Origin of the sequence: Methylobacterium sp. V23 (genome assembly GCF_002917135.1) — a bacterium.
GTDB lineage: Bacteria > Pseudomonadota > Alphaproteobacteria > Rhizobiales > Beijerinckiaceae > Methylobacterium.
The window spans coordinates 1-52,603 of sequence record NZ_PDHT01000031.1 but is presented as its reverse complement, the minus strand read 5'-3'; the positions used below and the strand labels follow the sequence as shown (position 1 = coordinate 52,603).

The window sequence follows — 52,603 nt, the reverse complement described above, 5'->3', positions numbered from 1 at the left end:
TCATAACCTGAAGGTCACAGGTTCAAATCCTGTCCCCGCAACCAAACACAAACGCCAAGAGGCCCGTCGCACAACACACGCGACGGGCCGCTCGGCGTTCTAAGATCCGGCCGCGCCCCGGCCGCGTCGATGCAGCAGGAACACGCCCAAGGCGATCGCCAGCACCGTTGCGGCTGCGGCGAGGCTGAGGATTCGTTCGATCAAGGGGGTGTAGATCCCCCGGACAGCGTCGTACCCGTAGCAGAGCAGGGTGAGCCGATCGGCCAGCGTGCTGCCCCGCCCCTCCCCCGCCTCGATCAGGGCGAGGCGCAGGTCGCGGCCGTTCAGCGCCAGGGGCGACAGGATGCGGGCGACGCGCCCCTCGGGCGTCAGCAGGATCGCGGCGGCCGGATGGGCGATGCTGTCGGTATCCCGGTCGACCACGAAGCGGTAGCCGAGCGCCGCCGTGAGGGCGGCGACGGCCGGTGCCGCGCCGACGAGGGCCCGGACCGCCGAGACGCTGCCTTCCGAGACGCCCGCCTTTGAACGTCCGCCTCCGTCGTCGTGCAGCATCCGCCGAGCTGCCGCGACGTCGTCCCGTGGGTCGAGACCCACCAGGACGAAACTGACGTCGCGGCCGGGGGCGAGGCCGGTCGCCGCGAGGGCCGCACCGGTCATCGCCAGCATCGGGTCGCAGACATTGGCGCAGGTGTAGTCGACCGGCAGGAGCAGGGCCGCCCGTTCCCCCAGGGCCGACCCCAGGGTGGTCGGTCCGCTCTCCGCATCGGTGAAGGCAAGCCCGAGCGGCACCCGGGCGTCGGAGGCCGGCGTGACGCCGACGCGCGCGAGGTCGTTCTGGGCCAGACGCGCCAGCCCGGCTCCGGGCAGCGTCGCGAGTCCCGCGAGGCCGAGCAGGAGGGCCGCCGGCCAGCTTTGCCTCATCCGGATCGCGCGCCTGCGGCTGCCCTGTCGCATGGATCCTCTCATGCCCGATCCCGGGCCGGGGCGCAGCCCGCAATGGCGCCGCACGGGACCGGAATCACGCGGCTCGCGAACTCTTGGCTCGCGAAGTTTTGGATCGCGAAGTTTTGGGTCGCGCCGATCCGTCTCCTGGGGCAACGCTGTCCGGCGCGGCGGGTGTTCCGTTCGGCCGGTGCGGCGCCGGCCCGGGCTGGATTCGCATCCCGCGGGATGAAAGGCCGGACTGAACCGTAGCCGTCAGATCGCGGTTATCGAGACGGACCGGGAGAAGCGAGTGCGGATGAGACGACCCCGTGACATCCCGGGCCTGTTGCTGCGTACCGGCGGGCGCCGCGCCTGATGGCGCAACTCTTCGCACCCGGCGCCGACGCGCTCCTGCGCCTGGCGCTCCTCTCCGGGGCCGCCCTGATCGCCGGCGGGGCCGTACTGGTGGCCGGGATCGCGCGCTCGGACTACGTCACCGGCGTGGGGATCGCCCCGGCCCAGCCGGTCCCCTTCAGCCACAAGCACCATTCGGGCGAACTCGGCATCGATTGCCGCTACTGCCACACCACGGTGGAGACGCAGGCCACGGCCGGGCTGCCGCCGACCCAGACCTGCATGACCTGCCATTCGCAGATCTGGACCGGCTCCGACATGTTGAAGCCCGTGCGCGACAGCTACGCCAGCGGCGAGCCCCTGCGCTGGGTTCGCCTGAACAAGCTGCCGCAATACGTCTACTACAATCACTCCGTTCACGTGACGAAGGGGATCGGCTGCTCCACCTGCCACGGGGACGTCACCACCATGCAGATGACCTACCGGGCCAACGCCTTCGAGATGCAGTTCTGCCTCGATTGCCACCAGGCGCCCGAACGCTGGGTGCGCACGCCGGACCAGGTCTGGAACATGAACTGGAGCCCGCCGGCCAACCAGGCGACCCTCGGGCCGCAGCTCGTGGCGAAGAACCACATCCACGGGGGCGACCGGCTCCTCGAATGCGGGATCTGTCACCGCTGATGGCTCAGGACCTCGATCTCCCGCAGCTGCGCCGGCGCCTCGCCTCCGGCGACGGCCCCGCCTTCTGGCGCAGCCTCGATGCGCTGGCCGGGACGGAGGCGTTCCAGGCCTATCTGCGAACCGAATTCCCCGGGGCCGTGCCCCTGGCGCAGGGGCCGGAGCGGCGCGGCTTCCTCAAGCTGATGGCGGCCTCCTTCGCCCTCGCCGGGCTCTCGGCCTGCGATGCCTTCGACGGGCGAGGGCGCGAGGTGCCCTACGTGGTGCAGCCCGAGCGGATCGTCGCCGGTGCTCCCCTGGCCTACGCCACCTCGGCCCTGTTCGACGGCTTCGCGAACGGCATCCAGGTCACCACGCGCAACGGCCGTCCCCTGAAGGTCGAGGGCAACCCGGACCATCCCTGGAGCCGTGGCGGTACCGACGTCCTGGGCCAGGCCTCGGTGCTCGGGCTCTACGACCCCTTCCGCAGCCAGGCGGTGCAGCATCTCGGGCGGCCCGCCGCCTGGTCGGCCTTCCGCGGCGCCCTGCTGGCGCGCCTCGCGGCCCTGCGCGAGACGGGCGGTGCGGGCTTCCATCTCCTCACCGGGCCGGTCACGTCGCCCGCGCTGGCCGCCGAGATCGATCGGCTGCGGTCGGCCTATCCAGGCCTGCGCTGGCACGTCTCGCAGACGGTGCCGCGGGACGGGCTCTATGACGGCGCGCGGCAGGCCTATGGCCGGCCCTTGGAAACCCAGTTCCGGTTCGAGGCCGCCCGCACCCTGGTCAGCCTCGACGGCGACTTCCTCGACGTTGGGCCGGGCCAGGTCGGGCTGTCCCGCCGCTGGATCGACGCGCGCCGGGCCGCGCAGGCCGAGGGCCGCCTCCTCACCCTGCACGCGGCGGCGCCGACCCCGGGGCTGACCAGCGTCAAGGCCGACCACACCCTGGCGGCCGGCTCGGACGACCTGGCGCGCCTGGCCGCGGATCTCCTGCGGATCGCCGAGGGCGCACCCCCCCAGCAGGCGGCGGAGACCGCGGACGGGCCGAGGGCGGCGTGGCTCCGGCGGGCCGGCGCGGCGCTGCTGGCCGCGCGGGGCCGGGGTCTCGTCACCGCCGGCATCGGCCAGCCGGCTGCGGTGCACGCCCTGGTTCACCGCATCAACGGCGCCCTGGGCAACACCGGCACCACGGTGGTGCACACCGCGCCCGTTCCGGTGAGCGGGGCCGAGGACGTGTCCGCCCTGATCGAGGCGATGGCCGGAGGGCGCGTCGGCACCCTGCTGATGCTCGGGGTCAACCCGGTTTACGAGGGCTCGGGCGAGCTCGCCTTCGCCGAGCACCTGGCCCGGGTACCGTTCAAGATCCATGCGGGGACGTATTTCGACGAGACCGCCGCCCATGCCGACTGGCACCTGCCGCTCGCGCACCCGCTGGAGAGCTGGGGCGATGCCCGCTCCCTCGACGGCACCGTGGGGCTGATCCAGCCGACCGTCGCCCCGCTCTATGGCGGACGCTCGGCCCACGAGATCCTGACCCTGTTCGGCCCCGAAAGTCCCGAGCCGGAGACCCCCGCACAGGAAGGACCCGAGCGGGGGCTCGGATTGCTGAAGCGCCAGTGGCGCCGTCCCGGCGAGGACGCCGCCGCCTTCGAGGCCCGGTTCGCCGAAGCCCTGCGCCTCGGCTTCCTGCCGGACACCGCCCTGCCCATGGAGAGCGTGGCGCTGACCGGGCGGGTCGCGGACCCCGTGCCGGCCTCCGCCGCGGAGGATCGGGCCGCCGCGGACCGCATCGAGGCGGTCTTCCGGCCCGACCCCTGCGTCTGGGACGGGGCCTCGGCCGATCTCGGCTGGCTGCAGGAACTGCCCAAGCCCCTGACCAAGGTGGTCTGGGAGAACGTCGTCGCGGTGAGCCCGCGCCTCGCCGAGCGCCTGCACCTCGTCACCGGCGACGTCGTGGCGGTGGAGGCGAACGGCCGGCGCCTCGAGGGCGCGGCCTGGATCCTGCCGGGCCAGGCCGCGCACACCGTGACCCTCACCCTCGGCTACGGCCGCCGGGTGCCGGACCACCTCGCGCAGGGGCTCGGCTACGACGCCCAGGCCCTGCGCCCCGCCGCCACGCCCTATCGCCTGTCCGACGTCACCCTGACGAAGACCGGCCGCCGCGCCAGGCCCGTGACGACGCAGGATCTCGGCACCATGCAGGGACACGACTTCGTGCGCGTCCAGGCCCTGGGGGCTCCGAGCGTCGGCGACCCGCCGGGCGCGGTGGTGCCGTCGTTCTATGCCGAGCCGCCCTCGGCGGGGCGCGGCGCGGCGTCCGCGGACGCGGGCGCACGCGGAGGCCGGGCCTGGGGCATGGTCATCGACCTCGATGCCTGCATCGGCTGCAATGCCTGCCTCACGGCCTGCCAGTCCGAGAACAACATCCCGGTGGTGGGACGCGAGGAGGTCGCGCGCGGGCGCTGGATGAACTGGCTGCGGGTGGACCGCTACTATGCCGGCGACCTCGACGCGCCCGACACGCATTTCCAGCCGGTGCCCTGCATGCATTGCGAGGCGGCGCCCTGCGAGCTCGGATGCCCGGTGGAGGCGACGGTGCACGACAGCGAGGGCCTGAACCTGCAGGTCTACAACCGCTGCATCGGCACCCGCACCTGCCAGAGCTACTGCCCCTACAAGGTCCGGCGCTTCAACTACCTCGACTACACGGGCGGCATGGCGCCTGTGGCGCAGCAGCAGCGCAACCCCGACGTCACCGTGCGGGCGCGCGGCGTGATGGAGAAGTGTACCTACTGCCTCCAGCGCATCGCCGGGGCGCGCATCGACGCGGCCAAGGACGCCCATGCGCCGATCCCGGACGGGACGGTGGAGACCGCCTGCCAGGGAGCCTGCCCGACCCGCGCCATCGTGTTCGGCGACCTCTCGGATTCCAGCAGCAAGGTCGCGGCGGCGCGCCGGGACCCGCGCAACTACGCGCTGCTCGGCGAGCTCAACACCCGGCCACGCACCACCTACCTCGCGAGCCTGGCGCCCGGCGCCGAGCCGGGCCGGGAGGGCTGAGGCGCCATGGCCGGAGCCGTGCTCACCCCCGACACCCCGACCCGCCCCGGCGGGATCGGACGCGCCATCTCCGATGCGGCCCTGCACGACCCCCTCGGCCGACGCTGGTGGATCGCCTTCGCGGCGGCCTCCGGGCTCTTGGCCCTGTTCTTCGGGGTGATCCTCTACCTGCTCTTCACCGGCGTCGGCATCTGGAACAACAACAACGCCGTCGTCTGGGCCCTCGACATCGCCTCCTACGACTGGTGGATCGGCATCGCCTGCGGCAGCCTCGCCCTGGCCGGTACCCTGCGCCTGACGGGCACGTCACGGGAGGCCGCGTTCGGGCGCGGGGCGATCAGCCGCCTGGCTGAGGCCAATGCCCTGCTGTGCACGATCGCGGCCGGGCTCTACCCGATCATCCATCTCGGGCGGCCGTGGTTCTTCTACTGGAACCTGCCCTACCCCAACACCCTCGGCCTGTGGCCGCAATTCCGCTCGCCCCTGGTCTGGGACGCCATCGACATCGTCAGCTTCCTCGTGGTCACGGTGAGCCTCTGGTACGTTGGGCTCCTGCCGGACCTCGCGACCCTGCGCGACCGGGCCTTCGCGGAGGCGCAGGCGACGTCCGAGCGCGCCGGACGGCCGCGGCGCTGGCCGATGCTGCGGGCGCAGGCCTACGGGATCGCCGCCGCCGGCTGGCGCGGCTCCGCCTCCCACTGGCAGCTCTGGGCGCAGGCCTATCGCATCATCGCCCTGCTCGGCATCCTGCTCGTGGTCTCGCTCCAGACCGGAGCCTCGGTGATGCTGGCGGGCTCCGTGCTGCCGGGCTGGCACGACACCATCCTGCCCGTCACCTTCCTGGTGAACGCCGTCTTCTCCGGGGTCGCCGTCATCGCCGCCCTGGCGATGCTGGTCCGCACGGTCTACCGCCTCGAGGCCGTCGTCACCCTGCGCCATGCCGAGATCCTGGCCCGGCTCCTGCTCGGCCTCGGGCTCGCCAGCCTCTACGGCTACGCGGCCGAGCTCCTCTCGGGCTTCCTGCACGGCGACGCCTACGCGCGCGCCACCCTGGTGCGCCGGTTCACCGGCCCCCATGCCTGGGCGGCCTGGACGGTGCTGACCTGTGCCCTGCTGCCGGTCCAGCTGTTCTGGTGGGCGCGGTTCCGGCGCTCGCCCCTGGCCCTGGCCCTCGTCGGCGGCCTCGTGGCGGTGGGCGCCTATGCCGACCACGTCATGGTGCTGGTGGTGACGCTGTCGCACGACTTCCTGCCCTCCTCCGCCCTCGACTACCGGGTCGGGCTCTGGGGCCTCGCCACCTTCGCCGGGTCCGTGGGGATGTTCCTCGTCCTGCTGCTCCTGTTCCTGCGCGCCCTGCCCGTGGCCTCGCTCAGCGACCTGCGCCGTCAGGCGGGCCCGGGCGACGGCCCGGCTCAGGCACAAGCCAGGGCGGACGCCCCCGCGCCCGATGCCGACACGCCGATCTGGGCGGTCAGCGCGGAATTCGCGACGCAGGACCAGCTCGCCGCCGCGATGCGGGCGCTCGCCCGGCGCCATCCCAGCCGCGGCGGGAACGTCCGCCTCGACGCCTTCGGCCCGGTGCCGATGGCCGATGCCCTGAAGACCCTCGGCCGCCACAACCGCTCGGTCCTGCCCTACGCCCTCGGCGCGGCCCTCGCCGGCGGGGCCGCCTTCTACGGGATGTGCGTCTACGCCACCGCGTACGGCTACGTCTTCGACGTGGGCGGACGCCCGCGCTTCTCCTGGCCCTCCTTCGTGGTGCCGAGCGTGTCCTTCGCGATGATGAGCGGGACGCTCGCCGTACACGCGGTGCTCCTGTTCGTGAACCGCCTGCCGCGCCTCAACCATCCGGCCTTCAACATCCCGGGCTTCGGGCGGGTCACCCAGGACCGCTACTTCCTGGCCGCCGAGGCGCGCGGCCCGGATTTCGATGCCGACCGCATCGTGCGCCAGCTCGCCGCCCTGCCCGAGGGCGCCGGGCGGCCGCTCGCGATCGCGCGGGTGCCGCGATGAGGCGCCGGTTCCACCGCCTCCCCGGCCTGCTGCCCGGCCTGGGGCTGCTCCTGGCGCTCGCCGGCTGCGGCGAGGCGAACATGCACGACCAGGCCAAGGCCAAGAGCTGGGACGCCAACCGCTTCTTCCCCCAGGGCATGACCATGCGCGCGCCCGTGGCCGGCACCGTACCCCGCACCGACCCGGCGCGCTTCGTGCCGCGCCCCGCCGTCATCGACGCGGCCCTGCTGGACCGGGGCCGGGAGCGCTACGGCATCGCCTGCACGCCCTGCCACGGCCGCAGCGGCGACGGCCGGGGCATGATCGTGGCGCGCGGCTTTCCGGCGGCGCCGTCCTTCGCGGACGAGCGCCTGAGGTCGGCGCGGTCCGACCGGCTCTACGCCGCGATCACAGAAGGCCACGGGGCGATGTTTCCCATGGGGGCGCAGGTGGCACCGGCCGACCGCTGGGCCATCGTCGCCTATCTCCGCGTCCTGCAGCTGAGCCAGGGCGCCGACGTGGCGAGCCTGCCGGCGGAGGACCGGGCCAAGCTGCGGGACAGCGCGATGCGGGCGGCCCGATGACCGCCGCCCGCCCCCTGCTCCGCCTCGCTGCCGGTCTGGCCGCCCTCGCCCTCGCGGTCCTCCTCGGCGACTGGCAGGCCGGCTACCTGGCGGCCTGGCTCACGCTCCTGGCCCTGCCCCTCGGCGCCCTCCCCCTGGTCGCCGGGCTCGACGCCCTGGCGCCGGAGCGGTTCGCGATCCTGCGCCCCGCCCTGGTCGGCGGCCTGCGCCTGATGCCCGTGGCGGCCCTGCTGGCCCTGCCCCTGATCGCGGTGGTGCCGGTCCTCTATCCCTTCGCGACGGGGACGCCCGCCGCGACCCCGCTGGCGGCGATCTGGACGACCCCGCCGTTCCTCGCCGCCCGCCTCGTGGCGGCCCTCGCTCTCTGGCTCTGGCTCGGCCGCCGGGCCGCGGCGGGACGGGGGCCGGCCGCCCTCGTGCTCGGACTCCACGCCGTGCTGGCGACGCTGGTGAGCTTCGACCTGATCACCGCCCTCGACCCGCGCCTCGGCTCCAGCCTGATCGGGCTCCTGATGCTGGTGGCCTGGAGCGGCGCGGCCCTGGCCGCCGCCCTCCTGGTCACGCGCCGGCCCGAGGCCGGGCTGCTGCCCCTGGCCCTGCTGACGGCGACATGGGCCTTCCTGCACTTCGTGCAGTTCCTCGTGGTCTGGTCGGCCAACCTGCCCGCCGAAGTGTCGTGGTACCTCGCCCGGGGCGGCCTGCTCGGGCGGGGCTTGAGCCTCGCGGGCGGGACCGCCGCCCTGCTCGCCGCCGCCCTCACCCTGCGTCCCGGCCCGTGGACGACGCGGGCGGTGGCGGCGTTGACCCTGGCGGTCCACGCCGGCGAGATGGCCTGGCTCGTCACGCCGGCCGCGCGCGGCGCCTTCGTGGTCACCGGGCCGGACGTCCTGGCCGGGCTCGGCGTCGCCGCCGTCGCCGCCGGCCTCGCCCCGATGCTGGCGCCGCTCCTGGCGCGCCGCGCCCCGATGGACGCAAAGGTCGCCGCATGAGCCCGCCCGAGGCCCCGCGCCGCTCCAGTCTCGCCCTCGTCCCGGCGATCCTCGCCGGCCTGATCCTGCGCCGAACGGGCGCGGTGCCGCCGTCCGCCGCGGCCGCGCCGCAGGATCCGCACGGGGACGACTGGGACTACGAGCGCAGCGACGCCGAGGCCGGCAAGACCGCCTGGGTGATGCTCGGGCTCGCCGGCGCGGTGATCGTCACCATCGGGGCGGTGCTCGCCCTCAACCACCTGGTGCTCGGCCGCCAGCGTGCCGCCCTGCCGCCCCTCACGGCCCAGCAGACCGCCGCGATCCGGCCGCCGCCGCCGAACCTGCAGGCGGACCCTTACGGGGATATCGACGCCAAGGAGGCCGACGAGGCCGGCCGCCTCGCCGGCTACGCCTATCTCGATGCGGACCGCACCCGGGCCCGCATTCCCGTCGACCGGGCCATGGCGCTCACGGCCGGCCGGCCGTTCGACCCGGAGCCCGCCGCACCGGCCCGGGACTCGGCGGTGTCTCCTCAACCCCGGACGGGAACGGCACCATGAAGGCCCAGTCCGCCCTCGCGCTCTGGCCGCCGGCGGCCTCCGCCACGGCGGTGGAGACCGACCACATCATCCTCGGCTTCACGGTGCTGACCCTGCTCCTCACGGTGCCGGTCTTCCTCGCGATCACCTACTTCGCCCTGCGCTACCGCCAGGGCGAGCAGGCCGACCGCAGCACCGACGAGCGCCGCAGCTTCCTCATCGAGATCAGCTGGATGCTGATACCCTACGTGCTGACGCTGTTCTTCTTCGGCTGGGGGGCGAAGCTCTTCATCGCCTCCCGGCATCCGCCGCCGGACGCCATGGTGGTGGAGGCCGTGGGCCGGCAGTGGATGTGGAAGTTCCAGCACCCCACCGGCCAGTCCGAGATCAACGACCTGCACCTGCCCGTCGACCAGCCGGTCCGGATCCGCATCACCAGCCAGGACGTGATCCACGCGCTCTACCTGCCGGCCCTGCGCCTGCAGATCGCCGCCCTCCCCGACCGGACGACGGAGATCTGGTTCAAGGCCGACCGCACCGGAACCTACCGGCTCTACTGCTCGGAATATTGCGGCACCGACCACTCGGTCATGGACGGCAACCTCACGCTGATGACCCAGGCCGAGTACCAGGAGTGGCTGACCCATGGGGGCGCGCAGCAATCGAACCTGGCCGCGGGCCGGGTGATCTACGAAGCCTACGGCTGCGCCGGCTGCCACGACGGCGCCGTCGCGGGCGTGAAGGCGCCCAGCCTCGTCGGCCTCTACGGCCGCCCGGTCCACCTCGCCGACGGCCGCACGCTCACGGCGGACGCGGACTACATCCGCGCCAAGATCCTCAACCCCAACGAGAACCGGCTCGCCGGCGACGGCGAAGGCGAGGGTGGCGGCCAGGGTGGCGGCAAGGGCGGCGGAAAGGGCGGCTACAAGCAGGTGATGCCGAGCTTTCGCGGGGTGATCCCGGCCGACGATCTCGACCGCCTCGTCGGATACCTGAAAGCCTACGACCGCGTCGCGGAAGGAGCCCCCCGATGAGCAGCGCCGGCACCCTGCACGGCGACGCCGCCGCGCGCGATCCCCATACGCCGTTGCCGACCCTCGACCGGCCGGACGACTACCTCCATGCCCAGTCCACCCTGCGCTCGTGGTTCCTCACCACCGACCACAAGCGCATCGCCCTCCTGTACCTCGCCAGCATCACCGCCTTCTTCGTCATCGGCGCGGTGGCGGCCGGCTTCGTGCGCCTCGCCCTGGTCGTCCCCGACGGCGCGATCATGACCAACGACACCTACAACAAGGCCTTCACCATCCACGGGGTGGTGATGGTGTGGTTCTTCCTCATCCCGTCGATCCCGGCGACCTTCGGCAACTTCCTGATCCCGCTGATGATCGGGGCCAAGGATCTCGCCTTCCCGAAGCTCAACCTGACGAGCTGGTACATCTTCATGACGGGGGCGCTGTTCACCCTGGTGGCGGTGGTGCTGGGCGGCGTCGATACCGGCTGGACCTTCTACGCGCCGCTCTCCACGGCCTTCTCGAACACCTGGGTGCTGCCGGCCCTGATCGGCGTCACCATCGTGGGCTTCTCCTCGATCCTGACGGGGCTCAACTTCGTCGTCACCATCCACACGATGCGGGCGCCCGGCATGACCTGGTTCCGGCTGCCGATCTTCGTCTGGACGCACTACGCCACGAGCCTGATCTTCCTGCTCGCGACCCCCGTCATCACCCTGGCGCTGATCCTGCTCATCGCCGAGCGCGCCTTCCACGTGGGCGTGTTCGACCCGGCCTATGGCGGCGACCCGGTGCTGTTCCAGCACCTGTTCTGGTTCTACTCGCACCCGGCCGTCTACATCATGGTGCTGCCGGGCATGGGCGTGATCTCCGAGATCGTGCCGGCCTTCGCCCAGAAGAAGCTCTTCGGCTACCGTTTCGTCGCCTACGCGGCCATCGGCCTGGCCTCGGTGACGTTCTTCGTCTGGGGCCACCACATGTTCGTCAACGGGCAGAGCGACCTGGCCTCCCTCGCCTTCTCGGCCCTCTCCTTCGCGGTGGCGGTGCCCTCGGCGGTGAAGGTCTACAACTGGACCGCCACGATCCATAAGGGCAGCCTACGCCTCGACACCCCGATGCTGTACGCCATGGGGTATATCGGCCTGTTCGTGCTCGGCGGGCTGACGGGGCTCTACCTCGCGACGCTGGCCATCAACCAGCACATCCACGCCACCTACTTCGTGGTGGCGCATTTCCACTACATCATGGTCGGCGGCACGGTGCTGGCCTTCCTCGGCGGGCTGCACTTCTGGTGGCCGAAGATCACCGGGCGGATGTACAGCGAGCCCTGGGGCCGGATCTCCGCGCTGTTCATCTTCATCGGGTTCAACGTCACGTTCTTCCCGCAATTCATCCTCGGCTACCTCGGGATGCCGCGGCGCTACGCGACCTACCCGCCGGAATTCCAGCTCCTCAACGTGCTGTCCTCCGCGGGCTCGACGATCCTGGCGGCCGGCTACCTCTTCCCGATGGTCTATCTCGTCTATTCCCTCTGGTTCGGACGCCGGGCGAGCGCGAACCCCTGGGACGCCAAGGGGCTGGAATGGGAGACCGCCTCCCCGCCCCCGCCCCACAACTTCGCGGGCGTGCCGCAGGTGCCGAAGGTCCCGTACGACTACCCGATCCAGGCCCCCGAGACCGGGAGCCACCACACGTGAGCGCCGATGCCACCGGTGCGAACCCCGCCGCCGACCCCGTCGGCGTCACCCGCGCCGAGCACTTCGCCACGGTCGGTCAGCAGCGCCACGCCGCGACGCTGGGCATGTGGGCGTGGCTGCTGACGGAACTGCTGCTCTTCGCCGGGCTGTTCCTCACCGCACTGATCCTGCGCCTGCTCCACCCGGAGGCGGTGCAGGCGGCGGCCGGCCATCTCAAGTTCTGGATCGGGGCCACCAACACCGTGGTGCTGCTCTGCTCCAGCCTGACCATGTCGGCGGCCATCGAGCTCTCGCGGCTGGGCTGGCAGCGGATGATGGTCGGCTGCCTGCTCGCCACGGCGAGCCTCGGGGCGCTGTTCCTGATGCTGAAGGGCTACGAGTACTACGCCGACTACGAGGAGCACATGATGCCCTTCCTGGCCCGCCGGCCCTACGCCCTGGCCGAGCAGCCGGCGACGCGGCTCTTCGTCAACCTCTACTACGTGGCGACCGCACTCCATGCCCTGCACCTGTTCACCGGCATCGCCATCCTGCTCGGCATCACCTGGAAGGCGTCGCGTCCGGGCTTCCTGCAGCGGCACCAGAACTGGATCGAGGTCTACGGCCTGTACTGGCACTTCATCGACCTGATCTGGATCATCGCCTTTCCGGTCCTCTACGTGGTCAATCGGTAGGAGGCGGCGCTGCGCAATCCCCTACATCCCCTCTTCCTCCATGGCCTCGGCCCCGACGACCGCGCGCTCCTTTGGCGCCGCCTGCGCACGCCGGTGCGCACCTTCCTGGCGCTCCTGGCGCTGCTCGCCGTGAACGTGGCGCTCGGGGCGACGCGACCGTTCGAGCAGGTCTGGCTCGTCGAGCTCGCGGTGGTCGCCGTCATGGCGGCGATCATCATCCTGGTCTCGATGGAGGTCCGCCACGAGCCGCCCCTGGTGCGCCTGTTCGCGGGGGTCGGGTTCTTCTGGGTCGCGATCCTGTTCGGGATGACGCTGACCGATTACCTCGCGCGCTGAGCCGCGGGCGCCGAAGCTCGCGACGCATGACAACGGCGGGGCTCGCGCCCCGCCGTTGTCCGCTCGGGTGGGTCTCGGCCCCGGACCGGTGCGCTGTGCGCGCCGGCCCTCGGCCGTGGCCCCAGGGCCGCCTCAGTAGGCCGGGCCGCCCGAGGTGGTGCCGTAATTGGCGGTGGGCTTGTTGTTCTGCTCGGCGTTGCCGGCCTTGGCCGAATCGTCCGCGCGGCGGGTGATCGAACCGGTGGTCACGTCATCGAAGGCACCGACGACGCGGCTGCCGGGCGCGGCGGTGACGGGGATGCCGGCCGGGGCGTTGTAGCTCTGCGCGAGGGCGGACGAGACGGGAGCGCTGAGGGTCAGGACCAGGGCAGCGGCGGCGGAAGCAAGACGAGTCTTCATGGTCGTGGTATCCAGATGTACAGGTCCGGTCTCCGTCAAACATTCGAGGATCACGTCCAGGATGTCCGGGGGCCGTTCTTCTTGGTACGATCTCGATATACGACGCACGCGTTCGGGACGGTGTGCGCTGCAACACGCGATGCATGCGCTCGGCGCATTTCTTCCGGGAAATACCCTCTCCCCTATGCGTGTGCTGCATCACACATCGGAGTGGGCGTCGATGTAATGGCGCAGGGCGCTGGCCGCATTGAGCATGTGGGCGCGCATGCGCCGGGCGGCGGCCTCGCCGTCGCCCTCGGCGATCGCCGCCAGGATGGCCCCGTGCTCCGCGCGCGAGCCCTGGATGCGGTCCCCGTGGCGCAGCTGCGTCCGGCGGAAGCCCGAGAGGCGGGTGCGCAGGGCCAGCGCCTGCTCCTTGAGGAAGCCGTTATGCGTGGCGCCGTAGAGGGCCTCGTGGAAGCTGCGGTTCAGGGTGTCGTAGGCGTCGACGTCCCCGGCCGCGACCATGTCGCCGGAGCGCGCATGCAGGTCCATCAGGTGGCTGCGCTCCAGGGGCGTCATCCGGTAGGTGGCGAGCCGGACGCACATCGCCTCGAACTCGGCGGTGGTCTCGAACATGTCCATGATCCGCTCGGGCGTCATGCGTGTGACCACGACCCCCCGGCGCGGGCGCAGCTCCACCAATCCGTTGAAGGCGAGCTGGCGCAAGGCCTCGCGGACGGGCGTGCGGGAGGCGCCGAAGCGGTCGGCGAGGTCCTGCTCGTCGAGGGCGGTGCCGGCGGCGAGGCGGCCGGCCGCGATCTCGTCGGTGAGCGCGTTGCGGATCTGGTCCGACAGGAGCCCGCGCTCCGCCACCGGTTCGTCCATCGCACCCTCGTCCATCATCCGCTCTCCCCCGGCTCGCTCCCTGCCCAGGACGTGCGAGACCCCGTCCGTCATCCCACGATGGCCCGAACCGTGAGGTAGAACAGCGAGGGACCGACGAGACAGCCGATTCCGGTGTGGAAGGTCGCCGTCAGGGCGCCGTAGGGCACGAGCTTCGGGTCGGTGGCGGCCAGGCCCCCGGCGACGCCGCTCACCGTGCCCATCAGGCCGCCGAACGCCATGGCCGAGCGCGGATTGTCGAGGCCGATGAGCTTGGCCACCAGGGGCGTGCCGACCATGACCATCACGGCCTTGGTGACGCCGGTGGCGATGGAGAGCGCCATCACGGCCGAGTCCGCGCCGAGCGCCGCCCCCGTCACCGGCCCGACGATGTAGGTCACGGCCCCCGCGCCGATCGTCGTGATGCTGACGGCGTCGGTGTAGCCGAAGGCCACCGCCGTCAGGGCGCCGACGATGAAGGGGATCACGGTGCCGAGCGCCAGGGCCAGAACGCCCAGGAGCCCGGCGCGGCGGGCTTCCACCACGTCGACCTCGAAGGCGGTGGCCACGATGGCGAAGTCGCGCAGCATCGCCCCGCCCATCAGGCCGATCCCGGCGAAGACTGGCAGGTCGGCGACCCCCTTCTTGCCGCCGGTGTAGAGGCCGGCGACGTAGGCGAGCCCCAGCCCGAGGACGATGGCGATGGCCGAGCCGTGAACCCGGCCGGCGGTGAGGCGGCGGCTGGCGAAATTCGAGACCAGCATCAGGGCACCGACCACCGCGAAGGCGGCCACCAGGCTCTGCTCGACGAAGACGTGTTCGATCATGTGCAGCATGGGATCACGCCTTCCCGACGGAGTGGGGCGGCGCGACGGGCGCCGCGTTGTCGTCGTCGAGGGCGCCGCCGATCACCGCGCCGCCGTGGCGGATCTGAGCGTCCTCCGCCGGCTCCGGCCGACCGAAGCGGCCGAGCAGGGCGACGCAGGCGAAGCAGAGCAGCAGCGAGACCGTGGCGGCGATGAGCACGATGGGGCCGCCGCGCACGGCCGCCACCACGTTCTGCTGCGCGGCCATCGCCACCACGATGGGGATGTACATGGTCGACCAGAACGCGACCCCGAGCTTCACCCCGTGTCCGAGCTTGCCGCGCGCGAGGAGCCAGGACCGCGCGGCGATGAGCAGGATCATGGCGAGGCCGACCCCGCCGACATTGGCCTTCACCCCGAGGGCGACGCCCAGCAGGTCCCCGAGGAAGACCCCGATCAGGGTGCAGAGCGCGAGCAGTGCGACGCCGAAGATGGTCATCGGGTGGCCTCGCGCGTTGTCGGACATGAGCTTCGGGCGGCCTGGCGCATGGGACGTCACTCCTGTGTATTCCGCGATTCGTTTTTAATTGTCTTCAGTATACAAGCGATTGACATGAACGCAATTTGGAATACTGATCGTCTGTGAAAACGGTAATCGGCATTCCATTGGGTGCCGATCGAGCTGGGCGGTATACACGGCCGTGACGAGGGAGCGGATCGGATGATGGATTGGCGTCAGGAACGCACCGCCCGCGACGCGCGCCTCGCACGAGCGCGGCCGCGCGCCGACGGGAAGGTCGTGCCGGCGGCCCGGGTCGTCGATCTGCTGGAGGCGATCCTCCAGCCCGGCGACCGCGTCTGCCTCGAAGGCGACAACCAGAAGCAGGCCGACTGCCTCGCCCGGGGTCTCAGCGGCTGCGACCCGGCCCGGGTCCACGACCTGCACATGGTGCAGTCGGGGATCGTCTTGCCTGAGCACCTCGACATCTTCGAGCAGGGCATCGCCCGGCGGCTCGACTACTCGTATTCGGGTCCCCAGGGCGGCCGCATCGCCAAGATGCTCTATGGTGGTCAGATCGAGCTCGGGGCGGTGCACACCTACCTCGAGCTCTTCGCCCGCTACTTCATCGACCTGACGCCGAACGTGGCCCTGATCGCCGGCGTCTCGGCCGACCGGGACGGTAACCTCTATACGGGGCCCAACACCGAGGACACGCCCACCGTGGTGGAGGCGACCGCCTTCAAGAACGGCGTGGTGGTGGCGCAGGTGAACGAGATCGTCGACCGGGTGCCCCGCGTCGACATTCCCGGCGACCGGGTCGACTTCGTGGTCGAGGCCGACACCCCGTTCTACGTCGAGCCGCTCTTCACCCGCGATCCCGGCGCCGTGACCGAGACGCAGATCCTGATGGCCATGATGGCGATCAAGGGCATCTACGCCGAATACGGCATCCGCCGCCTCAACCACGGCATCGGCTTCGGCACGGCGGCGATCGAACTGCTGCTCCCGACCTATGCCGAGCGCCTCGGCCTGAAGGGCCAGATTGCGACCCATTGGGCGCTCAACCCGCATCCGAGCCTGATCCCGGCCATCGAATCCGGGTGGGTGAAGCAGATCCACTGCTTCGGCTCCGAGGTCGGCATGGACAAGTACATCCGCGCCCGGCCGGACGTGTTCTTCACGGGTTCCGACGGGTCCCTGCGCTCGAACCGCGCCTTCTGCCAGACGGCGGGCCTCTATGCCTGCGACCTGTTCATCGGCTCGACCCTGCAGATCGACCTGCAGGGGCATTCCTCCACCGTGACGACGAACCGCGTCGCAGGCTTCGGCGGCGCGCCGAACATGGGCTCGGACCCGCACGGGCGGCGCCACCCCTCCGATACCTGGATGAAGGCGGGGCAGGAGGCCGGCGGCACGGGCGACCCGGCCCTGCGGCGCGGGCGCAAGCTCGTGGTGCAACTCGTCGAGACCTTCGGCGACAAGCTGGTGCCGGCCTTCGTGGAGCGGCTCGACGCCCTCGAACTTGCGCGCAAGCTCAACCTCGAACTCGCCCCCGTGATGGTCTACGCCGACGATGTCACCCACATCGTCACCGAGGAGGGCATCGCCAACCTGCTGCTGTGCCGGACCTTGGACGAGCGGGAGCAGGCGATCCGCGGGGTGGCCGGCTACACCGATGTGGGCCGGGGGCGCGACCACGCCGAGGTGGAGCGCCTACGTGCCCGCGGCATCATCCGAAGGCCGGAGGATCTCGGCATCGAGCCCCTCGACGCCGACCGGTCGCTGCTGGCCGCGCGTTCGATCAAGGACCTCGTGCAGTGGTCGGGCGGCCTCTACGAGCCGCCGGCCAAGTTCCGGAACTGGTGAGGAATTTCGCGTCATGGAGAAGCTGAGCTTCCGCCACACCACCCGGACGGCGCTCCCCGGCACGCGGGCCAGCGCGATCACCGGGGTCGTCGCCTCCGGCAACCTCGAAGTGCTGCTGGAGCGCAACCTGGCGCCCGACGCCTGCCACGTGGAGATCGACACCGCCATCAAAGGCTACGCCGAGGTCTGGGCCGCGGTGGTGGCGGACTTCGTGGCCCGGCGGCAGCCCGGCGGGCTGACCATCACCATCAACGACGGGGGCGCCCGCCCCGACACCGTGTCCCTGCGCCTCGCCCAGGGCGCCCGCCTGATGGAGCTGCCGTGATGGACTGGAAGCCGGTCGCCCTCTCCGCCGAGCCCCGCGACCAGAGCTGGTACGAGGCGAGCGCCCGCGCCCGCCTCGCCGGCCTCCTCGACGTGGACACCTTCCAGGAATTTATCGGCCCCGAGCAGCGGCAGATGAGCCCGCACCTGCCGCTCTTCGCCCTGCCCCGCGCCTTCGACGACGGCATGATCGTCGGACGCGGGCGCCTCGACGGCCGGGACGTGCTGGCCGCCGCCCAGGAAGGCCGCTTCATGGGCGGGGCCTTCGGTGAGATCCACGGTGCCAAGCTCGTCGGCCTGCTGCGGGCCGCCCTCGCCGTGAAGCCCGCCGCCGTGCTGATCCTGTTCGACACCGGAGGTGTGCGCCTGCAGGAGGCCAATGCGGGCGAGACCGCCATTGCGGAGATCATGCGGGCGATCACCCAAGTCCGCGCCGCCGGCATCCCGGTTATCGGTCTCATCGGGGGCCGGGCCGGCTGCTACGGCGGCGGCGGCCTCATCGCCGGCACCTGCGCGCACCTCGTCATCTCCGAGGGGGGACGCCTCAGCGTCTCCGGTCCCGAGGTGATCGAGACCAACAAGGGCGCCGAGGAGTTCGATTCCCGTGACCGGGCCCTCGTCTGGCGCACCATGGGCGGCAAGCACCGGCGCCTCCTCGGCGCGGCGGATGCCTTCGTGGCCGACACGATCGGGGCCTTCCGCGAGGCCGCCTTGGCGGCGATCCCGGAAGCCCCATCCTTCGACCTCGCCACCCTGGAGGCCGAGCAGGCCCGCTTGGAAGCTCGCCTCGAACGCTTCGGCGACACCCGGGACGCCACCGAGATCTGGGGCCGCCTCGGCGTCAACGACCCCGCCGCCGTCCCAAGCCTGACCACCGAGGGTTTCGACGCCCTGCTCGACAGCCTGCCGGAGGGCTCGCACCATGCGCGATAAGATGCCCCTCGACACCCTTCTCGCTTCGCTCTTCCCGGCGGGGCACGCCGTCACGGTGGCGGACGGCCTGATTTCCGGCGAGGGCCCGCTGACCGACGGCCGCCTCGCGGTGATCGGTATCGACGGCGACACCGCGCTCGGACTCGAAGGCGCCTGCTTCCTGGCAGGGTGCGTCCTCGACGTGGTGCGGGCGGGTGGCGGCAGGCCTATCCTCGTCCTCATCGATTCCGACAGTCAGCGCATGAGCCGGCGCGACGAACTCCTCGGCCTCAACGAGTACCTCGCGCATCTCGCCAAGGCGCTGCTGCTGGCCGACGCGCAGGGTCACCCGACCATCGGCCTGCTCTATGGTCACAGCGCGGCCGGCGCCTTCATCGCCACGGCCCTGGCCACCCGCGTACTCGCGGCCCTGCCCGGCGCCCATCCGAGCGTGATGGACCTCCCCTCCGTGGCCCGCGTCACCAAGCTGCCCCTGGAGACGCTGCAGGACATGGCCCGCTCGACCTCGGTCTTCGCGCCCGGACTGGACAACATGGTCCGGACGGGGGCCGTGCAGGCGACCCTCGACCCCGGCAAGCCCCTCGGTCCCCAGATTGCCGCGCTGATCGCGGACAGCCCGGCGGTCGATACCCGCGATGCGCTGGGTCGTGAACGGGGCGGGCGCCCGCTCGCCCACGACATCGCCGCCCAGGTGGTGCGCGAGGCTCAGGTGGTGCGCGGGGCGCAGGACAGGGTGGTGCGCGAGGCGCCGGGTGCGTGATCTCGCGCGCCACGACCTCCTCACGGTGGCGCCCGCCGCCTGGGGCCCGCTGCTGGCGCAGCGGCCGGACCTCGACGGGATTCCCCATCTCGCCGATTGGGCCGCGCGCGGCTGGCCGGTGATCGTGCGTCGCCGCGTGCCCGGCGAGGATGGCGCCCTGGTTCCGGCCGGGCTGCCGCTGCCGCCCTCCCTCGGCAAGCGACGCATCGGCTTCGCGCTCCCGCCCGCGGCGGTGCGCCCGCGCTCCGGCCTGACCCTGGCCGAGGCACGCGCGGCCGCGCCCGCCACCTGGCAACCCACCCTCGACGCGCTCCTGGCGCACGGGGCCGTCCACGGTCGCGTGCCCCGGGTGTTCGGCAGCCTGCTTTGGCAGGCCCTGACGGGTTTGCCCTACCTCTCCGCCTCCTCCGACCTCGACCTGCTCTGGCCCGGGCCCGTCGGCCCGGCCTTCCTCGCCGGCCTTGCCGACCTCGCGGCGCAGGCGCCGATGGGCCTCGACGGCGAGATCGGCCTCGCCGACGGCTTCGCGGTGAACTGGCGCGAGCTGCAGGCGGCCGGGCCCGGCGACACCATCCTCGCCAAGGGCCTGGGCCGGCTGGAGCTCCGGCCCGTTTCGGCCCTTCGCGGCGCCGTCCTGACGCCGGCGGCCTGAGCCATGCCGATGCGCGCCCTCTCGTTGAGGCCGGCGGCTCTGTCGCAGATGCGGTTCTTCGCTTCGAGCGTCGGCCGCCCGGACGGTATTGCCCGCCTCGCCACCCAATGCTTGCGTCTGGAACTCGCCACCTATCCCAAGCCCGGCCTCGTCAGCCACGTGGACAGCGGCAGCCATGCCGACATGGATGCGGGCACCTTCCGGGCGAGCGCCTCCGCCCTGGAGCCCTACTTCATGGAACTTGCCGCGGCCGGCGCTGCGGGCGCAGCGATGGCGCATCTTCGCCGCATCGGGCTCGCGGCGGAGGCGGCGATGCGAGCCGCCACGGGCGGCGTGAACACTCATCGGGGTGCCATCTTCGGCCTCGGCCTCCTCAGCGCCGCGGCCGGTGCCGTGGGGCCTCGCGCCCCGGCCGGCAGTCTCGGCGCCGATGTCCGCGCACGCTACGCCGACGCCATCCTGGACGGGCCCGAGTTGCTGCACGCGCCGGGCGCGCGGGCGCGGCGGCGGCACGGGGTCGGGGGCGCGCCGGCCGAGGCCGCAGCCGGTTTCCCGACCCTCTACGGCACTGGTCTGCCAGCCCTGCGCCGGGCCCGAACCCGGCGCCCCGAATCGCCCGAGGCGGCGCGGGTGGAGGCCTGCCTCGCCCTGATCGCGACCCTCGAGGACACCAACCTCCTGCATCGCGGCGGCCCGGAGGGGTTCGGTTTCGCACGGGCGGAAGCCGCCCGCTTCCTCGCCGCGGGGGGCATCGCGCGGGATGACTGGTTCTCGCACGCGCAAACCCTGCACCGAGCGTTCGTCGCCCGCCGCCTCAGCCCCGGCGGGGCGGCCGACCTGCTGGCCATGACGCTGTTCGTTGACGCCTGGGAGCGACCATGATCGTCGACCGCTCATGACGCTCGCGGTCCTGCTTTCCGGCCAGGGCGGCCAGCATCCCGGGATGTTCGACCTCACCGCCGACCTTCCGGAGGCGCAGGGCCTCTTTGCGGCCGCCACTTCCCTCCTCGGACAGGACCCGCGCGATTTCGTGCGCTCCGGGGAGGACCTGCATACCAACCGCACCGGGCAGATCTTGTGCTGCGTCGCGGGCCTGGCCGCCTGGACCCTGGTGCGGAGGGCGCAACCCGCGCGCTCCGTGGTGGTGGGCTACAGCATCGGCGATCTTGCGGCCTTCGGCTGTGCCGGCCTGTTCGCGCCCGAGACGGTGCTGCAGCTCGCCGCCGCCCGTGCCGAGGCGATGGATGCGGCGGCCGGTCCCGGCTACGGCCTCGCCGGCTTGCGCGGCCTGCCCGCCGCGCGGGCCTTCGCCATGGCCGAGGCGCATGGGTGCCATCCGGCGATCCGCAACGCCGCCGACAGCGTGGTGGTGGGCGGTGCCGTCGCAGCCCTGGACGCCCTCTGCACCGAGGCGCTTGCGGCGGGCGCGGCCCGGGCCGTTCGCCTGCCCGTTCACATCCCCTCGCACACGCCGCTGCTCGCGCCAGCCGCCGAGGCCTTCCGCGAACGCCTTCAGGCCGCCCCCCTGGTGACCCCGTCGCGTCCGGCCCCGCGCCTCCTCAGCGGCCTCGATGGAGCGGCGGTGTTCCGGCCGGAGGCGGGCCTGCCCAAGCTCGCCGCACAGGTGGCACGGACCCTGGACTGGGCCGCCTGCCTCGAGGGCGTCGGCGAATTCGGTGCGACCCGGGTGCTCGAGCTCGGCCCCGGCCACGCTCTCGCCACCATGGCCCGCACGGCCCTGCCCGAGGCGCAGGTTCATGCGTTGGAGGATTTTCGTCGGTCCGACGGTGTGGTCCAATGGATCAGGGACGGGGCTTGAGCCCTAACGGAGTGAAACGCACACGATGCAGTACCGCAATCTCGGCCGCTCGGGCCTCAAGGTCTCGCCGCTCTGCCTCGGCACCATGATGTTCGGCGGCCCTACCGACGAGGCCACCGCCGGCCGCATCATCGAGAGCGCCCGGGGCGCCGGCATCAACTTCCTCGACACTGCCGACGTCTATAACGAGGGCCGGTCCGAGGAGGTGGTGGGCCGGGCGATCGCCCGGGACCGCGAGGCCTGGGTGCTCGCCACCAAGGTCGCCAACCCGATGGGGCCGGGCGTCAACGACCGGGGCCTGTCCCGCGCGCATGTGCTGCGCGCCGCCGAGGCCAGCCTCCGGCGGCTCGGCACCGACGTGATCGACATCTACTACCTCCACAAGGAGGACCACTCCACGCCGCTGGCCGAGACCATCGGCGCCATCGCGCTGCTCGTGCGCCAGGGCAAGATCCGCTACTTCGGTGTCTCGAACTACCGCGCCTGGCGGGTCGCCGAGATCTGCCGCCTGTGCGACGACCTCGGCATCGACCGGCCCGTGGTCAGCCAGCCCTACTACAACGCCCTGAACCGGATGCCCGAGACCGAGCATCTCCCGGCCTGCGCCCATTACGGCCTCGGCGTCGTGCCGTACTCGCCCCTCGCGCGCGGCGTGCTCACGGCCAAGTACGACCCCGACGCCCCGCCCCCCGAGGGCACCCGCGCGGGCCGCCAGGACACTCGCATGATGCAGACGGAGTGGCGCCCGGAATCCCTGGTGATCGCCCGGACCTTCCAGGTCCATGCGACCGCACGGGGCCTGACGGCGGGGCAGTTCGCGGTGAACTGGGTGCTGGCCAACCGTACCGTCACCTCGGTCATCGCCGGACCGCGCACCGAGGCGCAGTGGGACGAGTATCTGGGTGCGCTGGGCTACGCCTTCACGAACGAGGACGAGGCCCTCGTCGACGCCCACGTCGTCACCGGCCACCCCTCGACGCCGGGCTACAACGACCCGGCCTACCCGATCGAGGGCCGCCCGCGGGGGTGAGGGCTTCCCGCAGGAACCCGCCCTGAGGCGACGGCGCGTCTCCCTTCCACACGGGAGAGAGGCGCGCCGTCGCCGACGAGCGTCGGTTTCTCAGCCCTGCGTCTCGGCCAGATGCAGTTCCACCAGCGCGTCGAAGCTCGCGTCGCCCGTGAAGCCCAGTGCGAGGGCGCGGCGCGTGTCGAAGGCCTCCGGCCAGGTCTCGACGATGGCCTGGATCGCCGGGTTCGGCTCGCGCCGGATCAGCGCCACCGCCGCGTCGCCGCCGACCCGGCGCAGGGCCTCGATCTCGTCGGCCACCGTCGCCGAGAGGCCCGGCATGGTGAGGCTGCGGCGCAGGCCCAGGGGGGCAAGGTCGATGCGGGCGGCGTGCAGCAGGTACTCGGTGGCCGAGCGCGGGCTAGCGAACCAGTGGCGCACGGTGTCCGGCACCGGCAGGATCGCCTCCTGGCCGGCCAGCGGCTCGCGGATGATGCCGGAGAAGAACCCGGACGCCGCTTTGTTCGGCTTGCCCGGGCGCACGCAGATCGTGGGCAGGCGCAGGCCGATGCCGTCGAGGAAACCGCGCCGGCTGTAGTCGGCCAGCAGCAGTTCGCCCATGGCCTTCTGGGTGCCGTAGGAGGTGGCCGGCGTCAGGATCATGTCGTCCGGGATGACGCCCGGAAGCGGCGGCCCGAACACCGCCAGCGACGAGGTGAAGACCACGCGCGGGCGATAGCCCTCGGCGACGTGGGCGTGGCGGATCGCATCGAGAAGCAGGCGCGTCGCGTCGAGGTTGACCCGATAGCCCTTTTCCAGGTCGGCCTCGGCCTCGCCCGAGACGATCGCCGCGAGGTGGAAGATCACGTCCGGCCGGCCGATCAGCGCAGCCTCCGCCGCTCCTGGGGTCGAGAGGTCGGCGGCGGCCGTGACGACGGAGCCGGTGAAGCCTGCGGGCGCTGTCGGCTCCACCACGTCCACCAGGGTGAGGGCCCGGGCATCGCCCTGCGTGGCGAGGGCGTCGGTGAGGCGCCGGCCGATCATGCCGGCGGCGCCGAGGATCAGTGCGTGCATGGGTCGTCTGTCTCCGGATGGGGGGTCAGCGCATCAGGTCGAGGGCGCGGGGGAAGAAGTCGCGCCCGCCGAAATTGCCCGATTTGAGAGCGAGCAGCATGGGATCGCCAGGGCCCGATGCCCCCTGCCCGAGAGTGCGCAGCACCGGCACCCCGGCGGCGATCTCGGGACCGAGCCGGAAGGCCTTCAGGCCGAGCCGGTCCACGACCGCCCCCGAGGTCTCGCCGCCCGCCACGACGAGGCGGCGCACGCCGCGGGCCACCAGGCCTTCCGCGATTCGGGCCAGCGCATCCTCCAGGGCGTGGCCGACCCGGTCGCCGCCATGACGGGCCTGGAGCGCCCGCACGGTCTCGGGTTCGGCACTGCTGGCGATGAGGACGGGGCCGCCCCCGATGTGCGCGCCGGCCCAGGCCAGGGCGGCCTCGATCTCGGCCTCGCCCGCGAGCACCCGCTCGGGATCGAGGCGGCGCACCGGCATCAGAGCCTCGGCCGCCGCGATCTGGCCGAGGGTCGCCTGCGAGCAGCTGCCGGCGAGGCAGGCGGCGAGCCCGCCCACCGGCGGGCCGAGATCCGCCGCGCTGTCCGGCGCCGAGGCACGCCCGGCTGCCACCAGGGCGCGGGCAAGGCCGAGGCCGAGGCCTGAGGCGCCCACCGAGACCCGATGGCCGAGCGCCGCCATGCCCAGGGTCTCGAGGTCGGCCTCCCGCACGGCGTCGGCGATCGCCGCGCCAGCGCCCTCGGCGGCAAGCGCCTCGAGGCGCGCGGCCACGGCCTCGGCGCCCCGCGCCACGGTGGCGAAATCCACCAGACCCACGGGCGATGCGCTCTGGCGGCCCAGCACCCGCACGAGATTGGCGTCCCGCATCGGATTGAGGGGATGATCCTTCAGCGGGCTTTCGTTCAGGGGCACCGCGCCGACGAAGAGGTTGCCCTGGTAGACCGTACGTCCGGTTTCCGGGAAGGCGGGGGTGACCAGGGCGATGGTTTCGCCGGCATCGCCGCGCAGGGCGTCCAGGACGGGGCCGATATTTCCCGCATCAGTGGAATCGAAGGTCGAGCAGATCTTGAACAAGACGTGGGCGGCGCCCTGTCCGCGCAACCAGGCCTCGGCCGCACGGGAGCGCACCACGGCCTCCGCGGCCGGGATGGAGCGGCTCTTCAGGGCCACCACCACGGCGTCGACGCCGGCCAGATCCAGGTCGTCGGTGGGGATGCCGATGGTCTGCACCGTGCGCAGCCCCCCCTTGGTGAGCGTGTTGGCGAGGTCCGAGGCGCCGGTATAATCGTCGGCCACCGATCCGAGGGCGAGGCTCATCGGCCGGCCTCCCGGACCTGCGAGGCGCGATAGGGCTCGAACCAGCGCAGGCCCGCCTCCGTGCCGGCGGCCGGGTTGTACTCGCAGCCGACGAAGCCCGCGTAGCCGAGCCGGTCGAGCTCGGCGAAGAGGAAGGCGTCGTTCATCTCGCCGGTGCCGGGCTCGTGCCGGGCCGGGACGCTGGCGGTCTGTACGTGCCCGACCATCGGCATCAGGTCGCGCAGGCGGGTGGTCACGTCCCCGTGCAGGATCTGGCAGTGGTAGAGGTCGAACTGAAGCTTCAGGTTCGGCAGGGCGAGGTCCGTGATCAGGCGGGCGGCGTCGCCGAAGTCGTTGAGGAAATAGCCCGGCATGTTGCGGGCGTTGATCGGCTCCAGCACAAGGTCGAGCCCTTCGCGCGCCACGCGCTCGGCCGTCCAGGCCACGGCCCGGCGATAGGCCGCTTGCGCCTGGGGATCGGCGGCATCGGCCATGCCGGCCATGAGGTGAACCCGGGCGACCCCCGTGGCCTGCGCGTAGGTCAGGCCGGTCTCGACGCCCGCCTGCAGCTCGGCGAACCGATCCGGCAGGGCGGCGAGGCCACGCTCGCCCGCCGCCCAGTCGCCCGGCGGCAGGTTGAACAAGGCCTGGGTCAGCCCGAACCGCGCCAGACGCTCGGCGATGGCCTCGGGCGGATGGTCGTAGGGGAACAGGAACTCCACGGCGGTGAAGCCCGCCTGCGCCGCCGCCGCGAAGCGGTCGAGAAAGGCGTGTTCGGTGAACATCAGGGTGAGATTGGCGGCAAAGCGCGGCATGGGCTCGGTTTCCCTTCAGGCCTTGGACGACGGCAGGGTGACCCCGGCCACCTGCGCGTAGAGGCGGGCCACCGAGGCGTCGTCGTCCCGGCCCATGCCGGAGCCGGACGCCATCAGGAACATCTGCAGCGCGGCGGCTGCGACCGGTACGGGGTACTTTTCCGCCCGCGCCATGTCCTGCACGATGCCGAGATCCTTGACGAAGATGTCGACCGCGCTTTTCGGGCTGTAATCACCGTCGAGGACATGCGGCATGCGGTTCTCGAACATCCAGGAATTGCCGGCCGAGGCCGTGATCACCTCGTAGACCTTGCGGAGGTCCAGGCCCTGCTTCGCGGCAAAGCTCATGGCCTCGCTGGCGGCGGCGATGTGCACGCCCGCGAGCAACTGGTTGATCATCTTGAAGGCGGCGCCCTGCCCGGCCGCGTCGCCGAGCTCGTAGAGCTTGCCGGCCATGGCCACGAGGGCCGGGCGCGCCGCGTCGAAGGCCGCCTTGGTGCCGGAGGCCAGGAAGGTGAGTTCGCCTTCGGCTGCGCGCACGGCGCCCCCGCTCATCGGTGCGTCGAGGTAGTGGCGGCCGGTCTCCTCCAGACGCGCCGCGAGGCGCCGGGCGACGGCCGGGTCCATGGTGGCGGAGGAGACGAACACCGCGCCCGCCCGCATGGTTTCGGCGGCGCCGCCGGGCCCGAACAGCACGGCCTCGGTCTGGGCGGCGTTAACCACGACGCAGACCACCACGTCGGCGCCCTCGGCCGCCGCCGCGGGGTTCGCCGCCGCCCGCCCGCCGGTCGCGGCAAAGCGCGCGACGGCGTCCGCGTTCACGTCGCAGGCCGAAACCTGGAAGCCGGCCCTGAGGAGCGCGCCGGCCATGCCGGCGCCCATGGAGCCGAGGCCGATGACGGCGGCGCGCAGGGTCTGGGTGTTGCTGCTCATGGGGACCTGTCGGGTATCCTGTCGGGAAAGAAGCCGGCGGGGCTGACCCGCCGGCGTCGGCGGTTCAGCGATTGACCACGTGCTTCGGAGTAACGAACACGCAGACCGCGCCGATCACCAGCATGCCGGCGAGGGCATACATGCCGGCGGCGGTGCTGCCGGTGGAATCCCGCAGGGCGCCGATGACGTAGGGGCTGGCAAAGCCCGCGAGGTTGCCCACCGAGTTGATCAGCGCGATGCCGGCGGCCGCCCCGGCGCCGCTGAGGAAAGCGGTGGGCAGGGACCAGAACAGAGGCGCGCAGGTGAGCACGCCGCCGGCGGCCACGGCGAGCGCCGCGATGGCCACGACGGTGCTGCCCGCACTCGCGGCGACCACGAAGCCCACCGCGCCGCAGAGGGCGGGGACGATGAGGTGCCAGCGCCGCTCGCGCATCCGGTCGGAACTGCGGCCGAGCAGGATCATCACGAAGACCGCGAACAGAAACGGGATCGCGCTGACGAGGCCGATGTTCAGGTTGCCCTGGATGCCCGAGGCCTTGACGATGGTCGGCATCCAGAAGGTCAGGCCGTACTGGCCGGTGACGAAGGCGAAGTAGATCAGGCTCATGAACCAGATCCGGCCGTTGCGGAACACAGTGGCGATGGAATGCGGGCTCTGTTCCTTGCCGGCGCCGTCGGCGGCGATGTCGCGCTCGATGACCTGCTGCTCCGCCGGATTGAGCCATTTGGCCTCGGAGGGACGGTTGTCGAGGTAGAAGAACACCGCGAGGCCCACCAGCACCGCCGGCACCGCCTCGACCACGAACATCCACTGCCAGCCGGACAGGCCGTAGGCGCCGTTGAAGGCGTCCATGATCCAGCCGGAGAGCGGGTTGCCGAAGATGCCGGAAACGGGAATCGCCGACATGAACACCGCGATCACGCGGGCGCGGCGATGGGCCGGGAACCAGGTCGTGGTGTAGAGGATCACGCCCGGGTAGAAGCCGGCCTCGGCCAAGCCGAGCAGGAAGCGCATGATGTAGAACGAGGTGGCCGAGTTCACGAACATGAACCCGGCGGAGATGATGCCCCAGGTGATCATGATGCGGGCGATCCAGACCCGGGCACCGACCCGGTGCAGGATCACGTTCGAGGGAACCTCGAACAGGAAGTAGCCGATGAAGAACAGGCCGGCGCCCAGGCCGTAGACGGTCTCGCTGAAGCCGAGCTCCTGGGACATCTGCAGCTTGGCAAAGCCCACGTTGACGCGGTCGAGATAGGCGACCACGTAGCAGAGCATCAGGAACGGCACGAGCCGCCAGAACACTTTGCGATAGGTCTGTTCGACGAAATCCGCTGCGGGCGCATCGACGCCCCGCGCGGTTGCGGCCTGCACGCTCATGTTTCCTCCTGCCGGCGCGCTTTGCGCGTCGCCGTTCTGGCGTTGCACCATCTTATCGCGGCACTACTCGTCTTGGCAGCGCTTGCATCTTGCGTAACAGATGTTGGCAGCGCTGCCAATCTGATTGTTGTGCTCAACTAAGCTTGCTATGGGCTGTGCAGCCCGGGACCAGAGATGAAGGTCGACGATGAACGTCCAGAGGTCCCTGCAGGAGCCCGAGCGCCGACTCGTGACCCTGTCCGACGTGGCCCGCGAAGCCGGTGTCGGCGAGAGCACGGTCTCGCGCGTCCTGCGCAACCAGGGCTCGTTCTCGAAGGCTACGCAGGATCGGGTCGCGGAGGCGGTGGCCCGCCTGGGCTACGTCCCGAACCGCCTCGCCGGCATGCTGGCAGGCTCCGGCTCCACGGCGGGGGCCAAGCTCGTGGGCATCGTGATCCCGTCGCTCACCAACATCGTGTTTCCGGACCTCCTGCGGGGCGCCACGGCGGTCCTCGACCGCGGCGGCTTCCAGAGCGTGATCGGGGTCTCCGATTACGACCCCGAGCGCGAGGAGGCGTTGATCGGCGCCCTCCTCTCCTGGCGTCCTGCCGGCCTCATCGTCACCGGTCTGGAGCACACGCCCGGCGCGCTCGCCCGCCTGCGGGCGAGCGGCATCCGCATCGTCGAGATGATCGACACCGACGGGGCCGGACTCGACATCGTGGTGGGATTCTCGAACCGGGCGGTGGGCTGCGACAGCGCCCGGCACCTCTTGGAGCGGGGCTACCGACGCATCGGCTATGTTGGCCACGACATCACGCAGGATCTCCGCGCCGCCAAGCGGCTCGCGGGGTTCTGCGAAACCCTTCAGGAGGCGGGCTGTCCCCTGGCGGAGCGCGAGATCGCGTCCGGACCGTCTTCGGCCGCGGCCGGGCGGGAAGCCCTGGCGCGGCTGGTCGCCCGCCGGCCCGACCTCGACGCGGTCTACTTCTCCAACGACGACATGGCGCTGGGCGGCTACTTCCACTGCCTGACGGACGGGATCGCGGTGCCGGGACGCCTCGCCCTGTTCGGCTTCAACGCCCTCGACATCGCCGCCGCCCTGCCGCAGCCACTGACCACCATCCGCACGCCGCGCCTGGAAATCGGCGCCGCCGCCGCCGAGCGCCTCGCCGCCGACGGCCCGGCCGAGACCGTCGATCTCGGCTACGAACTGATCGCGGGCGCCACCGCCTGAGATCGCCCCGCCCTCCGGTGACCTGAAGGTATCCCATGAGCGAATCGAAGCTTCGCGAACAGATCTGCCGGTTCGGCCGCTCGCTGTTCGAGCGCGGCCTGACGCCGGGTTCGTCAGGCAACATCTCCCTGCGTCTCGACGACGGCGGCTGGCTGGTGACGCCGACCAACGCCTCGCTGGGCTTCCTCGACCCGGCGACGATCACGCGCCTCGACGCCGCCGGCACTCTGGTCTCGGGCCATGCACCGACGAAGGAGATCCCACTGCACGCGGCGCTCTACGACAGCCGAACGGAGGCCCGCGCCATCGTCCACCTGCACTCGACCCACGCGGTGGCGGTGTCGATGCTGCCCGAGATCGACCCGAAGGCGGTGCTGCCGCCGCTGACGCCCTATTACCTGATGCGGGCCGGGGCCACGGCCCTGGTGCCGTACTATCGCCCCGGCGATCCGGCGGTGGCGGATGCGATCCGGGGTCTGGCCGGTCGCTACGCCTCGGTGCTGCTGGCCAATCACGGCCCGGTGGTGGCCGGCACCACCCTGGAAAATGCCGTCTTCGCCACCGAGGAGCTGGAAGAGACGGCCAAGCTCTACCTCCTCCTGCGCAACCTCAACCCGCGCCATCTCAGCCCGGGGCAGGTGCAGGATCTCGTCAGCCATTTCGGCCTGAGCTTGCCGGAGCCTGACGGCCACGATCACGACCACGGGCATTGAAAGGCGCGCAGAAAAACTCCTGCGCGGCTGAGACCCTTTTCGCGCCGCCACCGCGATCGGCGCCGTGGGCAGGGTTGCGGTGACCACGCGAGGGCCTTCTTGTCAGGCCGCCACCTCGCTCTGCGCCGTTGGCAGGGTTGCGGCGATCTCGGCGGCGATGCCGGCCGAGGCGATGTTCTTGGATTTGGCCTCGATCTCGAAATCCGCCCAGGTCATGTGACGGGCCACCAGGGCGTTCACGGCCCGGTTCCACATCATGTCCGAATGGGCCGCGAGATCGCGCCAGTTGTGACCCGCCTCGGTCAGGGCGGCGAAGTCCGGCAGGGCGTCGGCGGCGTGCCCTTCCAGCAGGCCCTCGCGTGAGACGCTGATATGGGCCACGGGGCGCACGCCCCGCCAGGACTCGCGCACCCGCGCGACGCGGGGATCGTCGGGCTCGATATACGCACCCCGGCTCTCGACCCAGTGGTGGTGCAGGTCGAGCACCACCGGCACGACGTCGGCGAGGCCGAGCACCGTGTCGAGGCCGAAGAAGTTCTCATCGTTCTCCACGGTCAAGAGATCGCGGGCGGTCTGGGAGAGCTTCGGCAGGCTCGCGCGAAACCCTTCGATGCCGGGGTCGCGGGCACCGACATGGATGTTGATGTGGGCCCCGTGCGGGTGCCAGCCCTGGCCATAGCCGAGCATCGCCATGAGCTCGGCGTGGTGCTCCAGCTCCTCGATGCCGTTGCGCTGGGCTGCCGGGTTCTGCGAGGCGATGACGCAGAACGGGCCGGGATGGAAGCTCAGGCGCACCGCCCCGGCCCGGGCGATCCCGCCGATCCGGGCGAGGCCGTCCTCGACAAGGCGGCGCATCTCGGGTTCGGCGTAGATGTCCTGCGCCACCGCATGGGTGTAGCCGGGCAGGACGTTGCTGGCGATCCGCAGCAGGCGCTCGATCACGGGGCGGGCGGCGACCCAGGTCACTTGGCGCTCCAGGGCGCCGAGGTTGTGGCGCACGAGGCCTTCGAGCTTGTCCCGACGCGCGGCGGGCGCGAGGCTCTTCAGGTGCGCCATGGTGGCGTGGGTGAGGTTCATCTGCAGGGTCGCCTCGCGGGCGGCCTTCAGGGTCTTGAAGGGCTCGGAGGGCGGTTCGAGGATGAACTTGCAGCAGAAGCCGAGGCGGGGTGCGGAATCGGTCGGGGCTGGATCGGTCGAAGTGGGATGCGTCATGGGGCGATAACGCGGTGGAGTGGCATTGGTGCACGGCCGGAACCAGGGACCGGATGCGGTGCGTTGCCCCCGCGCCGACGGCCCCCGTCAGCGCCGGAGTGTTCCATGGACGCCAAGCTCGCAGAGGCCAAGCTAGCAGAGGCCAAGCTCGCGGATCAGGTCCGGCGCGCGGCCGACGTCGCCCGTCGCCTGACCCTGGCCTATCCCCGGGGATCGCGCCGCGACGACTTCCCCTTCGCCGTGGTGGCGGCCTTCGACACGGAGATCCGGGGCCGCGTCGAGCGCGACCGCCGGATCGAGGACGAGCGCGACCGGGTGCTGATCGCCGCCGTCAACTTCGCCGAGACGCCGGCCGACGACGAGCCCGAGGCCGTGGAGCCGGCGCGACGCGCCCTCATCGCGGCCATCGACTATCTCCAGGAGGCGACCCTGCGCTTCGGAATCGTCAACCGCGAGGGGGCGCGCCTCGGCTACGGCGAGGCCGGCCAGCGGGTGACGACCCTGGCCTGACGGGCGCTTCGCCGAATTTGTGAGGCCCGCCCTGCGACCTCGGACCCGGCCCGCGCGTTACCCGCACCCGCCGGCGCGATTTCGGCGGTTCGTCCTATCAGCGTGGTTTCCTCCCGATGCGTCGCCTGTTCCCCGTCTTCATCGCCGCCGTCGCTCTCCTGGCGGGGGTGATCCTGTTCACCTTCGTCAAGCACGGCGACACCGCCCACACCCAGCCTGTGCCGGAAGCCGGCGCGAGCGCCCGCTGATGCCGCGCTGGTTGCCCCTGGCGGGTGCCGCCCTCCTGGCCATCCTGGTGGTGATCGGCCTCGGGTTCTGGAAGTACGACCGCCTGCAGGAGGCGCGCATCGAGAATGGCGGACGTCCGGCCATTCCCGCCTGCGCGCCCGACCGCGTCGGCGAGACCGGGCTGGCCGCCAACTGCCCCGGCACCGCCTTCCCGCCTGCCAAGGCACCCTGAGGGTCGAGCCACCCTGAGGAACCGGACGCGGAGTCCGAGGCACAGAGCGCACGAACGGAGGCTGGAAGGATGCGCGGTCCCCCTGCCTGGTCCTGGCGCGGCTCCTTTACAGCCTTCGTCTTCCTGCAGGGCTGCCTCTACGCCGCCTACGGGATGGTCTCGCCCTTCCTCCCGAGCTTTCTCGACGCGCGCGGGCTCGACGCCTCCGAGATCGGGATCGTTCTCGCCGCCGGAACGCTGATGCGGCTCGTGGCCGGACCGGTGGCGGGGCGGATCGCGGATCGCCTCGACGCCACCCGGGCTGTCCTGGCCGCCGGAGCCGCCGCTGCCGGGCTCCTCGCCTTCGCCACCCTCCTGGGGCACGGTTTTCCCGCGCTCCTCGTCCTGGGCCTGGCGCAGGCCGTCGCCCTTGCGGCCCTCGCACCCCTGGCCGACGCCCTCACCCTCGCGGCGATGGAGCGGGAGAAGACCTTCGCGTATGGCTGGGTCCGGGGCGCTGGTTCGGCCGCCTTCATCCTGGCGACCCTGGTATCCGGTCAGGCGGTCGCCTGGGCCGGATTGCCCAGCATCCTGGTGTCGAGCGGCCTGCTGTTCCTGCTCACCGCCCTCGCCGTCCGCCGGGTGCCCGCGACCCCACGGATCGGGCACCCGAGTTCGCCGCTTCCGGAGGCGCCCACCCGCAACACCCTGCGTGACCTGCTCGCGGTTCCACTCTTCCGGCGGGTGCTCCTGGTGGCGGCCCTCGTCATCGGCAGCCACGCCCTGCACGAGGCCTTCGCGGTGATCCGCTGGCGCGCGGCGGGCCTCGGCCCCGGCACCGTCAGCCTGCTCTGGTCCCTGGCCGTGCTCTCGGAGGTCGTGGTGTTCGTCCTGTGCGGCTCCTGGCTGCTGGAGCGCCTGGGCACCGCCGGGGCTGCGATGCTGGCGGCCGGTGCCGGGATCCTACGCTGGGCGATCATGGCGACGACGGTGGCGGTGCCGATGCTGGCGATCGGCCAGGCGCTGCACGGCTTCACCTTCGCGCTGCTGCATCTGGCCAATATGCGCCTCCTGGCCGACCTCGTGCCCGCCCGCGGCGGCGCCACTGCGCAGACCCTCTACGCGACTCTCGGCCTCGGGCTCGCCAACACCGTCCTGACCGGCCTGTCCGGGTGGCTCTACGGGCGGTTCGGGGCGGATGCGTTCTGGAGCATGGCGGCGCTCTGTGCCGGGGCGCTGCCCCTGGCGGCCGGCCTCCGGCGCCCTGCCCCGCCGGCCGCCTGACCGCGGATCAGGGTCGGCACGCCCGCAGGAAGAAATCGAGCGAGCGCTTCAGCGTCGCGCGCTTGACGTGGGTCATACCAGGCCGCTCCAGGCCCAGCTCCGTCCGGTCGACGAATCCCCGGATGGTCAGGCCCAGGAAGGCATCGGCCGCGTGCCGGACATCGTCCACCGCGATCGCACCGGAGCGCACGCCGTCCTCCAGGCAGCGCTCCACCAGGGGCACCACCCGCGCCAGTCCGAAATCGTGGAGGGCCCGGGCGAATTCCGGGAAGCGTCCGGCCTCGGCCACCATCACCCGCCGGAACGCGATGCAGTCCGGCGTGACCACGGTCTCGAGGATCGCCAGGGCGATGCGGTGGAGGCGCTCCTCCACCGATCCGGCTTCCGCCGCCACCTTCTCGATGGAGGGCACGTTCTCCTCGATGAAGCGCACGCACACGGCTTCGAAGAGATCGACCTTCGAGGCGAAGCGCGCGTAGATCGTCTTCTTCGAGAGGCCGGCCGAGCCCGCGATGGCGTCGATGCTCGCCGCCTCGAAGCCCTCGGTGAGGAACACGACCCGGGCGGCGTCGAGGACGCGCAGCAGCACGTCGCCCTCGGTCCCGCGCGGCGGGCGACCCAGGCGCCGGGATGGCGACGGCATCTCGTCCCTCTGAGCCACGGCGCGGTATCCTCTCCCCGGGAAACGATGCCAGTCCTTTCCGAGGAAGGCCAGGGACGCGGCGTGATGCGGATGTGGACCCGCCGCGTCCCGACGTCTCCGTCAGAAGAAGGCCTGCAGGCCCGTCTGCGCCCGGCCGAGGATCAGCGCGTGCACGTCGTGCGTGCCTTCGTAGGTGTTCACCGTCTCGAGGTTCTGGGCATGACGCATCACGTGGTACTCGCCCATGATGCCGTTGCCGCCGTGCATGTCGCGGGCGACCCGGGCGATGTCGAGCGCCTTGCCGCAATTGTTGCGCTTGATCAGCGAGATCATCTCGGGCGCCATCCGGCCTTCGTCGAACAGGCGCCCGACACGCAGGGCGGCCTGGAACCCGAGGGCGATCTCGGTCTGCATGTCGGCGAGCTTTTTCTGCACGAGCTGGGTCTGAGCCAGCGGCCGGCCGAACTGCTTGCGCTCCAGGGTGTAGGACCGGGCCCGGTGCCAGCAATCCTCCGCCGCCCCCATGGCGCCCCAGGCGATGCCGTAGCGGGCTCGGTTCAGGCAGCCGAACGGTCCCTTCAGGCCCGAGACGTCGGGCAGGAGCGCGTCCTCGCCAACCTCGACATCCTCCATCACGATCTCGCCCGTGGTGGAGGCGCGCAGGGAGAGCTTGCCCTTCAGGGTCGGCGCGGAGAGGCCCTTCATGCCCTTCTCCAGGATGAAGCCCCGGATCGCGTCGTCGTGGGCGTCGGACTTCGCCCAGACCACGAAGACGTCGGCGAAGGGCGCGTTCGAGATCCACATCTTGGCTCCCGATAGGCGGTAGCCGCCGTCGACCTTCACCGCCCGCGTCTTCATGCCGGCGGGATCCGAGCCGGCATCGGGCTCGGTCAGGCCGAAGCAGCCGATCCACGCCCCCGCGGCGAGCTTGGGCAGGAATTTCTGGCGCTGCGCCTCCGAGCCGTAGGCGTGGATCGGATACATCACCAGGGAGGATTGCACGCTCATCATAGAGCGGTAGCCGGAATCCACCGCCTCGACGGCGCGGGCCACGAGGCCGTAGGCGACGTAGGAGGCGCCGGCGCCGCCGTAGGCCTCCGGCAGGGTGACGCCGAGGAGCCCGCGTTCGCCCATCTTCCGGAACAGCTCCGGGTTGCTGGTCTCGTGCGCGTAGGCCTCGACGATGCCGGGCAGCAGCTCCTCCTGCGCGAAGGCCCGGGCGGCCTCGTGGATCGCGCGCTCGTCCTCGGTGAGCTGGTCGTCGAGGAGGAAGGGGTCGTCCCAGGCGAAGCTCGCCGAGGCGGGGGCGGTGGGCGCAGCGGAGCCGGGCGGGCGCGTCGGGGCGTTCATGGGCGGTTCCTCGGGTTTCTGTGTTCCGGCAATCCTATCAGGCCCCGTCCGAGAGGCCACCTGTCCGGCCCGGAATCGGTTCCGGGGTCGGGACCGAACCTGATAGACAGGCGCGGCTTGAAGCGGCGCCCCGAATGCCGGAACGGATGCCGCCTGCACGAGATGGGAACGGACCATGGTCGAGAAGACGGCGCGCGATGACGGCCCCCGCTCTCCTGCGCGGCCTCTGCCGCTCGACGGCATCCGCGTCCTCGACCTCTCGCGCGTGCTCGCCGGGCCCTGGAGCGCCATGTGCCTCGGCGACCTCGGCGCCGAGGTGATCAAGGTCGAGCATCCGGAACGCGGCGACGACACCCGCGACTGGGGCCTGCGTACGGGGCCCAGCAACACCTCGTACTTCGACGCCGCCAACCGCAACAAGCGCTCGATCACCCTCGACCTTGCCACCCCGGAGGGCCTTGCCGTGGCGCGCGACCTCGCCCGCACCTGCGACGTGGTGGTGCAGAACTTCAAGACCGGGGGCGCCGATCGCCTCGGCCTCGGCTACGCGACCTTGAGCGCCGAGAATCCGCGCCTGATCTACTGCTCGATCTCCGGCTACGCCTCGGACGGGCCGGAGGCGACCCGCCCGGGCTACGACATCGTGGTGCAGGGCGAGGCCGGCCTGATGGCGCTCAACGGCGAGGCCGAGCGGCCGCCCCTCAAGTTCGGCCTCGCGGCGGTCGACCTCTTCACGGGGCAATACGCCGCCCAAGGGGTGCTCGCCGCCCTGTTCGAGCGCGAGCGCACCGGGCGCGGGCGTCACATCGAGCTCGCCCTGTTCGATTGCGGATTGGCGCTCACCGCCTATTGCGGGCTGGAGGCGATGGTGCGCGGGCACGATCCTGTGCGCGCCGGCAACGCCCATCCGTCCATCGCCCCCTACGGCGTGTTCCAGGCCGGCGACGGGCCCATCGTGCTGGCGGTAGGCAACAACGGGCAGTACCGCCGCCTTTGCGAGTCGGTCCTGGCGCGACCGGACCTCGCCGCGGACCCGCGCTTCGCCACGAACCTGGAGCGCTCACGCAACCGCGCGCAGTTCCTGCCGGCGATCGAGGCCGAACTGGCCCGCTGGACCCGAGCCGACCTCATCGCCCGGCTGGACGCAGCCGGTATCCCCTGCGGCGAGGTCCTGGGCCTGCACGAGGCCCTGACCTCCGACCGCGCCCGCGCCGGCAATCTCGTGCTGCCGCAGGGCGGCGACGCCGATTCCGCTGCCCATGTCCCTGCCGCCCATGTCCCTGCCGCCCCTGTCCCTGCTGCCTACGTCCTCGCCCCACCCTACCGCCTCGACGGAGAGCGCCTGCCCGTCCGCCACATGCCGCCGGCCCTGGGGGCATCGAGCGCCGAGATCCGGGCAGACTGCGCGGCACGGCGGGCGGCGGAGGCCGAGCGCTCCGCGAGCGATCCGGTCAAACCGACAGGAGCGTGAACCCGAGGCTTTGGCCGAGGAACCGGGCCGTGATCCGACCCGGGCCGGTCAGGTCGAAGGGCACCGAGAGCGTACCCGTGGAGACGAGGCTGCCGGCCGGGATCGTCATGCCGCGCTCGCGCGCCACGGCCATCAGGTCGGTGAGTGCGGACAGGGGATCCGTCTCGTCCTCCCCCGTGACGGCCCGGACCCGCTCCACGCCGTCGACTTCGACCACGAGGCTGCGTGCCACTTCGGCGAGGTCTCCCGTGGCCAGCACGGGGCCGAGCACCAGGGCCTGGAAAGCCGAATTGTCGGCCGCGAAGCTCGGCCAGCCAACAGCACGGCGGTCGACGTAGCGAGACAGCACGAGCTCGAACGCCGCCCGGGTCTCGCCGACGACCTCGGCCGCCGGAACCACGGGAGCGTCGGGGGCGATGTCACGGGCGATTCCGTAGGCGATCTCGAACTCGATCGTCACCGCCCCGGCATGCGGCATCTGCAGTCGGGCCCCGTTCCCATGGAGCCGGTCCCGCAGCACCCGCCCGGCGATGGAGCGGCCGACTCCCGACCCGCGCTTGCCCTTGTGGCTGCCGATGGCGAGCTTCCAGCCAGCAGACTCCGCACCGAGCGCAGCCACGAGTCGGTCCTGGACGTCGTAGCCCTCGGACATCGTGCGCGGACGTACGGCCTCGGGCAGTTCAACGAGCTGCCGCCCCGCGCGATAGGCGGCCAGCAGCAGGTCCGCGGCAGGCTGGGGATCGAAGGCTTCGGGTACGGCTTCGGGCAGGATATCTGAGGGCAGGATATCTGAGGGCATGATATCTGACATGGCGAACCTCTTCGCGGCGTCGGGCCGGATACCCAGCCTCTAGCGGATATTTGCGTCGGCCGGTGGGCGATTCCGGCCGAGTGGGCTCGCTCGGCTTTCCGCCTCAGCGCGGGGCGCCACTGCGAGGGAGATCGGGCAGACGAAGCTGCGCCGTCGGCACCGATCCGGACCCGAAAACAGCGTCGAGAGGGCGTGACAGAACAAAGAGCCGGCCCCGTGGGTCTTCATCAACCGGCGCATTGGCCGAGCCCAGGGCTGAACGATCTTGCCGGCAACCGAATAATGCCGGCTGCGAAAAAGAGACTGTCGCCGCGCCATGATCTTGGGCGACCGGTGTCGGCGTGCAGGCGATCGCGCACGCGCGGCAGAGATATACCGAGACATGTTGGCAATTTCTATTGCCGGACGATCCATCCCGGCGGGGAACCGATCCGCGGGCGCGGAATTATACTTCCCGACATCACCCTCGGAGGAACGCCACGTGAAAATCTCGACGATTGCCGGAGCCGCTGCCATTTTCGCGATCACGGCCGGGACCGCGCTCGCCGCGCCCTGCAACACCGGTTCGACGAAGGGCACCAGCCCGGGCCAGCAGACGATGAACGACAAGAGCTCGACGGCCGACCAGGGCAGCAAGAACCTCGCGGGCGGCCAGCAGCCCGCCTCCCCCGGAACGGTCGGCGCGATGAACAACGTCGGCGCCAACCAGATGGTCGGTGATAAGCCTGGTTCGGAGGCCAAGAACGACCAGGGCGGCGGAGTCGGCACATCCAGCAAGAACCTCGCGGGCGGCCAGCAGCCGGCCTCGCCCGGGACGGTGGGTGCCATGAACAATGCCGGCGCGAACCAGGAGATCGGCAAGAAGGGCGACGATTGCTGATCGCCTGACGCCGACGGCACCATCAGGACGCCCGCCCGGTCTCGCCCGGGCGGGCTTTTTCATGCGCTTCGCCGGCGGCACCGGACGCCGCCTCCGGGACGGGAGATCCCGTCAGGCATCCCACGCACCGCCGACCAGGGCCTGTGTCCGGCTCCGCAAGGCCTGGAGGCTGCGGTAGCCGACCGAGGCCGCCACCTGGCGCGGCGCCTGTCCATCGACCGCGAGGGCGAGGGCCCGAACGACCCGGGCCCTCGCCCGCCATTGCCCGAAGGTCAGACCCGTCTCCCGGCGGAATCCTCGCGTCAGCGTCCGGCGGCTCAGGCCCGCCCACTCGGCCCAGGCATCGAGATCGCGTGCTCCTGCCGGGTCGTCGATCAACCCGAGGCAGACCCGGCGGAGCCGGGCATCGCGTGGCAGGGGCAGGGTCAGGCGCGTCTCGGGCGCGCGTCCGATCTCGTCGAGAATGATGGCCTCCAGGTGCCCGCCCCGGCCGGTCTCGTCGTAGAGCACAGGCTCGTTCGTGAGGGCGACCAGCGCCGCAGCGAGGAGGGCCGAGACTTCGATCACCCGGGCCCGAGCCGGAAAGCCGGCGATCGCCTCCCGTGCAAGATAGGCCGAGCACATCGCCACATCTCCGTGCATGACGACGGCGTGCGGCAGGCCCGGCGGAATCCACAGGGCATGGCCTTCCGGCACGACCCAGGTCCCAGCCTCCGCCGTGGCCATCATCAGGCCGGCGGTGGCGTAGAGGAACTGGGCCCGCGGATGGTGGTGCCAGTCCGTGCTGCTGCCGGCCGCGAAGGTTTTGGGCATCACCGCGACCGCACGCGGGACAACCTGGTAATCTTCCGCCCGGATCGAGCGCATCGGCGTCTCCCTGGCCCGATCGCGTACACATTCGGCCCGACGCCATTCAACGGGTCAGATAAACGGGAGGCAAGTCCCTGCGGAAGGCGGCCGGTGCGTCAGCACCAGCCGCAGCCCGGGAGGATTCCTGCCGGAGGAGAGGCCCGACCGATGGACGCCGAAACCCTGTCCCGTCGGACTCTGCGCTTCGTCAACGTGGCGCATGCCCTCGACCACTTCGTCCTGCTGATCTACCCCACCGCGGTGATCGCGATCGCGACGCAGACGGGCCTGAGCTACGGCGAACTGATCCAGCTCGCCACCGGCGCCTTCGTGGCCTTCGGGCTCTGCGCCCTGCCGATGGGCTGGCTCGCCGACCGGTTCGGGCGCCGCACCCTGCTGGCGATCTTCTTCTTCGGCTACGGCCTCTCCTGCTTCGGCGTGGCGAGCGCCGGCAACCCGACGGCGTTCATGGTGTGGCTCTGCGTGCTCGGGCTCGCCTCGGCCATCTATCACCCCGTCGGCTCCACCATGCTGGTGAGTCATGCCCGTCGTCTGGGGCGCGACCTCGGCGTGAACGGCGTCTGGGGTAATCTCGGGGCCGCCACAGCCTCCGGCGTGACGGCGCTCCTCGCCACGGCGTTCGGTTGGCAGGCGGCCTTCGTCGTGCCGGGCCTGTTCTGCCTCGCCTGTGGGGCGGCGTTCCTGGCCCTCGTGCCCGGCGACGGCACCGGATCGCAGGGCCAAGCCGGGGCAAAGCCCGTCATCCCGGTCGCGCGCCCGATCCCGCTTCTGCTGGTGTTCGCCTTCGCGATCGTGGCGGGCGGGATGACCTTCAACATCACCACGATCGCCCTGCCGAAGGTGGTCGACGAGCGCGTCGGCGACGGGCTGCCCCTGCTGCTGATCGGATCGGTGGCCACTCTCGTCTTCGTTTTCGGTGCCCTGACCCAACTGCTGATGGGCCGCCTGATCGACCGCTACAGCCTGCCGGTCCTCTTCCTCGGCCTGTCCGTCCTGCAGCCCCTCGGCCTCGGCCTCGCGGCGGCGAGCACGGGCGTCCCGCTCCTGGCCGGCCTCGTGCTGACGATGGCGGCCCTCTACGGGCAGGTCGTGATCAACGACGCGATGGTGGCCCGCTACGTGCCCCCGCTCTACCGCGCCAGGGCCTACAGCGTGCGCTACTTCCTCGGCTTTACCATCAGCGGGTTCGTGGTGCCGATGATCGCCCTGCTGCACGACCGGGGCGGATTCGGCCTCGTGCTGGGGATCGCGGCGGCATTCGGTGCCGTCATCTTCGCCGCCGCCCTCGGCTTCTTCGTCCTCACGCGGCAGCCGGTATCCCGCGCGGTCGCCCCCGCGGCGTGACGAGGGCGGCCTAGCCCTCGCTGTCCGGCATCGGCTCGGCGCGCAGGAAGTCGAAGTCGCAGCCCTCGTCCGCCTGCAGAACCGACCCGTAGAACAGGTGCGCGTAGCCGCGCCGTGCCCAGTCCGGTCGTTGCACCGGGCCGAGGGCGGCGCGGCGGGCCTCCAGTTCCGCGTCGTCCACGAGGACGTCGATGCGCCGGCCAGCGGTGTCGAGGCGGATGCGATCTCCGGTCTGGACGAGCCCGAGGGGACCGCCGACGGCCGATTCCGGCGTGATGTGGAGCACGATGGTGCCGAAGGCCGTGCCGCTCATCCGGGCGTCGGAGATGCGCACCATGTCCTTGATCCCGCGCGCCAGGAGCTTCTTCGGAATCGGCAGGTAGCCCGCCTCCGGCATGCCCGGCGCGCCCTTGGGACCGCCGTTCTGGAGCACGAGGACGTCGTCCGGCCGGACATCGAGGTCGAGGTCGTCGATCCGTGTGGTCATGTCGGCGATGGAGCTGAACACCACCGCCCGGCCGGTATGCTGGAGCAGGGCCGGGCTCGCGGCGCTGTGCTTGATCAGGGCGCCGCGCGGAGCGAGGTTGCCGCGCAGCACCGCCATGGCGCCCACAGGCTTGATCGGATCGTCGGCGGAGCGGATCACGGTCTGCCCCGGCACCGCCTCGGCCGCCGCCACCACGTCGCGCAGGGTCCCGCCCGCGACCGTGGCGGCCTCCAGGTCGATCAGCGATCCGAGGTTCCGGAGCAGGGCCGGCACGCCGCCGGCATGGTGGAAGTGCTCCATGTAGTGCTGGCCTGAGGGCTTCAGGTCAACGAGCACCGGCACCGCGCGCCCGAGGGTGTCGAAGGCGTCGAGGTCGATGCCGTGCGGCGTCCGGTTGGCGATGGCAGTCAGGTGGATCAGGCCGTTGGTCGAGCCACCGATCGCCTGCAGCACAACCTCGGCGTTGCGGAAGGCGGCTGGAGTGAGGAGCGCGCTCGGGCGCGGGCCGCCAGACAGGGCCATCTCGGTGGCGCGGCGCCCGCTCGATTCGGCGATGCGGATCCGCTCGGCATGGGGCGCCGGCACCGTGGCGCTCATCGGCAGGGACAGGCCGAGCGCCTCCGTCACGCAGGCCATGGTGCTGGCGGTGCCCATCACCATGCAGGTGCCCACCGAGGGGGCGAGGCGGCCGTTGACGCGCTCGATCTCGTCTTCGTCGATCTCGCCGGCGCGGTGCGCGCTCCAGAGCCGGCGGCAATCGGTGCAGGCGCCCAGCACCTCGCCCTTGTGATGGCCGACCACCATGGGACCGACGGGGATGACCACGGTCGGCAGGTCGACGCTGGCCGCCGCCATGATCTGCGCCGGCAGGGTCTTGTCGCAGCCGCCGATGACGATGACGGCGTCCATCGGCTGGGCCCGCAGCATCTCCTCGGTGTCCATCGCCATGAGGTTGCGCAGGAACATCGAGGTCGGGTGCGCGAAGCTCTCGTGGATCGAGATCGTCGGGAACACCATGGGCAGGCCGCCGGCCAGCATCACCCCGCGCTTGGCCGCCTCGATCAGGGCCGGGGCATTGCCGTGGCACGGATTGTAGTCGCTCGCCGTGTTGGTGATGCCCACGATGGGCCGGTCGAGGGCGTCGTCCGAGTAGCCCGCCGCCTTGATGAAGGCCTTGCGCAGGAACAGGGAGAAGCCCGCGTCGCCGTAGCTGGTGAGGCCCTTGCGCAGACCCTTGCTCATGATGCTCGTCCGGTTCCGGGGGTCAGGGGGCCACGCGGGCCCGCGGGTCGACGCGGGCGATGCGCGACAGGAGGTAGTCGACCTCCGCCCGGCCCTGCGCCGACAGGCTCGCGGCCGGTTTGCGCTGGGCGTCCGAGGCGAAGATCCCGCGCTTCCGGAAGACGTACTTGCGCACCGCCAGGCCCAGGGGGCCCTGCTGCTGTTCGTATCGCAAATACGGCAGGTGCGCGTCGAAGAGGTCGTGGGCCGCATCGCGCTCGCCGGCCCGCGACAGGCGCACGACGTCGACGAGCATCTCCGGGAAGGCGTAGCCGGTATTGGCCCCGTCCGCGCCGCGCTCCATCTCGAAGTCGAGGAACAGGCCGCCGTTGCCGGTGAGGATCGCGATGTGGCGCATCGAGCCATCCTGCTCGAAGCCGCGCAGGGCGGTGATCTTGTCGAGGCCCGGCCAGTCCTCGTGCTTGAGCATGACGCAGGACGGGGTCTCGGTGACGATCCGGCGGATGACGGCGGGCGTCATCACCACCGAGAAGGTGAGCGGGTAATCCTGGATCACGAAGGGCACGTCGGGGCCGATCGCCTCGGCGGCGTTGCGGTAATAGGCCACCACCTGGTCGTCGGTGCGCAGGGTGTTGGGCGGCCCGATCATGACGCCGGCCGCACCCAGCTCCATCACCTCCCGGGCGAGCGAGCGCATGGCCGCGAAGCCCGGGGCCGAGACGCCCACGAGGACGGGCACGTCCATGCGCCCGATGACCCGCCGGGCGATGGCCACCGCCTCGGCATGGTCGAGCTTCGGCGCCTCGCCGAGCTGGCCCAGGATGGTGAGGCCGTCGATGCCCGCGCCGAGGAAGAAATCCGACATCCGGTCGAGGGAGGCCTCGTCGACCCGGCCGTCGGGATGGAAGGGCGTCGGGGCGATCGGGATCACGCCCTTGATCGCGCTGGTGAGAGCCATGGTGTCCTCCGGAGTAGCAGAATCGCCCGCGCGGCCGTGCCGCCCGGAACCTCGGGGCGTCAGACGCTGGGGATCAGCCCGCCATCGACCCGGGTCACCGACCCGGTGACGTAGGCGGCCCGGGCGCTCGCCAGGAAGGCGACGACGTCGCCGTACTCGCGCGGATCGCCGTAGCGCCCGAGGGGGATCGCGGCCGTGCTCTCGGCCGTCACGGCCTCCACGGCGCGGCCCTCGCGCGCGGCCTTGGCGTTGTCGAGGAACAGGATGCGCTGCGTCGCGATGCGGCCGGGGAGTACGACGTTGACCGTGACGCCGTCGGCCCCGACCTCCCGCGCCAGGGTCTTGGACCAGCCGACCAGGGAGAGCCGCAGCGCGTTCGAGATCGCGAGGTTCGGGATCGGCGCGACGACGCCGGAGGAGGTGCTGGTGATGACCCGGCCCCATTTCCGGGCGCGCATGCTCGGCAGGACCCGGTCGGTGATCGCGATGACCGAGACCACCATGGCGTGGAAGTGCTGGGCCCAGAGCTCGGGCGCCTGGCCCGAGGCCGGCGTCGGCGGCGGGCCGCCGGTGTTGTTGACGAGGATGTCCACGGGGCCGAGCCGCGCCTCGATGGCGGCGACGTGCCCCTCGATCTGCGACAGGTCGGCCAGGTCCCAGGTCAGGGCCATCCCCTCCGACCCGGTCGACGCGATGGCCGCGAGGGTGGGCGCGAGGGCACCGGCATCGATGTCGGCCGCCGCGACCCGGGCGCCCTCGGCCGCCAGCGCCGTGGCGATGGCGCGCCCGAGGCCTCCGCCGGCTCCGAGGACGAGGGCCGTCCTGCCGCGCAATCCGAGATCCATCGGCCGCTCCTCCGCGCTGAACACTCTCGACGGGCGGTCGAGGCGTGTCCCGGGGGCGGTGTGCTCCACCCTCCGGCGAAGGCTGTTCTACAGGCTTGCGGCGGCGGCGATAAGCGGGGGGCGACGACGTTCCGCCGGTCCGGGAGGGAAAACTCGCCGGGCCGGGGCCGGGATCCGGTGACTAGGCCGGCCGCTCAGACCGGATGAGCGCCGGCGTCGATCAGCCGTTGGTAGTGGCCGAGCCAGGCCTGGATCATGCGGGCGAACAGGCCGTCGGCGGCCGGGCTGCGCGGCAGGACGGACGGGGAGACGGTAGGGGAAGCGGACATGGCGATCTCGCGCAGTCGGGACGGGGGCGAGCAGGACGCTCGCGATGAGCGTGATCTGGGCCCGATGTTGCGCTGCAGCAATCGCTCTGACGGCGGGACGATGATGCGCTCCATGCATGGCAAGGCAGGAATTTCTTAACCGTCCTGTGCGTGGCGCGGCCGAGCCGCCGGCCGCGCTCAGTCCGCCCTTTGCAGGGCCTCCGGGTTGACGAGGTTCGGAGGCGCGACGCCGCGCAGGATGCACAGCATCGCCTCGGCGGCGCCGAGGCCCATCACCCGCAGGCTCGCGGCACTGGTGCCGGCGACGTGCGGGGTCAGGAGCAGGTTCGGGCAGGCGAAGTAGGGATGGTCCGCGGGTAGCGGCTGGGTCTCGAACACGTCGAGGGCCGCACCCCCGATCGCCCCCGCCCGCAGGGCCGCCGCGAGGGCGTCGTCCCGCACGATGGGACCGCGCGCCACGTTGATCAGCACGGCGTCGGGCCGCATCCGGCCGATCAGCCCCGCATCGACGAGGCCACGGGTCTCGGGCGTCAGCGGGCAGGCGACCACCACGGCGTCGCTTTCCGCGAACAGGGTCTCCCGGTCCACCGGCTCGATCAGTCCGCCGGCGGTGTTCGGGCTTCGGGAATGGCCGAGCACCCGCAGGCCGAAGCCGTGGCGGGCGATGGCGGCGACCCGGCGGCCGATCTCCCCGGTGCCGAGGACGCCGAGGGTCGTCCCGCCGATCTCGCCGAGGTCGCTCGCCCGGGATTTCGCCGGGAGCCAGCCGGCTTCGCGCAGGGTGCGGTCCAGGGGCGCCAACTGGCGGCGCAGGTGGAGCAGGGCCGCGAAAACGTACTCGGCCACCGCCTGGGTGTTGCTGCCGGGCAGGTTGGCCACCGGGATGCCGCGGGCCGTCGCAGCCTCCAGGGGTACGAAGTCGAGCCCGACCCCGTGGCGCACGATGCCGCGCAGGAGCGGCGCGTGGTCGAGGATGTCGTCGGGCAATTGCGCCCGCACGATCAGGCCTGCCGCCTCGGCCGCCAGGGCCCGCAGGGTCTCGGGCCGGGTGTCCGCGGCGGTGAGCACCCGGGCCTCGCCCGAGAGCCGGGCGACGGCCTCCGGATGGATGGGATTGGTCAGGACCACCAGGGGGCGGAGGTCTGGCGATCTTTCCTGCCGGGATACGCTCACGCTGGGTCTGCCTTCGGAAATGCGGGCGGGGCCGATCCGGGATCGGGCGGCGTGCAGTGGCTCAGGGGTCCTGCCCCGCCACCTCGGTGCGGGCCTTGAGGATCTCGATGAGCGCGCGGTCGCGGCGCTCCGCCAGGACCGCGAGCGAGCGGCCGGCAGCCTCCGCCTCGATCCCGGCGACGATCCGGTCCTTGACGTCCTCGGTCAACTCCGGGGTCCCGAGGCTGGCCCAGCGCCGGACCTGGCTCGGACCGAGGTGGTCGAGATAGTGCCGGATGCCGCCCGCCCCGCCCCCGAGATGATAGGTCATGTGCGGCCCCATCGCGGCCCAGCGCAGGCCCGGGCCGTTGCACAGGGCGGCGTCGATGTCGGCGACACTCGCCACCCCTTCGGCCACGAGGTTGACGGCTTCTCGGTAGAGGGCCGAGGCGAGGCGGTTGGCGATATGGCCCGGCATCTCGCGGGCGAGCACCACCGGCCGGCGCCCGAGCCGGGCGTAGAAGGCGGCGGCCCGGGCCGCCGTGGCGGGGTCGCCGGCCACGATCTCCACCAGGGGCACGAGGTGGGGCGGGTGGAACGGGTGCGCCACCACGATCCGCTCGGGCCGGGCGCAGTCGGCCACGAGGGCGCTGCGCAGCATCGCCGAGGTGCTCGAGGCGACGAGGATCGACGGGGGCAGCCGGCGATCGACCTCCGCCAGCAGGGCGCGCTTGACCGCCTCGTTCTCCGGCGCGTTCTCCTGCACGAAGCCCGTGCCCGCGAGCGCGTCCTCCAGACGGTCGTGGAAGCGCAGCGTGCCCTGCCCGGTCAGGCCGAGTTCGGCCAGCTGCGTCCGCGCTGCCTCGACCGCGCGGACGGCCGCCGCCGCGAAGCCGGGCGCCGGGTCGTAGGCCGCCACGTCGAGGCCGTGGGCGAGGAACAGGGCCGCCCAGCTGGCGCCCAGGGTTCCGCAGCCCAACACGGTGACCCGTTCGATTTCATCCATTTCAATGGCTGTCAAAACTCTCTCCCGGGCGGGTTTACTTTCGAATCCAGAATACGCTTATTCAACCCTGTACCGACCGTTTTCGCGGCGGACGAAGTGGGCGACACGACCCGCGACCGGAGGAAGCCGATGTTCAAGCGCCACGCGACCGCGCGCGCAGCTCTGCTCGTTCTCGCGACCTTGGGGGGCCTCGGCAGCGCCCGGGCCGAGGATGTGGTGCGCCTCGGCAACCTGAAATTCGCCCATTACGGCGCCATCTCCTACATGAAGGAGATCGCTCCGAAATTCGGCCTGAAGATCGACGAGAAGGTCTTCGCCAAGGGGGCCGACATCTACCCCGCCATGGCGGTGGACCAGATCGACATCTCGGCCTCGGGCGCCGACGGCGCCGTGGCCGCGCGCGGCAACGGCGTGAAGCTCTACGTGGTGGCGGGCTTCGCCAATGGCGGCGTGCGCATCCTGCGCCGGCCCGACCTCGACACCGTCAAGACCCTCAAGGACGTGAAGGGCCTGAAGGTCGCCACCGTCCGCGGCGGCACCCAGGACCTGATGCTCCTGGCCGAACTCGACAAGCACGGGATGACCTGGTCCGAGCGGGCCGGCAAGGACGTGCAGCTGATCTACTTCAACAACTACGCCGACCTGAACCAGGCCCTGGCGCAGAAATACGTCGACGTGATCTGCCAGAGCGAGCCGCAATCGACCCAGGCCATCAGCGCCGGCTACGCCACCGAGGTGGTCAAGCCCTACGACACGCCCATCGGCGTGCCGGTGCGTCCGCTGGTGATGACCGAGAAGATGTACAACGAGCGTCCCGAGGTCGCCGCCAAGGTGCTCAAGCTGTTCGTCGCCGCCACGAAGGCCTTCATCGACGACCCGGCGCTGGCCGAGAAATACGTCCGCGAGACCGTGTTCAAGGGCCAGCTCTCGAGCCAGGATTTCCGCGACGGCATGGCCAACGCCAAGTACACCTACGACGTGCCGGCCGGGCACATGCAGACCACGACCGACTACATGGTCAAGTACGGCCTCGGTAAGATGGTGAACCCGCCGAAATCCGATGCCGAGTGGGTGAAGACCGACCTCCTCGACAAGGCCAAAGCCGAACTCAAGACGAACTGAGCGGACCCATGCATCGGCTCCGCGGCGCGATCGTCCCCCTCGTTCTCCTGATCCTGTGGGAGGTGCTGAGCCGGGCCGGCGTGTTCTCCCCCATCGTGCTGCCGCCGCCGAGCGCGGTGGCGGTGAAGTGGTACCAGGGCATCCTGCCCGGGCTGCCCTACGACCCGGCGACCGAAGGCTACTGGCACTGGGTGTTCTCCGGCGAGATGCCCCACGACGCCATCGCCAGTCTTGCCCGGGTCCTCACCGGGTTCTGCCTCGGCGCCGGCCTCGCGGTGCCGGTCGGGCTCCTGCTCGGGACCAGCGACCGGCTCTACGGTCTGTTCAGCCCGCTCCTCGAGATCCTGCGGCCGATCCCGCCCATCGCGTACATTCCCCTCGCCATCGTCTGGTTCGGCCTCGGCAATCCGCCGGCGCTGTTCCTGATCGCGCTGGGCACCTTCTTCCCCGTGCTGGTCAACACCATCGCGGGGGTGCGCCAGGTGGATTCGATCTACATCCGCGCGGCCCGCAACCTCGGGGCCGGTTCCTGGACAATGTTTCGCCGGGTGATCCTGCCGGCGGCGAGCCCCTTCGTGCTCGCGGGCATGCGCATCGGCATCGGCACCGCCTTCATCGTGGTCATCGTCGCCGAGATGATCGCGGTCTCGGACGGGCTCGGCTACCGCATCCTGGAGGCCCGCGAGTACATGTGGTCCGACAAGATCATCGGCGGCATGCTGACCATCGGCGTCCTCGGGCTCATCATCGACGGGGCGATGTCGCGCCTCAACGACCACCTCCTGCGCTGGCATCGCGGCCTTGAACGCTGAACCGGGACGCCTGATCATGTCGGCGCAAATCGAGATCGCCCACGCCAGCAAGGTGTTCGGGACGGGCGCCGGCGCCGTGCCGGCCCTGGACGACATCACCGCCACGGTGCCGGAGGGGCAGTTCCTCTGCCTGCTCGGGCCGTCCGGCTGCGGCAAGTCCACCCTGCTCAACGCCATCGCGGGCTTCACCCCGCTCAGCGCCGGGCAGATCATCATGGGCGGCCGCCCCGTCACCGAGCCCGGACCCGACCGCGGCATGGTCTTCCAGGAATACGCGCTGTTCCCCTGGATGAACGTGGAGGACAACGTCCGCTTCGGTCTCGACATCCGGGGCGTGCCGCGGACCGACGCCACGGTGACGGTGGACCGCATCGTCGCCACCCTCGGCCTGTCGGATTTCCGCAAGCGCTACCCGAAGGACCTCTCGGGCGGCATGCGCCAGCGCGTGGCCATCGCCCGCATCCTGGCCCTCGACCCGCCGGTGATGCTGATGGACGAGCCCTTCGGGGCCCTCGACGCCCTGACCCGGCGGACCCTGCAGGACGAGTTGCTGCGGATCTGGGCCGAGTACCGCAAGACGGTGATCTTCGTCACCCATTCCATCGAGGAGGCGATCTACCTCGCGGACCGCATCCTGGTGATGACCTACCGGCCGGGGCGCATCAAGCGCGACATGACGGTGGAGATTCCGCGCCCGCGCGACACCGCCGCGGGCGAGTTCAACGCCCTCAAGCGCGAACTCGCCGGCCTCGTGATGGCCGAGCAGCAGCGCTTTACCAGCGCGGAGCTGCACGGGGCGGCCGTGGATTGAGCGCAGTCCTGGCGCACCGACATCTGGCGCACCGACATCTTGCGACCCGACAGAAGAACGCCCGCAGGCCGGTGGGCCGCGGGCGCTGAAGGTTGTTGCCAATCACCCGAGGACCAGCACGGGCAGCCCGGGAATGAAAGCGGTTCGGACGCCGGCTGGCAAGATGAAAAGCGTCAATTGATCGGTGCACCTGTTCGGAACGACCGCTTTTCAGAATGGCCGCTTTTCAGAATGGCCCTTGGCCCAGGCTCTCCGCCAATTGGAGTGCCTCGAGGACGGCCTTGCCGATGCGGTCCGCCTCGTCCTCACCGGCGGCATTGGCCAGGACGACGGCCACGGGCCGGGGAACCGACAGCGCCTGTGCTCCGACGGTGACCTGAAGCTCGTCGCCGTGGGGCGCTTCGATGCGGCGCAGGCCGACCCGCAGGCCGGCCGCTTCCCCGAAGACGCGCTCCAGGCCTGCCAGGGCCTCCCGGCTCGTGCCGAAATCGCCCGTGATGACATCAGCCATGGGTTCTCTTCCTTCGGGTCGACGAGGCGGATGCGCGGACCCGGTCGCCGACGGACCCGGCGAAGGGGCGCGGGGCGATCAGGAGGTCGACCATTCCCGCTTGACCTCTTCGGCCGGCCGGTCGAGGCGCACGGTGTTGCCCTCGACGGACTGGACGAAGTCGACCGGGATGAAATGGTGAAGGCCGCCCGCCGCCGCGTCCTTCTTCGTCAACTTGATCTCGCCCTTGTCGACGTGATCGACGGTGCCGACATGGGCGCCGTCCGAGCCGACCACGTCGGCATGTTCCTTGATCTGCGAGACGTCGACCATCGGTTTCACTCCCTGTTCCCACGTCAACGGGAGCCGCGAGGCGGTGTTCCGGTCGTCAGGAGGAGGGGCAGGATGGGGTGCCGGCGCGGTCGCGCCGCGCGGCGCGCGCCATGTTGATGAGTTCGCGGGCGGTGAGGCCGCCTGCCGAAGTTTGGGGTGTATCCGGCCGCGCGGTGGCGGCCTTGGTGGTCAGGACCGGTCGGCCCAGGGCGAGGCCGCTGGATTGCAGCGTGGTGTCGTGGCTGCGCCAGAGCCGCCGGAGCCGCAGGGCCCGCGCCTTGTCGGCCCGGGTTTCCTCCGTTCGGGCGCCGCGCACCCGCGTGTCGATCTCTGCCGTCATACGTCCCCGTCCCGTTCCTGTGGACAGGCGAATAGCAAAGCTTGCCTGTGAACGACATTCTTGAAGTGGCGCTTCCCTGCGCTAAGGCGTCCAGGCGCAGGGTGTATCTGTCCGGCTGTGCGAGCAGGCGTCCGGGGTCTCGCCTCGGGCCCAGGCCAGGCGGCCGAGGGTGGCGAGATCAATCGCGTCGCCCTCCCCCCGCTCCACGGACTGGATCACCAAAACATCGACCTCGGCCAGGAAGGCCAGGTCGTCCACGGGAAAGCCAGGTCGTCCACGGGAAAGCCAGGTCCTCCACGGGAAGGCCGAGGCGCAACCGGGCGGCGCGCAGGTTTCGGGCGAGGGTCATCAGGAAGGCGCGCGTTTCGGCGGACCGGTCGGGCATGCCCCCATATGGGGGACGGCGCCGAGCGCGGGTCAGGCTGTGCGGCGTTTGGCGCCGCGTCGGCGGCAGGGCTCCAGGTTCCCGATCCTGTTCGCCGCAGGCCCGGCCCTTCATCAATCCTTAACCATGATGCGTCAGGGTGTGCTCAAGCCGGTGGCGCCTTCGGGGGGCCAGACCGGCGACGGCCATGCCGCCGGATCGGGTGACGCCGGATGTACGCGCACCGGATCCTGGCGGGCATGCCCGTCGGATTCGCGGAATCGCGAAACCCTCTGCCCGGATGCGGCGTTGATGCTGATCCCTCGGGCAGGGTCTCGCCTCGGGCCCCCCGCGTGCTCGGACAGCCTGCCTCAACCCGACGCCTCCGGACGGTGACGCATGGCCCTCCTCTTCGCCCTCCTCCTCATCGGCATTCCCATGGCGCTGGCCGCGATGGAGCTCGCCCGCATGCGCGCTTCGCGCCCTCTCTGAGGGGACGAGCCCAGACCCGCGGCGAAGGAGGATCTCCTCCGCAGAGATGCTCCGGCGAGCCTCTCCGAAGGGGTGGCCCCGCCCGCGGTCGATTGGGGGGAACGCGAAGCAGGGCCACACTGGCCATCGGGGGGACGCGGCCAGCCCTTCGACTGTGACAGGCACGTCGGGCGGCGGCATTCACCCACGTTACGTCCCGAGCAAGAAGGGGCCTGTGCCGCGCGGAGCTTCGTCCGAACGGCCCCCGCAGGGGCGCGGCCCCTCCGGAATCGGCTCAGCGCAACAAGCGCTCCTGCAGGAAGCGGTCCTTGCGACGCTTCGAGACGTAGGACCGGGCAGCGTAGCCGAGGGCGAATCCGAGGGCGATCATGACCAGGACGGCCAGGAACTGGAGCAGGAACGAGATCAGGACGCCGAGCGCGATGCCGAGGGCGAAGAGCGCGTAGCCGGTGCCGCGGGTGCGCGGCTTGCTCATTTCCACGGTGGCGGCCAGGCGGACCACGTGGATGTTCCGCTGGATCGAACCCCGGAGGGATTCGAGCCTTGCGCCGAAAGTGTTGGAGGCGGGCATCGGGCGTCGCTCTGCGTGAAGACGGGTGGTGAATCGACCACGCACCAGCCTATCGCAAGCGCATCGGCTGGGTGAAGGGCAGCCCCGAGCAGGCGCTTCGGCTGTCCCGTCCCATCGGCGCTCGTTCGGCGCGGTCGCGACCGCGTCAGGTCATTCCCGAGGTAGGGCGTACGGCCGTGCTCAGAAGGCGTTGGTGCGGCGGGTGATTTCGGCCAGGACGGTGCGCAGGAGGATCTGGAGGTCGAGGCGCAGGCTCTGGTTCTCGATGTACCAGAGGTCGA

56 protein-coding genes are annotated in these 52,603 nt (G+C 71.3%); 30 read left to right on the top strand and 26 right to left on the bottom strand.

Annotated elements, in window-relative coordinates; genetic code table 11:
• Positions 1–99 precede the first annotated feature (99 nt).
• Complete coding sequence (locus CRT23_RS22325) at positions 100–954, bottom strand: electron transporter (protein WP_245436485.1); 855 nt, start codon at positions 952–954, stop codon at positions 100–102.
• Positions 955–1,299: 345 nt separating this feature from the next.
• Here CRT23_RS22325 and CRT23_RS22320 point away from each other — a divergent pair, with 345 nt between their 5' ends.
• The 10 genes from CRT23_RS22320 (at position 1,300) to CRT23_RS22275 (ending at position 12,797) form a co-directional block, all read left to right on the top strand.
• A complete protein-coding gene (locus tag CRT23_RS22320; protein WP_055951607.1) occupies positions 1,300–1,959 on the top strand; it encodes a cytochrome c3 family protein in 660 nt (219 codons plus the stop codon).
• Positions 1,959–4,994, top strand: a complete 3,036-nt coding sequence (locus tag CRT23_RS22315) for a TAT-variant-translocated molybdopterin oxidoreductase (protein WP_103711853.1) — start codon at positions 1,959–1,961, stop codon at positions 4,992–4,994. Before CRT23_RS22320 ends, CRT23_RS22315 begins: the two co-directional genes overlap by 1 nt.
• 6 nt (positions 4,995–5,000) lie before the next feature.
• Complete coding sequence (locus tag CRT23_RS22310) at positions 5,001–7,007, top strand: quinol:electron acceptor oxidoreductase subunit ActD (protein WP_103711849.1); 2,007 nt, start codon at positions 5,001–5,003, stop codon at positions 7,005–7,007.
• On the top strand, positions 7,004–7,570 hold the full coding sequence (locus tag CRT23_RS22305) for a cytochrome c (protein ID WP_103711848.1): 567 nt from the start codon (positions 7,004–7,006) through the stop codon (positions 7,568–7,570). Before CRT23_RS22310 ends, CRT23_RS22305 begins: the two co-directional genes overlap by 4 nt.
• Positions 7,567–8,559, top strand: coding sequence for a hypothetical protein (locus CRT23_RS22300; protein WP_103711847.1), 993 nt, complete (start codon positions 7,567–7,569; stop codon positions 8,557–8,559). The genes CRT23_RS22305 and CRT23_RS22300 overlap by 4 nt, the downstream gene beginning before the upstream one ends.
• Positions 8,556–9,098 (top strand): hypothetical protein, encoded by a 543-nt coding sequence (locus CRT23_RS22295; protein ID WP_103711846.1) that lies wholly within the window; start codon positions 8,556–8,558, stop codon positions 9,096–9,098. The genes CRT23_RS22300 and CRT23_RS22295 overlap by 4 nt, the downstream gene beginning before the upstream one ends.
• Positions 9,095–10,111: a cytochrome c oxidase subunit II gene (gene coxB, locus CRT23_RS22290; protein WP_103711845.1), complete on the top strand. Its 1,017-nt coding sequence runs from the start codon at positions 9,095–9,097 to the stop codon at positions 10,109–10,111. The genes CRT23_RS22295 and coxB overlap by 4 nt, the downstream gene beginning before the upstream one ends.
• The gene (locus tag CRT23_RS22285; protein ID WP_055951626.1) at positions 10,108–11,787 is read left to right on the top strand and encodes a cbb3-type cytochrome c oxidase subunit I; all 1,680 of its coding nucleotides are present in this window, start codon (positions 10,108–10,110) and stop codon (positions 11,785–11,787) included. The genes coxB and CRT23_RS22285 overlap by 4 nt, the downstream gene beginning before the upstream one ends.
• Positions 11,784–12,461 carry a cytochrome c oxidase subunit 3 gene (locus tag CRT23_RS22280; RefSeq protein ID WP_245436483.1) on the top strand — a complete coding sequence of 226 codons (678 nt, stop codon included), beginning with the start codon at positions 11,784–11,786 and terminating at the stop codon, positions 12,459–12,461. Before CRT23_RS22285 ends, CRT23_RS22280 begins: the two co-directional genes overlap by 4 nt.
• A gap of 93 nt (positions 12,462–12,554) precedes the next feature.
• Positions 12,555–12,797, top strand: a complete 243-nt coding sequence (locus tag CRT23_RS22275; protein ID WP_245436481.1) for an oxidase — start codon at positions 12,555–12,557, stop codon at positions 12,795–12,797.
• 132 nt (positions 12,798–12,929) lie between these two features.
• Here CRT23_RS22275 and CRT23_RS22270 read toward each other — a convergent pair whose 3' ends face one another.
• The 4 genes from CRT23_RS22270 to madL form a co-directional block, all read right to left on the bottom strand.
• Positions 12,930–13,196: a hypothetical protein gene (locus tag CRT23_RS22270; protein ID WP_055951634.1), complete on the bottom strand. Its 267-nt coding sequence runs from the start codon at positions 13,194–13,196 to the stop codon at positions 12,930–12,932.
• Between the two features lie 198 nt (positions 13,197–13,394).
• A complete protein-coding gene (locus tag CRT23_RS22265; protein WP_103711842.1) occupies positions 13,395–14,081 on the bottom strand; it encodes a GntR family transcriptional regulator in 687 nt (228 codons plus the stop codon).
• A gap of 50 nt (positions 14,082–14,131) precedes the next feature.
• Positions 14,132–14,896 (bottom strand): malonate transporter subunit MadM, encoded by a 765-nt coding sequence (madM, locus tag CRT23_RS22260; RefSeq protein WP_055951637.1) that lies wholly within the window; start codon positions 14,894–14,896, stop codon positions 14,132–14,134.
• Between the two features lie 4 nt (positions 14,897–14,900).
• Positions 14,901–15,365, bottom strand: coding sequence for a malonate transporter subunit MadL (gene madL / locus CRT23_RS22255; protein WP_103711852.1), 465 nt, complete (start codon positions 15,363–15,365; stop codon positions 14,901–14,903).
• A gap of 222 nt (positions 15,366–15,587) precedes the next feature.
• Here madL and mdcA point away from each other — a divergent pair, with 222 nt between their 5' ends.
• Genes mdcA through CRT23_RS22215 form a run of 8 tightly spaced genes read left to right on the top strand, consistent with a single transcriptional unit; the run spans position 15,588 to position 22,752 of the window.
• Positions 15,588–17,234 carry a malonate decarboxylase subunit alpha gene (gene mdcA, locus CRT23_RS22250; protein ID WP_103711841.1) on the top strand — a complete coding sequence of 549 codons (1,647 nt, stop codon included), beginning with the start codon at positions 15,588–15,590 and terminating at the stop codon, positions 17,232–17,234.
• A gap of 13 nt (positions 17,235–17,247) precedes the next feature.
• Positions 17,248–17,559 (top strand): malonate decarboxylase acyl carrier protein, encoded by a 312-nt coding sequence (gene mdcC, locus CRT23_RS22245; RefSeq protein ID WP_055951647.1) that lies wholly within the window; start codon positions 17,248–17,250, stop codon positions 17,557–17,559.
• Positions 17,559–18,491 carry a biotin-independent malonate decarboxylase subunit beta gene (locus CRT23_RS22240; protein ID WP_103711840.1) on the top strand — a complete coding sequence of 311 codons (933 nt, stop codon included), beginning with the start codon at positions 17,559–17,561 and terminating at the stop codon, positions 18,489–18,491. Before mdcC ends, CRT23_RS22240 begins: the two co-directional genes overlap by 1 nt.
• A 1-nt stretch (position 18,492) precedes the next feature.
• Positions 18,493–19,251, top strand: a complete 759-nt coding sequence (gene mdcE, locus CRT23_RS22235) for a biotin-independent malonate decarboxylase subunit gamma (RefSeq protein WP_103711839.1) — start codon at positions 18,493–18,495, stop codon at positions 19,249–19,251.
• On the top strand, positions 19,244–19,903 hold the full coding sequence (mdcG, locus tag CRT23_RS22230; RefSeq protein ID WP_103711838.1) for a malonate decarboxylase holo-[acyl-carrier-protein] synthase: 660 nt from the start codon (positions 19,244–19,246) through the stop codon (positions 19,901–19,903). The genes mdcE and mdcG overlap by 8 nt, the downstream gene beginning before the upstream one ends.
• A 48-nt stretch (positions 19,904–19,951) precedes the next feature.
• Positions 19,952–20,785 carry a triphosphoribosyl-dephospho-CoA synthase MdcB gene (gene mdcB, locus CRT23_RS22225; protein WP_103711851.1) on the top strand — a complete coding sequence of 278 codons (834 nt, stop codon included), beginning with the start codon at positions 19,952–19,954 and terminating at the stop codon, positions 20,783–20,785.
• 13 nt (positions 20,786–20,798) lie between these two features.
• Complete coding sequence (locus CRT23_RS22220) at positions 20,799–21,722, top strand: acyltransferase domain-containing protein (protein WP_103711837.1); 924 nt, start codon at positions 20,799–20,801, stop codon at positions 21,720–21,722.
• Between the two features lie 25 nt (positions 21,723–21,747).
• A complete protein-coding gene (locus CRT23_RS22215) occupies positions 21,748–22,752 on the top strand; it encodes an aldo/keto reductase (protein WP_103711836.1) in 1,005 nt (334 codons plus the stop codon).
• Between the two features lie 90 nt (positions 22,753–22,842).
• Here the strand turns inward: CRT23_RS22215 and denD are convergent, their stop codons facing one another.
• The 5 genes from denD to CRT23_RS22190 form a co-directional block, all read right to left on the bottom strand.
• Complete coding sequence (gene denD, locus CRT23_RS22210; RefSeq protein ID WP_103711835.1) at positions 22,843–23,802, bottom strand: D-erythronate dehydrogenase; 960 nt, start codon at positions 23,800–23,802, stop codon at positions 22,843–22,845.
• A gap of 25 nt (positions 23,803–23,827) precedes the next feature.
• On the bottom strand, positions 23,828–25,117 hold the full coding sequence (otnK, locus tag CRT23_RS22205; RefSeq protein WP_103711834.1) for a 3-oxo-tetronate kinase: 1,290 nt from the start codon (positions 25,115–25,117) through the stop codon (positions 23,828–23,830).
• Entirely contained in the window at positions 25,114–25,911 is a 798-nt protein-coding gene (gene otnI, locus CRT23_RS22200) for a 2-oxo-tetronate isomerase (RefSeq protein WP_103711833.1), read from the bottom strand. The genes otnK and otnI overlap by 4 nt, the downstream gene beginning before the upstream one ends.
• A gap of 15 nt (positions 25,912–25,926) precedes the next feature.
• Positions 25,927–26,844 carry an L-threonate dehydrogenase gene (ltnD, locus tag CRT23_RS22195; protein ID WP_103711832.1) on the bottom strand — a complete coding sequence of 306 codons (918 nt, stop codon included), beginning with the start codon at positions 26,842–26,844 and terminating at the stop codon, positions 25,927–25,929.
• A 64-nt stretch (positions 26,845–26,908) separates the two neighbouring features.
• Entirely contained in the window at positions 26,909–28,225 is a 1,317-nt protein-coding gene (locus tag CRT23_RS22190; protein ID WP_055951677.1) for an MFS transporter, read from the bottom strand.
• Between the two features lie 205 nt (positions 28,226–28,430).
• On the opposite strand from CRT23_RS22190, the gene CRT23_RS22185 reads away from it, so the two are divergent.
• Both CRT23_RS22185 and CRT23_RS22180 read left to right on the top strand, forming a co-directional pair.
• Positions 28,431–29,441 (top strand): LacI family DNA-binding transcriptional regulator, encoded by a 1,011-nt coding sequence (locus tag CRT23_RS22185; RefSeq protein WP_055951757.1) that lies wholly within the window; start codon positions 28,431–28,433, stop codon positions 29,439–29,441.
• Positions 29,442–29,476: 35 nt separating this feature from the next.
• The gene (locus CRT23_RS22180) at positions 29,477–30,154 is read left to right on the top strand and encodes an aldolase (protein WP_055951680.1); all 678 of its coding nucleotides are present in this window, start codon (positions 29,477–29,479) and stop codon (positions 30,152–30,154) included.
• A 102-nt stretch (positions 30,155–30,256) separates the two neighbouring features.
• Here the strand turns inward: CRT23_RS22180 and CRT23_RS22175 are convergent, their stop codons facing one another.
• On the bottom strand, positions 30,257–31,366 hold the full coding sequence (locus CRT23_RS22175; protein ID WP_103711831.1) for a UV damage endonuclease UvsE: 1,110 nt from the start codon (positions 31,364–31,366) through the stop codon (positions 30,257–30,259).
• 105 nt (positions 31,367–31,471) lie between these two features.
• On the opposite strand from CRT23_RS22175, the gene CRT23_RS22170 reads away from it, so the two are divergent.
• The 4 genes from CRT23_RS22170 (at position 31,472) to CRT23_RS22160 (ending at position 33,599) form a co-directional block, all read left to right on the top strand.
• Positions 31,472–31,876, top strand: a complete 405-nt coding sequence (locus tag CRT23_RS22170) for a hypothetical protein (protein WP_103711830.1) — start codon at positions 31,472–31,474, stop codon at positions 31,874–31,876.
• Between the two features lie 116 nt (positions 31,877–31,992).
• Positions 31,993–32,124: a hypothetical protein gene (locus CRT23_RS29660; RefSeq protein WP_274533606.1), complete on the top strand. Its 132-nt coding sequence runs from the start codon at positions 31,993–31,995 to the stop codon at positions 32,122–32,124.
• Positions 32,124–32,336 (top strand): hypothetical protein, encoded by a 213-nt coding sequence (locus CRT23_RS22165; RefSeq protein ID WP_103711829.1) that lies wholly within the window; start codon positions 32,124–32,126, stop codon positions 32,334–32,336. Before CRT23_RS29660 ends, CRT23_RS22165 begins: the two co-directional genes overlap by 1 nt.
• 69 nt (positions 32,337–32,405) lie before the next feature.
• Entirely contained in the window at positions 32,406–33,599 is a 1,194-nt protein-coding gene (locus CRT23_RS22160; RefSeq protein WP_103711828.1) for an MFS transporter, read from the top strand.
• A gap of 7 nt (positions 33,600–33,606) precedes the next feature.
• Here the strand turns inward: CRT23_RS22160 and CRT23_RS22155 are convergent, their stop codons facing one another.
• Positions 33,607–34,260 (bottom strand): TetR/AcrR family transcriptional regulator, encoded by a 654-nt coding sequence (locus tag CRT23_RS22155; protein WP_146056462.1) that lies wholly within the window; start codon positions 34,258–34,260, stop codon positions 33,607–33,609.
• A 102-nt stretch (positions 34,261–34,362) separates the two neighbouring features.
• Positions 34,363–35,592 carry an acyl-CoA dehydrogenase gene (locus tag CRT23_RS22150; protein ID WP_103711827.1) on the bottom strand — a complete coding sequence of 410 codons (1,230 nt, stop codon included), beginning with the start codon at positions 35,590–35,592 and terminating at the stop codon, positions 34,363–34,365.
• Between the two features lie 175 nt (positions 35,593–35,767).
• On the opposite strand from CRT23_RS22150, the gene CRT23_RS22145 reads away from it, so the two are divergent.
• Positions 35,768–37,063 (top strand): CoA transferase, encoded by a 1,296-nt coding sequence (locus CRT23_RS22145; RefSeq protein WP_103711826.1) that lies wholly within the window; start codon positions 35,768–35,770, stop codon positions 37,061–37,063.
• Here CRT23_RS22145 and CRT23_RS22140 read toward each other — a convergent pair.
• Complete coding sequence (locus CRT23_RS22140; RefSeq protein ID WP_245436479.1) at positions 37,044–37,874, bottom strand: fumarylacetoacetate hydrolase family protein; 831 nt, start codon at positions 37,872–37,874, stop codon at positions 37,044–37,046. The genes CRT23_RS22145 and CRT23_RS22140 overlap by 20 nt on opposite strands.
• Before the next feature lie 481 nt (positions 37,875–38,355).
• On the opposite strand from CRT23_RS22140, the gene CRT23_RS22135 reads away from it, so the two are divergent.
• Positions 38,356–38,754, top strand: a complete 399-nt coding sequence (locus CRT23_RS22135) for a hypothetical protein (RefSeq protein WP_055951708.1) — start codon at positions 38,356–38,358, stop codon at positions 38,752–38,754.
• A gap of 111 nt (positions 38,755–38,865) precedes the next feature.
• Here the strand turns inward: CRT23_RS22135 and CRT23_RS22130 are convergent, their stop codons facing one another.
• A complete protein-coding gene (locus CRT23_RS22130) occupies positions 38,866–39,621 on the bottom strand; it encodes a helix-turn-helix transcriptional regulator (protein WP_103711825.1) in 756 nt (251 codons plus the stop codon).
• A gap of 150 nt (positions 39,622–39,771) precedes the next feature.
• Between CRT23_RS22130 and CRT23_RS22125 the strand changes: the two genes are divergently transcribed.
• Positions 39,772–40,968 (top strand): MFS transporter, encoded by a 1,197-nt coding sequence (locus CRT23_RS22125; protein WP_103711824.1) that lies wholly within the window; start codon positions 39,772–39,774, stop codon positions 40,966–40,968.
• 10 nt (positions 40,969–40,978) lie between these two features.
• Here the strand turns inward: CRT23_RS22125 and CRT23_RS22120 are convergent, their stop codons facing one another.
• The 6 genes from CRT23_RS22120 to CRT23_RS22100 all read right to left on the bottom strand — a co-directional run bounded on the left by CRT23_RS22120 (position 40,979) and on the right by CRT23_RS22100 (position 47,002).
• Entirely contained in the window at positions 40,979–42,697 is a 1,719-nt protein-coding gene (locus CRT23_RS22120; RefSeq protein WP_103711823.1) for an IlvD/Edd family dehydratase, read from the bottom strand.
• 22 nt (positions 42,698–42,719) lie between these two features.
• The gene (locus CRT23_RS22115) at positions 42,720–43,655 is read right to left on the bottom strand and encodes a dihydrodipicolinate synthase family protein (protein ID WP_103711822.1); all 936 of its coding nucleotides are present in this window, start codon (positions 43,653–43,655) and stop codon (positions 42,720–42,722) included.
• A 59-nt stretch (positions 43,656–43,714) separates the two neighbouring features.
• Complete coding sequence (locus CRT23_RS22110; RefSeq protein WP_103711821.1) at positions 43,715–44,500, bottom strand: SDR family oxidoreductase; 786 nt, start codon at positions 44,498–44,500, stop codon at positions 43,715–43,717.
• Positions 44,501–44,694: 194 nt separating this feature from the next.
• Positions 44,695–44,829: a hypothetical protein gene (locus tag CRT23_RS29655; protein ID WP_280951998.1), complete on the bottom strand. Its 135-nt coding sequence runs from the start codon at positions 44,827–44,829 to the stop codon at positions 44,695–44,697.
• A 177-nt stretch (positions 44,830–45,006) separates the two neighbouring features.
• The gene (locus tag CRT23_RS22105; protein ID WP_245436477.1) at positions 45,007–45,957 is read right to left on the bottom strand and encodes an NAD(P)-dependent oxidoreductase; all 951 of its coding nucleotides are present in this window, start codon (positions 45,955–45,957) and stop codon (positions 45,007–45,009) included.
• Positions 45,958–46,063: 106 nt separating this feature from the next.
• Entirely contained in the window at positions 46,064–47,002 is a 939-nt protein-coding gene (locus tag CRT23_RS22100) for a 3-hydroxyacyl-CoA dehydrogenase NAD-binding domain-containing protein (RefSeq protein ID WP_245436476.1), read from the bottom strand.
• A 114-nt stretch (positions 47,003–47,116) separates the two neighbouring features.
• Here CRT23_RS22100 and CRT23_RS22095 point away from each other — a divergent pair, with 114 nt between their 5' ends.
• From CRT23_RS22095 to CRT23_RS22085, 3 genes are read left to right on the top strand one after another with little or no spacing between them, the layout of a single operon-like run.
• The gene (locus CRT23_RS22095; RefSeq protein WP_082513001.1) at positions 47,117–48,109 is read left to right on the top strand and encodes an ABC transporter substrate-binding protein; all 993 of its coding nucleotides are present in this window, start codon (positions 47,117–47,119) and stop codon (positions 48,107–48,109) included.
• Positions 48,110–48,117: 8 nt separating this feature from the next.
• Positions 48,118–48,921, top strand: coding sequence for an ABC transporter permease (locus tag CRT23_RS22090; RefSeq protein ID WP_055951730.1), 804 nt, complete (start codon positions 48,118–48,120; stop codon positions 48,919–48,921).
• Between the two features lie 16 nt (positions 48,922–48,937).
• Complete coding sequence (locus CRT23_RS22085) at positions 48,938–49,732, top strand: ABC transporter ATP-binding protein (RefSeq protein WP_103711818.1); 795 nt, start codon at positions 48,938–48,940, stop codon at positions 49,730–49,732.
• A gap of 226 nt (positions 49,733–49,958) precedes the next feature.
• Here the strand turns inward: CRT23_RS22085 and CRT23_RS22080 are convergent, their stop codons facing one another.
• From CRT23_RS22080 to CRT23_RS22065, 5 genes are all read right to left on the bottom strand, one after another.
• Positions 49,959–50,243: a hypothetical protein gene (locus CRT23_RS22080; RefSeq protein ID WP_103711817.1), complete on the bottom strand. Its 285-nt coding sequence runs from the start codon at positions 50,241–50,243 to the stop codon at positions 49,959–49,961.
• Between the two features lie 78 nt (positions 50,244–50,321).
• Positions 50,322–50,555: a DUF2171 domain-containing protein gene (locus tag CRT23_RS22075; RefSeq protein ID WP_055951739.1), complete on the bottom strand. Its 234-nt coding sequence runs from the start codon at positions 50,553–50,555 to the stop codon at positions 50,322–50,324.
• A 55-nt stretch (positions 50,556–50,610) separates the two neighbouring features.
• Entirely contained in the window at positions 50,611–50,895 is a 285-nt protein-coding gene (locus CRT23_RS22070; RefSeq protein WP_103711816.1) for a hypothetical protein, read from the bottom strand.
• Positions 50,896–50,976: 81 nt separating this feature from the next.
• Positions 50,977–51,153, bottom strand: a complete 177-nt coding sequence (locus CRT23_RS28625; RefSeq protein WP_181017431.1) for a hypothetical protein — start codon at positions 51,151–51,153, stop codon at positions 50,977–50,979.
• Positions 51,154–52,025: 872 nt separating this feature from the next.
• Positions 52,026–52,322: a hypothetical protein gene (locus CRT23_RS22065; RefSeq protein ID WP_103711815.1), complete on the bottom strand. Its 297-nt coding sequence runs from the start codon at positions 52,320–52,322 to the stop codon at positions 52,026–52,028.
• Positions 52,323–52,603: the final 281 nt, after the last annotated feature.

Excerpts from the sequence above, each read along its gene's own strand:
- CRT23_RS22325 (WP_245436485.1), bottom strand. The coding sequence starts at position 954 with ATGCGACAGGGCAGCCGCAGGCGCGCGATCCGGATGAGGCAAAGCTGG.
- CRT23_RS22320 (WP_055951607.1), top strand. The coding sequence starts at position 1,300 with ATGGCGCAACTCTTCGCACCCGGCGCCGACGCGCTCCTGCGCCTGGCG.
- CRT23_RS22315 (WP_103711853.1), top strand. The coding sequence starts at position 1,959 with ATGGCTCAGGACCTCGATCTCCCGCAGCTGCGCCGGCGCCTCGCCTCC.
- CRT23_RS22310 (WP_103711849.1), top strand. The coding sequence starts at position 5,001 with ATGGCCGGAGCCGTGCTCACCCCCGACACCCCGACCCGCCCCGGCGGG.
- CRT23_RS22305 (WP_103711848.1), top strand. The coding sequence starts at position 7,004 with ATGAGGCGCCGGTTCCACCGCCTCCCCGGCCTGCTGCCCGGCCTGGGG.
- CRT23_RS22300 (WP_103711847.1), top strand. The coding sequence starts at position 7,567 with ATGACCGCCGCCCGCCCCCTGCTCCGCCTCGCTGCCGGTCTGGCCGCC.
- CRT23_RS22295 (WP_103711846.1), top strand. The coding sequence starts at position 8,556 with ATGAGCCCGCCCGAGGCCCCGCGCCGCTCCAGTCTCGCCCTCGTCCCG.
- coxB (WP_103711845.1), top strand. The coding sequence starts at position 9,095 with ATGAAGGCCCAGTCCGCCCTCGCGCTCTGGCCGCCGGCGGCCTCCGCC.
- CRT23_RS22285 (WP_055951626.1), top strand. The coding sequence starts at position 10,108 with ATGAGCAGCGCCGGCACCCTGCACGGCGACGCCGCCGCGCGCGATCCC.
- CRT23_RS22270 (WP_055951634.1), bottom strand. The coding sequence starts at position 13,196 with ATGAAGACTCGTCTTGCTTCCGCCGCCGCTGCCCTGGTCCTGACCCTC.
- CRT23_RS22265 (WP_103711842.1), bottom strand. The coding sequence starts at position 14,081 with ATGATGGACGAGGGTGCGATGGACGAACCGGTGGCGGAGCGCGGGCTC.
- madM (WP_055951637.1), bottom strand. The coding sequence starts at position 14,896 with ATGCTGCACATGATCGAACACGTCTTCGTCGAGCAGAGCCTGGTGGCC.
- madL (WP_103711852.1), bottom strand. The coding sequence starts at position 15,365 with ATGACCATCTTCGGCGTCGCACTGCTCGCGCTCTGCACCCTGATCGGG.
- mdcA (WP_103711841.1), top strand. The coding sequence starts at position 15,588 with ATGATGGATTGGCGTCAGGAACGCACCGCCCGCGACGCGCGCCTCGCA.
- mdcC (WP_055951647.1), top strand. The coding sequence starts at position 17,248 with ATGGAGAAGCTGAGCTTCCGCCACACCACCCGGACGGCGCTCCCCGGC.
- CRT23_RS22240 (WP_103711840.1), top strand. The coding sequence starts at position 17,559 with ATGGACTGGAAGCCGGTCGCCCTCTCCGCCGAGCCCCGCGACCAGAGC.
- mdcE (WP_103711839.1), top strand. The coding sequence starts at position 18,493 with ATGCCCCTCGACACCCTTCTCGCTTCGCTCTTCCCGGCGGGGCACGCC.
- mdcB (WP_103711851.1), top strand. The coding sequence starts at position 19,952 with ATGCGGTTCTTCGCTTCGAGCGTCGGCCGCCCGGACGGTATTGCCCGC.
- CRT23_RS22220 (WP_103711837.1), top strand. The coding sequence starts at position 20,799 with ATGACGCTCGCGGTCCTGCTTTCCGGCCAGGGCGGCCAGCATCCCGGG.
- CRT23_RS22215 (WP_103711836.1), top strand. The coding sequence starts at position 21,748 with ATGCAGTACCGCAATCTCGGCCGCTCGGGCCTCAAGGTCTCGCCGCTC.
- denD (WP_103711835.1), bottom strand. The coding sequence starts at position 23,802 with ATGCACGCACTGATCCTCGGCGCCGCCGGCATGATCGGCCGGCGCCTC.
- otnK (WP_103711834.1), bottom strand. The coding sequence starts at position 25,117 with ATGAGCCTCGCCCTCGGATCGGTGGCCGACGATTATACCGGCGCCTCG.
- otnI (WP_103711833.1), bottom strand. The coding sequence starts at position 25,911 with ATGCCGCGCTTTGCCGCCAATCTCACCCTGATGTTCACCGAACACGCC.
- ltnD (WP_103711832.1), bottom strand. The coding sequence starts at position 26,844 with ATGAGCAGCAACACCCAGACCCTGCGCGCCGCCGTCATCGGCCTCGGC.
- CRT23_RS22190 (WP_055951677.1), bottom strand. The coding sequence starts at position 28,225 with ATGAGCGTGCAGGCCGCAACCGCGCGGGGCGTCGATGCGCCCGCAGCG.
- CRT23_RS22180 (WP_055951680.1), top strand. The coding sequence starts at position 29,477 with ATGAGCGAATCGAAGCTTCGCGAACAGATCTGCCGGTTCGGCCGCTCG.
- CRT23_RS22175 (WP_103711831.1), bottom strand. The coding sequence starts at position 31,366 with ATGACGCATCCCACTTCGACCGATCCAGCCCCGACCGATTCCGCACCC.
- CRT23_RS22170 (WP_103711830.1), top strand. The coding sequence starts at position 31,472 with ATGGACGCCAAGCTCGCAGAGGCCAAGCTAGCAGAGGCCAAGCTCGCG.
- CRT23_RS29660 (WP_274533606.1), top strand. The coding sequence starts at position 31,993 with ATGCGTCGCCTGTTCCCCGTCTTCATCGCCGCCGTCGCTCTCCTGGCG.
- CRT23_RS22165 (WP_103711829.1), top strand. The coding sequence starts at position 32,124 with ATGCCGCGCTGGTTGCCCCTGGCGGGTGCCGCCCTCCTGGCCATCCTG.
- CRT23_RS22160 (WP_103711828.1), top strand. The coding sequence starts at position 32,406 with ATGCGCGGTCCCCCTGCCTGGTCCTGGCGCGGCTCCTTTACAGCCTTC.
- CRT23_RS22150 (WP_103711827.1), bottom strand. The coding sequence starts at position 35,592 with ATGAACGCCCCGACGCGCCCGCCCGGCTCCGCTGCGCCCACCGCCCCC.
- CRT23_RS22145 (WP_103711826.1), top strand. The coding sequence starts at position 35,768 with ATGGTCGAGAAGACGGCGCGCGATGACGGCCCCCGCTCTCCTGCGCGG.
- CRT23_RS22140 (WP_245436479.1), bottom strand. The coding sequence starts at position 37,874 with ATGTCAGATATCATGCCCTCAGATATCCTGCCCTCAGATATCCTGCCC.
- CRT23_RS22130 (WP_103711825.1), bottom strand. The coding sequence starts at position 39,621 with ATGCGCTCGATCCGGGCGGAAGATTACCAGGTTGTCCCGCGTGCGGTC.
- CRT23_RS22125 (WP_103711824.1), top strand. The coding sequence starts at position 39,772 with ATGGACGCCGAAACCCTGTCCCGTCGGACTCTGCGCTTCGTCAACGTG.
- CRT23_RS22120 (WP_103711823.1), bottom strand. The coding sequence starts at position 42,697 with ATGAGCAAGGGTCTGCGCAAGGGCCTCACCAGCTACGGCGACGCGGGC.
- CRT23_RS22115 (WP_103711822.1), bottom strand. The coding sequence starts at position 43,655 with ATGGCTCTCACCAGCGCGATCAAGGGCGTGATCCCGATCGCCCCGACG.
- CRT23_RS22110 (WP_103711821.1), bottom strand. The coding sequence starts at position 44,500 with ATGGATCTCGGATTGCGCGGCAGGACGGCCCTCGTCCTCGGAGCCGGC.
- CRT23_RS29655 (WP_280951998.1), bottom strand. The coding sequence starts at position 44,829 with ATGTCCGCTTCCCCTACCGTCTCCCCGTCCGTCCTGCCGCGCAGCCCG.
- CRT23_RS22095 (WP_082513001.1), top strand. The coding sequence starts at position 47,117 with ATGTTCAAGCGCCACGCGACCGCGCGCGCAGCTCTGCTCGTTCTCGCG.
- CRT23_RS22090 (WP_055951730.1), top strand. The coding sequence starts at position 48,118 with ATGCATCGGCTCCGCGGCGCGATCGTCCCCCTCGTTCTCCTGATCCTG.
- CRT23_RS22085 (WP_103711818.1), top strand. The coding sequence starts at position 48,938 with ATGTCGGCGCAAATCGAGATCGCCCACGCCAGCAAGGTGTTCGGGACG.
- CRT23_RS22080 (WP_103711817.1), bottom strand. The coding sequence starts at position 50,243 with ATGGCTGATGTCATCACGGGCGATTTCGGCACGAGCCGGGAGGCCCTG.
- CRT23_RS22075 (WP_055951739.1), bottom strand. The coding sequence starts at position 50,555 with ATGGTCGACGTCTCGCAGATCAAGGAACATGCCGACGTGGTCGGCTCG.
- CRT23_RS22070 (WP_103711816.1), bottom strand. The coding sequence starts at position 50,895 with ATGACGGCAGAGATCGACACGCGGGTGCGCGGCGCCCGAACGGAGGAA.
- CRT23_RS22065 (WP_103711815.1), bottom strand. The coding sequence starts at position 52,322 with ATGCCCGCCTCCAACACTTTCGGCGCAAGGCTCGAATCCCTCCGGGGT.